The sequence below is a fragment of the Exiguobacterium sp. s189 genome (assembly GCF_018617615.1).
Taxonomy (GTDB): domain Bacteria; phylum Bacillota; class Bacilli; order Exiguobacteriales; family Exiguobacteriaceae; genus Exiguobacterium; species Exiguobacterium aestuarii_A.
Genome location: NZ_JACSKM010000011.1, coordinates 1 through 57,671, shown reverse-complemented (window position 1 = coordinate 57,671; position 57,671 = coordinate 1). Strand labels below are relative to the sequence as shown.

The following is a 57,671-nucleotide window of genomic DNA, read 5'->3' as shown; positions in this document are numbered from 1 at the left end:
TCATCGTCTCCTTCACAATCAAAGATGTTCGAGATAAAAATGGTTATTTAGAATCACTCGGTAAACCTCGTATCGCGCAAGTGAAGCGTGATGCCGATATCGCCACAGCGGAAGCGGATAAAGAAACGCGCATCAAACAGGCGGAAGCGATGAAAGATGCGAAAAAAGCAGAGTTAGAACGAGCATCAGAAATCGCAGAAGCAGAGAAAGAGAATCAGCTCCGGATTGCGGCATACCGTCGCGAGCAAGACGTTGCCAAAGCCCGGGCCGACCAAGCGTACGAGCTCGAGGAAGCACGTGCGAAACAAGAAGTTACAGAACAACAGATGCAAGTTCAAATCATCGAGCGTCAAAAGCAAATCGAGCTCGAAGAGAAAGAAATCATGCGTCGTGAGAAGCAGTATGATTCAGAAGTGAAGAAAAAAGCTGATGCGGACCGTTACTCGATCGAACAATCGGCCGCTGCGGATAAAGCACGTCAAATCGCAAGCGCAGATGCAGAGAAATATCGCATCGAAGCACAAGCGAAAGCGGATGCGGAACGAGTTCGTTTGGCTGGTCTTGCTGAAGCCGATTCTGAACGCGCGAAAGGTGAAGCGGAAGCTGAAATCATTCGCTTAACGGGTCTCGCTGAAGCGGAAGCGAAAGAGAAAATCGCCGAGGCATTCGCTCAATATGGGCAGGCTGCGATTCTCGATATGGTCGTTAAAATGCTTCCGGATTATGCGAAGGAAATTGCGGCACCACTTGGCAACATCGATCAAATCACGGTCGTCGACACAGGCGGTGGTCAAAACGGTGGAGCAGGGAAGGTGACGGGATATGCAACGGACCTTATGGCTTCATTGCAACAAACGTTGAAAGCCTCTTCCGGTATCGATATGAAAGACTTGCTTGAGAACTTTGCCGGTAAAGGGAATGTCGCGAAGGCGCCTGCACCGGAGCGAGAGTTAGCGGATACGACGGTTGCTGCATCAAAAGAATAATTGAAACGAGCCATAGACATCGTCTATGGCTCTGATTTTTGTACATGATCGACTAGTATGAAATGACTTCAAATGCTTTTAGGACGGAAATAAAATAATACAACGTCGGCACGAACGTGATGAATAGACCGAACCATTTCGTTCGCGGCCTGAACTGTAAAACAAAACCGACCGTCCATAGTACAAACCAAAGCATGAAATACCAACGATATTGTGGGGTGTCTGTCTCTGCTATACCAGGACCACTCAACCAAAGTGACAATAAGAGAACAAATAATCCAGATATGACGTTCCAACTATGTCGAATGATCTTTTTTATCATTTCCTTCATCCTCCCTTCGGATTTGTCATCAAAGTCATTCATATGTATATTCAACAATTAGAAAAAATTTCCTTTTGAAACATCTGACATTCTCAGATATCCCGATATTTTATTCCCACAACTTTTAAAAATAATGATGGAGAACCGTGTCTTCTCTGTCGATAAAAGAGTTGTCAGACCAATAGAGAGAGGGAGTATGGAATACATGAAGAAAAGCATAATGCTCAGTACAATCACAGCTTGTTCACTGTGGTTGTCCGGTTGTCAGTCGGTCATCGATGACCCGACTGCCGCTGTTGAAGAACGTCAGACGATGGGCGTCGTCCTATCGGATGTTGGTCTCGGGGACCAATCGTTCAGTGATGCGGCGATGCGTGGCATGGGGGAGTTACGTGAGACGGGCGAATGGTTCGTCGACTATCGCGAATTATCCGAGACAGAAACATATCAGGCAGGGTTTGAAGAGTTGGTCAAAGAGGGACATGATGTGATTGTTGGTCTCGGTTTTGCGTGTCAGGAAGATCTTGAGACGGTAGCGGCAAAACATCCGAATCAACAATTTGCCCTCATCGATGGCGTGTCAGCCTTACCGAACGTTTTAAATGTCACGTTTGAAGAAGGAGAAGGCAGTGCTCTCGCGGGTGCGGTAGCCGGTCTTGAGACGGAGGCGGATAAAATCGGTTTTATCGGTGGTATGGATATTGAACTCATTCAAAAGTTCGAGGCAGGATTTGAGCGTGGAGCAAAATTCGTAAACGAGGATGTCGAGATGCTCGTTGATTTCTCGAACGACTTCGCCTCACCCGAACTTGGACGCGAACTAGCGGAGAAACAAATCAAAGAGGGGGCAGACGTCCTCTATGCGGCAGCTGGCCTCACAGGAGTCGGGGTATTGGAGACTGCTGAAAAGTATGGGATTAAGGCAATCGGAGTCGATAGCGATCAATCGATGATTGCACCTGATGCGGTCGTGACTTCGATGTTGAAACAAGTCGATTTGGCGATTGTTGAAATCGCAGGTCGTGTGACGACACAGCCGTTCAATGATCATGTCATCCTTGGGATTGAAGAAGGTGGCGTCGGTCTAGCGCCGCTTCGTCGCATTCAGTGGGATGAGAATGAGACGACTCAGTATGAATCGGTCGAACGTCAACTGAAAGAGGGGACACTACAATGAGTTTACGTAAACGGTTTATCTTCTCAACGGTGTTCACCGTCGTCTTGATTGTTCTCATGATGAGTTATGTCTTGTCGACCTTGAACCGTCTGCAGACTTACAATGAACAGTACGGGAGTCAAATGATTGAATTGTCTCAGCTCGAGACGTCACTCTTACAAGAACAGTCGCTCTGGACGTCGCTTGGCGAACAGTCGAATCAGTCTACACTTGTTCAACTTGAACGCATCCGTGTATTGAACACGGAAACGTTTGATGAATTAAAACAGTCTTACTTGATTCCTGAGTTTTCGAATCATCTAGAACGAGCCACGATGAAGTATGAGCAGGTGAACGAGGATGTGGAGTCTGCATTAGAAGGTGGGATTGGAGCTCGGATTCAAGCTGCCAAGCTCGAAGGGTTGTTAAATGATATCAACACACTGATTGCAAAGAACGGTTCGTTCTACGAGGCGCTTCAAGTAGAGGCGGCAAATGAAACGGAGCGTCTATTATTCATCTCAATCTTGTTGACGATTCTCGTTGTCCTAGCGCTCGGCATTTACAACTTCTTCTTCGCACGTTCCATCACACGCCCGCTCGAGCGCAACGTGAAAGTCGCAGAAGCCATCGCTTCAGGACGTCTTGTCACATTGCCAGAATCGACGCGCAATGATGAAATCGGACGACTAGAACGCGCGATGCGCGAGATGACGGCATCTCTGCAAACGGTCATCGGTTCGATTCGTGTGACATCGATGAAAGTGAATGGGATGACGGAAACGGCAGCGGCTGAAAATGAAGCGGTTGTCAGCACGACGTCAAACATCACGAACGCAGTGGATGAAATGGCGCATGGTGCGCAGTCCATCGCCAATGAATTGCAAGAGACGCTCAGCTCGGTCCATACGATGGCGACGTCGTTCGAGACGAGCTTGAATCAAACGAAACAGACGACAGAAGAAACGACTGAGATGACACGAGAAGTGGCAGCCGGGATTGAGACGTTGACGGATCAGGAACACATCCTTGATCGCTCGAGCGAAAGAAATGAAGTGCTTGTCACGAGAATGGATCATTTTGCTAGACAAACGGCGGAGATCGAATCGATGGCGAAACTCGTGGAAGACGTGGCGGCTCAGACGAATTTACTTGCCTTGAACGCAGCGATTGAAGCGGCTCGTGCAGGTGAAGCAGGACGTGGGTTCGCAGTCGTGGCGAGCGAGGTTAAAAAGTTGGCCGAAGAGAGCAATAAGGCAACCCGCTCGATTTTCCATGTCGTGGAGACGATTCAACAAGAAGTCGTGCGATTGACAGAAACGGTGAACGAATCAAAACGCGAACAAGAAGCACAGCTTGAAGCATTCGGTTTGACGAAGGAAGCGTTCAACCGCATCCATGAACGTACAGACCATGTCGCCTCGTTCGTCCGTACAATTGAGCAAGAGATGCGCACATCTAGTAGTGAAGTGAACAACGTGTTGCGTCGTGTCGAGGAAGTATCGGGCGTGACAGAAGAATTGGCAGCTGGAAATGAAGAAGTGGCTGCTTCAATGAAAGAACAACAAGCAAGCTTTGATCAAATCTTTACGTTGATGCAAGAACTAGAAGGACAGGCTGCGGCACTCGCTGACCAAGTCCAGCATTTCGAGGAAGAGTAATGATCCTTATGCAGAAGGACCGAAGACCACCTATTGGTTTTCGGTTTTTTTTGCTGTTTCGAATGTTGGGCCCCTTCTTCTATTGTCGCAAGAAAATGAATGATTATCTTTCATATTGTATGAAGGTTGGGTACATTGCAGGCAAGCAAACGACTCCGTTGAGAAGGGATTAAGACCTGGAACGGGACAAGTGCAGTCACGATGGATTCGGCATACTAGATACAATAGTCGAAACAGGGGGAGAATCGTCTTGGAAAAGTGGAAGCAGGTCATCATCGGTGTTGTCGTCGTCCTGTTTTTAGGTGTTGGTTATTTATTTTATAGTAAAGAGCCAGAAGAACGTGTCGTCGATGAATTCGTCGTAGAATCAGGAGAAGTAGTTCCGGATGAGACCGTAGAGCGATTAGAAATCGTCGTCTATGTCACAGGTGCGGTCGAGTCTCCGAACGTCTATACCGTGCCAGAAGGTGCTAGAGTCGGGGATGTTCTCTCGTTGGCCGTATTAACAGATGAAGCCGACCCGGAACAATTGAACTTGGCACAACTACTCGTGGACGGTGTAAAAATCATCGTACCGAAAAAAGGAGAAGCGCCGATTGCACAAGAGGTACCTAGCACAGAGTTAGAAGCAAATGGGGTACACGTGAATAGTGCCACGAAAGACGAGTTGATGTCGGTCCCTGGTATTGGTCCTGCAAAAGCAGACGCGATTTTGAACCACCTGAAAGAGAATGGTCCCTTTAAAACATACGAGGACTTAGGTGATGTGAAAGGATTTGGGGAGAAAACATTAGAAAGTATGAAACCTTACTTATTGGTACCATGAGATGCCGTTATTTCCACTATTTGCGATCGTGATGGTGACCGGATTAATTGAAGGAATCTACCTCGTCACAATCGTTTCCGGTGTGTTATATGTCGCGTCTCGAGGTGGACAACATCTATATGCGAAACTCGGTGTCATTTTCCTCATCCTGATTGCATGGCTACATGCCGATCCGGCAGAATGGACACCGACAGACACAATCGTGTTCTCGATTGAGAGTCGTAAAGAGAATGGGAAGACGGCCCGATTATATGGGAACGTGGGGACTCATCAAGGTGTGTTGCGGGGGAGAGAGCTCTCGATTGGTAGACCTGGTGAGACGTGTCTTGTAGAAATGGAACAAGAACTGTTTCAGCCGTTACGGAACATCGGGGGATTTGACGAACAGAAATGGGCGGCTAGCGCGGACTTATCCTTTAAAGGAAAGATCAAGCGAATCGACGAGTGCCGTCCGACAGCAGGGATGGACGGTTGGATGCTGAGGTGGAAAGAGAGACGTCTCCAACAGATTGAACAACAATATCGCGGCGATGTCGCGCTATACATAGAGGCCTTATTGTTCGGTGAGAGCCGGATGCTCGACGAACAGACTTCTTTCTCATATCGAGTGACGGGTCTCCTGCATCTTCTCGTCATCTCAGGTTCGCATATCGCCATGCTGATCGTCGCGCTTCGAGCAATGTTTCGACCAATCCCGATTCGACGAGAGACGAAGACGGTATTGATTCTATTGACGATTACGGCGTTCGGATGGCTGACAGGTTTTTCACCACCGGTCGCACGAGCTGTCCTCGTGGCAGATGTGTTGCTCATCCTTTCTTTATTTGGTGTATCGGTAAGGGACTCGATTCGTCTCTTAAGTTGGTGCGCAGCTGCCATGCTTGCCTTTCAACCACACCTTCTCTCAAACTTAGGGTTTCAGTTAACGGTCGGGATGACGTTCTTCTTGTTGGTCACGAGACAACTGTGGACCGGGTTGTTGGAGTTGTCCGTGTTTGCCCAACTATTTGGATTATTCGTCCTTTGGCAAGTTCAACCGATTCTATCCGTCGCTGCACCACTTTTCAATATCATCATGGCGTTTTGCATATCATGGGTGATGATGCCGCTCGCACTGACCGTTTGGGTCGTTCCAGAAATTACACCAATATTCATGGTGATCCTAGATGCCATCAACGGAATGTTCTCCATGCACGATATGAATCGACCATGGCTACCGTTGCATGAACTGACATTTCCGCAGCAAGTCGCTTTATGGATTGGGATTTGGGGAAGTTTACTTCTTGTCCAACGGAAGCGATGGTTCGGATGGTGTATGGCCATAATGACGTGTTTCCTCGTTGCCGGTTGGGCCGAATGGGCAGAGGCTCCACGGGTGACATTTTTAGATGTCGGTCAAGGTGATGCGATTGTTGTAGAGTCAGGAGAAACAATTGGTGTGATTGATGTCGGCGGCGTCTTTCAGGATCCCAACGAGCAAAAACGGACAGTGTATGACCCGGGAGCGGACGTTGTGGCACCATATATATGGAAGCGAGGGGAGCGTGCACTTGATTTTGTTCTCTTGACGCATGCGGACCATGACCACATCGGTGGCTTAGAAGGATTGTTGAAGCTCGTGCATGTAAAGGAGATTTGGTTATCGAAAGAAGTGGCGAATGCGGAGAAGCGTGAGGAGATTCTTCAGTTGGCGACGAATTACGGGGCATCCATTCGCTATCTCGAGGCAGGAAATCGACCGATGTCTTGGATATGGACTGTCTCACCGACTAAAGTGCATGAAGATGAAAATGATCATTCGATCAGCCTCTATATGAACGTAGGTGGCATGCGGTACTTATTGACAGGGGATTTGCCTATAGAAGAAGAGACTAACTTACCGACGGTGGATGTCGACGTGTTTAAGTTAGGGCATCATGGATCGAATACGTCGTCAGGGGAAGAGCTACTCGAGCGAATCGATCCGGAATGGGTGATTGCGAGCGTCGGAGCGAACAATCGTTATGGCCACCCACATCAGGAGACGTTAGACCGGATTTTCGGACGTCGCTTGTTGCGAACGGATCTCGATGGGATGATCATCTGTGAAAAAAGAATGTGTCGGGGGATCATCGACTAGTGCGTGAATAAATATGATACACTAAAAAACGATTGCTCCCCCGGGGCAATCGTTTGAAAACTTATAAGCTTAAGAACTTGATGATGACACCGATGAAGAAAATCGTGAAGAAAAAGCCAAATGGGACGATGAAGCCGATCGCAGAGTCGATCGCGTCATTACGTTTGCATTGAACATCATTTTCAAACGGGTTTTCACTCGGTGGGCGTACAGAGTTAATTTGCATATTAGGTCCCTCCTTATCATACTTCCTTTATAAGTATAGCGAATCATGCGAAGATAATCTATGTTTAGATGAGAATAAATTGTGAAAGTGGTGTGTGTTTTGAATGAACCGTGGTTACATAATGGTAAACTAGCGAGCGTCTATGTTCTCCATGGAACTGAAAAGTATTTATTAGAAAATTGGGAACGTGGAATCGTGAAGGCAGCCAACCCATCCGGTGATCAATTTGATGTCATGCAACTCGATCTCCAAGAGACGTCATTAGATACTGCGCTCGATGAAGCGGAAACGGTGCCTTTTTTCAGTGAATTTCGGACGGTCATCGTCAAGAATGCCCAATTTTTGACGGGAGCGAAAGAAAAGCAAAAGCATAACGTCGACCGTCTCGCCGAATATGTCGTTCAGCCCGCGACTTACTCGGTCCTCGTCCTCATTGTGGAGTCAGAAAAACTCGATGAACGTAAAAAAATCGTGAAACGGTTGAAAGAACGGGCCATCGTACTCGAAGCGAAAAAGCCAAGCCAAGCAGAATTGATGCGATATGTGAATGATACGCTTAGTCAGGAACAACAAAAAATGGAACGGGCGACCATGGAGCGACTGTTGTTCTTATGTCAGGATGACTGGGGAAAATTAGTCCGAGAATTAGAAAAACTACAGTTATATGCAGGAACAGGCGCGATGATTCCGATTGAGATCGTGAATGATTTGGTGCCACGTACGCTAGAGGATAACGTGTTTCAGCTGTCTGAGCTTCTCGTCAAACGACGCGCAGATGCGGCGCTTCGGTTAGTACGTGACTTAGAGAAGCAAGGACAAGAACTGATTGGACTTCTTGGTTTGTTAGCAAGGCAATACCGAAACATGTATCTATCAAAGCAGTTGACAGAAGCGGGGTACGGAGAAAAACAAATCGCTTCAAAAATTGGTGCTCATCCATATACCGTCAAACTAGCAACACAAGCGAGTCGTAATTTTTCAGAAGCGCAGCTCGCGCAAGCGTTGACGTTGATTGCAGATGCGGATGAAGCGATGAAAACAGGTCGTGGCGATAAACAAATCGTATTCGATACACTCGTTTGCCAACTGGCCTTATTGTGAGGTGAGAATATGGGATTGAAACAAGTATCACTACAAGATGTGATTCCACTTCGACATATTGTACTCAGACCAGGTAAAGGGATTGAGACTTGTTATTTTGAAGGGGATGAGTCGTCGACGACTCGTCATTTTGCTTGGATCGAAAGAGAGCACGTGCAATCGGTCGCGACTGTCATGTTGTCATCAAGAGAAATTGAAGGCGTGTCGGTGCCGTATCAACTTCGGGGAATGGCGACGGATCCGGATCTAGCCGGACGAGGAATTGGGTCGCATTTCTTACAGGCATTGCATGAAGAGTTAGATAGCTCATGGTGGTGTAACGCCCGAGAGGTGGCCGTTCGTTTCTACGAACGGAACGGTCTCGAGCGAATTGGTGAACCGTTCGATATTCCCGGAATTGGTCCTCACTACGTCATGGTATACAAAAAAACAGCCGGCTCCGAGTAGGAGGCGGCTGTTTCGTTTGGTCTCTAATTAGAGAGCAGCGATACGAGCTGCGAGGCGTGATTTATCACGACCTGCTTTGTTTTTGTGGATAAGGCCTTTTGATGCAGCCTTGTCGAGCTTCTTCGTAGCGAGGACGAAAGCTTCTTGAGCAGCTTCTTTGTTTCCTTCGAGTACGAGAGCATCAACACGTTTTACTGCTGTACGCATTGCCGCTTTCTCTTGAGAGTTCGCAACACGACGTTTTTCAGAAGTTTTTGCACGTTTGATTGCTGATTTGATGTTTGCCATTGTTTGTCACCTCCTGAAACAAGAAAGTGTATGTTCTTATTACTTCAAGTAATCATTCAACAGAACAAGCACAATTGTAGCAAACGGTTATATGAAAAGCAACCACTTGATGATTATTCTGAAAACTATATGTGGTATTGTTGTAGTAGGTCGTACACATTACTTTAGGATTTTGATATAATGACACGGTATGCATGAGAAGGATAGGTGAACCCATATATGAATAAACAAGAATTAGAGAATCGTCAGAAGAAGATTCGTAACTTTTCGATTATCGCTCACATCGATCATGGAAAGTCGACACTCGCTGACCGGATTCTTGAGAAAACTGGTGCACTCACGGCTCGTGAGATGAAAGAGCAGACGCTTGACGCGATGGATTTAGAGCGTGAGCGTGGGATTACAATCAAATTGAACGCTGTTAAATTGAACTATACGGCAAAAGACGGAGAAGAGTATATTCTTCACTTGATTGACACGCCAGGACACGTCGACTTCACGTATGAAGTGTCGCGTTCGCTTGCGGCATGTGAAGGTGCAATTCTCGTCGTCGATGCGGCACAAGGAATTGAAGCGCAAACTCTTGCGAACGTTTACTTAGCACTCGATAACGACCTCGAAATTATTCCGGTCATCAATAAAATCGACTTGCCGTCAGCGGATGTCGATCGCGTGCGTCAAGAGATTGAAGACGTCATCGGCCTCGACGCGAGCGATGCGGTCCCGACTTCTGCCAAGGCAGGGATTGGAATCGAAGAGATTCTCGAGCAAATCGTCGAACTTGTTCCACCTCCGACAGGTGATCCGTCAGAACCGTTACAAGCCTTGATCTTCGACTCGTACTATGATGCCTACCGTGGTGTCGTCGCATCGATTCGAATCGTCAACGGTTCGGTCAAAGTAGGAGATAAAGTTCAGATGATGGCTACCGGGAAGACGTTCGAAGTAACGGACCTCGGTGTATCGACACCGAAGCCTGTCTCGGTCAAAGAATTGAACGTCGGTGATGTAGGAACACTTTCTGCATCAATCAAAACAGTCGGAGATGTTCGTGTCGGGGATACAATCACACTTGCGAAAAATCCTGCCACGAGTCAGCTTCCAGGTTACCGTAAAATGAACCCGATGGTGTACTGTGGATTGTATCCAATCGATGCAGCCAACTACAACGACCTTCGTGAGGCACTCGAAAAGCTTCAACTTTCTGATGCCGCGCTCGAGTTTGAACCTGAGACGTCACAAGCACTCGGATTCGGTTTCCGTTGTGGATTCCTAGGGATGCTTCACATGGAAATCATCCAAGAACGGATTGAGCGTGAGTTCGGGATCGACTTGATCACGACGGCACCATCGGTTATCTATCACGTGACGACAACTTCAGGAGAAGTCGTCCACGTTGATAACCCATCGAAGATGCCGGAACAACAAAAAGTGGAATCGATTGAAGAACCTTACGTCAAAGCGGCCGTCATGACACCGAACGATTATGTCGGGGCCATCATGGAACTTTGCCAGAAGAAACGTGGGACGTTCATCGATATGCAGTATATCGACACGACACGCGTCAAAATCACGTACGAGATTCCATTGAGTGAAATCGTCTATGACTTCTTCGATCAATTGAAGTCGAGCACGAAAGGGTATGCGTCTCTCGATTATGAGTTGATCGGCTATCGTCAATCACGTCTCGTGAAGATGGACATCTTGCTCAATAACGAAGTGGTCGATGCCCTCAGCTTCATCGTTCACCGTGACTTTGCGTATGAACGCGGAAAAGTGATTGTCGAGAAGTTGAAAGCACTCATCCCACGGATGCAGTTCGAAGTACCGGTACAAGCTGCCGTCGGAACAAAAATTGTCGCACGTTCGACAATCAAAGCACTTCGTAAAAACGTTTTGGCTAAATGTTATGGGGGAGACATCTCGCGTAAGCGGAAACTCCTTGAGAAACAAAAAGAAGGTAAGAAGCGCATGAAGATGGTCGGGTCTGTCGAAGTCCCGCAAGAAGCGTTCATGTCTGTTCTATCAATGGACGAAGAATAATTGGATTAAATCACCCTGATGTTCGAATCGGGGTGATTTTTTTGTTTAGGCAGGAAATGGCACTTCGCTTAAGGAAGAGTACACCCTTAGACAGACAAAAGAGGAGGAAACACCATGTCGACGTATACATACTCTGCGGGTCCCGGCATGCTACCAAAAGAAGTGATGCAAGAGATTCAACAACATCTGCTGACATTCGAATATGAAGGGGTCTCGATCATCGAAACGAGTCATCGTTCAGAGTCATTCCAACAAGTGGTCGACTCGCTCGAGGCAAGACTCAGAAGACTCATGCATATTCCTGAGAACTATGCCGTTCTTTGGTTGCAAGGTGGGGCGACACTGCAATTTTCCATGATCCCGATGAATTTACGGATTCGAAATCGATTCGCCTATGTCGATACAGGAATTTGGTCTAAAAAAGCGATGGAAGATGCCAGACACTTCGGACAGGTCGAGGTCATCCATCCGCTCATAGATGAGGCGGGCGGGATGTCATTTGAACCGAATCTCGCTCAAGATGTCGACTATCTTCACGTGACGTTGAACAATACGATTGAAGGAACCCGATTCACGACTATACCCGAAACGGATGTCCCACTCATTGCGGATGCTTCTTCGAACATTCTTGCCGAGCAGATCGACGTTGAGCGCTTCGGGATGATCTATGCTGGTGCCCAGAAAAATATTGGTCCAGCAGGACTGACGGTCGTCATCATACGCCGCGACTTGATTCAGTCGATGGAGCTACCAAGTTATCTTCATTACGGGTCTCATGTCGATACGTTATTCAATACGCCGTCGACGTTCAGTATGTATGCGGCAGAACGTGTCCTCAAGTGGGTCGAAGATCAAGGGGGCGTCGAGGCGATGGAGCGGATGAATCGTGAAAAAAGCGATACGGTCTATTCGTTCCTTGAACATTCAAATCTATTTTCTTCTCTCGTGTCGGGAGAACGCCGTTCCTTGACGAACATCCCGTTCACGACGGGTGATCGAAATCGAGACAGGGGCTTTCAACAATTTGCCCTTGAACGCGGATTACTCGAACTCAGTGGTCATCGTTCCGTCGGTGGTCTAAGGGCGAGTCTTTATAACGCGATGCCAAAAGAAGGTGCTGTGCGCCTTGTCGACGTCATGAGAGCATTTGAGGAGGAGAACCATGTATCACATCAAAACATTTAACCAAATCGCTGCAGCGGGTCTGAAGCGATTTGAGCCGAATGAATATATCATCAATTCATCAGATCAAGCTGACGCCTGGGTACTGAGAAGTCATAACGTTCACGATGAAGCGATTCCGCCCCATCTGCTCGCCATTGCAAGGGCAGGTGCCGGAGTCAATAATCTCCCGCTTGATCAACTGGCGAAACAAGGAGTCGTGGCATTTCATACTCCTGGTGCGAATGCGAATGCGGTGAAAGAACTCGTCTTGGCCAGCATGATCCTCTCGGTCAGACCGATCGTCAAAGGTTTCAACTGGGTAAATGAACAGGCGGTCGAGTCACAATCTCAGTTGGAAGAAGCGATGGAGCAACAGAAACGGCAGTTCCTCGGAGCGGAGTTACGTGGGAAAAAAGTGGGGATCATCGGGCTTGGGGCCATTGGGGCCTCACTTGCTAACGACCTTCTCCAACTCGGGGTCGATGTCATCGGATATGATCCTCATCTCTCGGTTGATGCCGCTTGGAACATTTCAAAACATGTCACACGCGCCAAGCATTTGAGTGAGGTTCTAGGGTCTGTTGATCTCTTGTCGATTCATATGCCGCTGACGAAAGAGACGCGCTTCAGTATCGACCGGAGTTGGTTCGAACGGATGAAGCCTGGGATGACCGTTTTAAATTTCGCACGTGGAGAGCTCGTGAAGGATGCTGATTTAGTTGAAGCATTCCATCATCACGTCGGACTATACATCACCGACTTCCCTCGACACTCGCTCATCGGACATCCACAAGTGATGGCATTGCCTCATCTCGGTGCCTCGACAAAGGAATCAGAAGTCAACTGTGCCATTCAAGCCGTCGAGACGCTCAAATTATATCTGGAGACCGGTAACATTCGTTCGTCCGCCAACTTCCCAAATGCGGAACTTCCGTATACCGGCAAACGTCGCCTCGCGATTTTGCATCAAAACGTGCCGAACATGGTCGGACAAATTACGGGAGAGCTCGCCTCACATGGATTGAACATCGATAACATGATCAACCGTAGCCGAGGCGAGATGGCCTATACATTGATTGATTTAGACAACAACGAACATGAACCGTTATCGATTCATGCACTGTATGACATCAAGGGCGTCATTCGCGTCCGAGAATTTTAAGGAGGAAACTATGGTCGTATTTAAGCCGTTCAGCCCATACATGCCCGTGCACGCTAAAGAAGTTGCCGCAGATCCGTATGACGTCGTTTCTGTAGAAGAGGCGAAGGCAATCATCGCTGAGCAACCGAAATCATTTTTGAAGGTAGATAAGCCAGAAGCTCTTCAAGCAAACCTCTCACTCGAAGACTGGGGAAAGCGTGCTCGTCAGGAGCTAGAACGTCTATACGAAGACGAGCTGACGGTTCGACCGAGTGGATTTTACGTATATCGATTGACCCGGAACGAACGTCAGCAAACGGGCTTAGTCGCCACATTTTCAGTTGCGGACTATGAAGCCGGGCGAATCAAAATTCACGAACATACCCGTGAAACGAAGGAACGGGAACGTGTCGAACATGTCCAAGCGACGGGGGCGCATACCGGTCCGATTTTACTTAGCCACCCGCCACATGCGAGTCTGAAACAGATTTTAAACAGTGCGACGGAAGAAGAGCCGTTGTTCTCGTTTACGGATGATCGTGGCGTGTTACACGAAGGATTTATGATTCCGAGCCGAGAACTTGCACGCGTCATGATGATTGGTGCGACAATCCCGTCCATCTATATCGCCGACGGTCATCACCGTGCGAAAGCGGCGGCAGTCGTGTCAGGAATGGACGAGGAGCATGCTCTAAAGAATGAACGAACACACTTCTTAGGTGTCCTCTTCCCGAGCGACGAGTTGACGATTTTGCCATATCATCGTCTGTTGACAACGATCGCACCTGAAGAAGTGGAGCATATGTTGGAAGGACTTTCGTTCTCGTATGAAGTGACAGAAGTAGATGAACTCGTCTTGCCTGAAAGTCATGGCATGTTCGGCGCTGCGTATCGAGGAAAATATTACAGGTTATCGAAACGAAAAGATGAAACCGATCTCGATGTCGCTGTGTTACAGCATGATATCCTTGCTCCGTACTTCAACGTCGAAGATATTCGCATGGATCCGAGAATCGATTTTGTGGGAGGGAATCGATCGAAAGAAGAGTTGGAACAGCTCGCGAACGTGCCTGACCAATTGTTGTTAACATGTCATGAAACGACGATGTCTCAACTGATGCGAGTGGCCGATAGTGGTGGACAAATGCCGCCGAAATCGACGTGGTTCGAACCGAAATTAAAGAGCGGTCTGTTTATTCATCGGTTTGATTGATGGCGCAGGCTGGAAAGAACGGACGAAAAACGTTATAAATGGAATGAGAAGAAAGGGGTGGCCGAAATTGGCTAAAGCCGTATATCTTCACATTCCATTTTGTGAACATATTTGTTATTACTGTGATTTCAACAAGGTGTTTTTAAAAAACCAACCTGTTGATGAATATTTAGATGCATTAGAACGAGAGATGGTATTGACGCTCGAAGCGTTTCCGACAGAACGGATTGAGACCATCTTTATTGGAGGGGGCACACCGACGGCGCTCAATGAAGCGCAGATGGGTCGCCTGATGGACATGGTCCGTCGACACCTCCTCCCGCTCGCTTCAGACGACCTAGAGTATTCTGTCGAAGCGAACCCGAACTTTGTGAGTACGGAAAAACTCGACACGATGAAAGCCGGTGGTGTCAATCGACTCAGCTTCGGTGTCCAAACATTCGACGATGGTGGGCTCGAACGGATCGGAAGAACGCATCGCGCCGACGACGTGTTTGAAACGGTGAATGAAGCGGCGAAACGCTTTGATAATATTTCGATTGACCTCATGTTCGGGTTACCAGAACAGACGCTCGAGCAGATTGACCGAGACTTAGAACTAGCGCTACAGCTTCCGATTCAACACGTCTCATCCTATTCCTTAATTCTTGAGCCGCATACCGTGTTTGCGATTCAAGACCGGAAAGGTAAGCTCCGTCTACCGGGAGAGGATGTCGAGGTCGAGATGTATCTCAAAGTGATGGAGACACTTGAACGACATGGACTGAAGCAATACGAAATCTCGAACTATGGGTTGCCGGGTCGAGAAAGTCGTCACAACCAAGTGTACTGGCGGAACGAAGAGTATTATGGATTCGGGGCAGGTGCGCACAGCTATTTAAATGGCACACGTCGTGCCAATATCGCACCGATTCCTCACTATATTAAAGCGGAAGGCATCCCGGTGAAACGGGTGACTGAGCTCGAAGAAGTAGAAAAAATGGAAGAAGAGCTGTTCCTCGGATTACGCATGCGTTCAGGGGTCTCTCTTCAGACATTTGAACAGAAGTATGGCGTGGCACTCGATCATGTGTTCGGTCACGTCATCGACGATTTGGTGAAGAAGTCGTTGATTGAACGGACAGACTCCCATATCCGATTGACGGCGTCTGGTCTACCACTCGCGAATGAAGCGTTCGCGGCATTTATCGGAGAGGCAAAACTCGAGCATACCGAGTCATGAAAAATGGACAAGTCCCTTATGTGGGATTTGTCCATTTTTTAGCATTATAAGACGAGATCACGATAGAGCGGCGTGAGCCGAGCGAACGTGTCTTCGACCAAAGCGAGAAAAGCGTCTTCGTTTTGAAGAATCGATGCATCGGCAGGCAGTTGTCGTCCGATTAAGAAATCAGCTTTTTTGACAGTGCCGAAGCGCTCGAGCAACGCCTGGATGTTTTCGTTTGATGTCTCTTCAATTAGGAACGCATCTTTTTTCATATGGTCGCCCGCAATATGGAAATCAGTAAACGTTGATTTAAAATCAATTTGTTGCAAATGTTTCGCGATTGCGTCTTTGTTCGGCATCTCATAGATGAATGCGAGCCAAATGAAGACGCGGTCGTCGAAAAGCCCGACTTGTAAGTGTGGATGTTTTTTATACCCGCGCTTATCGTGACAGATGGCCATCCATGTGTCTTTCGGAGGGTTCACCGTGCGACGTGCATGTTTTGCGACATGCAGGTAGAGGGGGATTCCGACATCTGCCTCGAGTTGTGATCCGACCTCGTCATAAATCCGATGGAAGAGCGGTTGAATATCCGAACGGATGCCAGACATGCGTTCGTCGAGTCCGTCCTGTTTGAATACGTTAAATTGTTTTGTTGTAAACATTTCATCACCTCACGTTCTATCATAACGAAACACTGTTTCTTTTTCAGGTTTGCCGTCTGTAAAAAAGGTGAAAAAATCCGAGTGTATGAATTGACAAATAGTGAGAACATGATAATATTTGAAGTGTGATTAGCACTCGTTAAATATGAGTGCTAATAAAGCGAGGTAACTTTTTCAGAGAGGAGTGATGTTGTGCTGACAGATCGCCAATTGCTCATTCTTCGAGCCATCATTGACGATTATATTCAGACGGCTCAACCGGTCGGTTCGCGTACGTTATCGAAACGAGACGATTTGACGTTTAGTTCGGCAACGATTCGGAACGATATGGCCGATTTGGAAGACATGGGGTTGATTGAAAAACCACATACTTCCGCGGGTCGAATCCCGTCAGAGGTCGGATACCGATATTACGTGGACCACCTCGTCGAGAAGCAAATCATCGACGAGCGGGAAACGGGTCGCTTAGAAGAGCGTTTAAAGCAATCTTCAAAAGAGTCTGAGATCCTGATTCGCCAAGCTGCAGATCTCCTTTCTGATTTGACCAATTATACGACGGTCGCCCTCGGTCCCAATAGCCAATCCGAAAGATTGGCACGTGTGGACTTTATGCCATTAGATGAGCGACGGGGTGTCGTTCTCATCGTCACGGATCAAGGTCATGTCGAGCATCGTACGGTCATGTTCGAATCTCGTGTAGCTCCTGAAGTCATCGAGGAGACGATTCGACTGTTAAACGATCGTCTCGTCGGAACAGCGATCGGACAACTTAAAGTCCGAATCGGAGAAGAGGTTGCAAAATTGCAACTCGCGCAGCGACAGCAATATGAAAATATGATGCAACTGATTCAATCGACGGTTGGAATTCAAACGCCGTCTTCGCTTTATCTCGGAGGCAAGAAGAATATCTTCAACCAACCTGAGTTTCAAACGTTAGACACGCTCAGACCGTTCCTAGAATGGATTGATGAGCAAGAACGATTGACGCACTGGCTCGAATCGTTGCCAAATCGCGAGATTTATGTGAGCATTGGGAGCGAGAACGGAATTGTCGCCCTTCAAAATTGTAGTGTCATCACTTCGGATTATACACTAGATGGAAAAACGTTCGGAACGATTGCCATGATTGGCCCGACTCGAATGAATTACCGTCACGGTGTCCAAATGATGGGACAAATTATCGAAGCGTTGCGACGAACGAAACTAGATGAGTGACGGAAAGGAGTTTTACTATGACAGCAGATCATCAAAACGGGCACGAACAAGAAGACGTGCTTGAAGAAAAATCTGTAGACTCGGCACAGACAGAAGAGAACGAGTCAACTGAATCAAATGAAGATGAGGTTTTAAATGCTGAGATTGTGGAAGAAAGTTCTGAGGGGACGGACTTACAAAAAGAAATCGAAGCGTTGAAAGCGAGCGAACTCCGCATTCGTGCTGACTTTGACAACTTCCGTCGTCGGACGAATGAAGAGAATGCAAAACGCGTCAAGTTTGCTTCACAGTCTGTCATTGAAAAATTGATTCCGCTCATTGATAACTTTGAGCGTGCACTTCAAGTGCAAGCAACTTCAGAGGATGCCAAGCAAATTCAATCAGGCGTCGACATGATTCATCGTCAACTTCTTGACGTATTGAATGCTGAGCAAGTCGAAGTGATTGAAGCAGTCGGACAGCCGTTCGACCCGAATTTCCATCAAGCAGTCATGCAAGAGCCGAGCGACGAGTTCGAGTCGGGCGTCGTGACGATGGAGCTTCAAAAAGGATATACGATGCATGGTCGAGTCATTCGCCCAAGCATGGTAAAAGTTGCAGAATAATACTACTTAACGAGACGGAGGAATAAACGATGGGTAAAATTATCGGTATTGACTTAGGGACTACAAACTCATGTGTGGCAGTAATGGAAGGTGGCGAAGCAGTCGTCATCTCAAACGCAGAAGGTAACCGTACGACTCCTTCGGTTGTTGCATTCAAAGGAGAAGAGCGTCAAGTAGGTGAGGTCGCAAAACGTCAGGCCATCACGAACCCGAACACGATCCAATCAATCAAACGTCACATGGGTACGTCGCATACAGTTGACGTAGATGGCAAGAAATTCACACCACAAGAAATCTCGGCAATCATTTTGCAGAAGTTGAAGAAAGATGCTGAAGACTACCTCGGTGAAACAGTCACGGAAGCAGTCATCACAGTTCCTGCATACTTCAACGACGCTGAGCGTCAAGCGACAAAAGATGCTGGTAAAATCGCTGGTCTTGATGTCAAACGAATCATCAACGAGCCAACAGCTGCGGCACTCGCTTACGGATTAGATAAAGGTGAAGACCACACGATTTTGATCTATGACCTCGGTGGTGGTACGTTCGACGTTTCAATCCTTGAGCTTGGTGATGGCGTATTCGAAGTTGTCGCTACAGCTGGTGACAACCGTCTCGGTGGAGATGACTTTGACCAAAAAGTCATCGACTACCTCGTTGCAGAATTCAAAAAAGAGAACGGCATCGACCTCGGGAAAGACAAGATGGCACTTCAACGTTTGAAAGATGCAGCTGAAAAAGCGAAGAAAGACCTTTCAGGCGTCACAAGCGCACACATCAGCCTTCCGTTCATCACAGCAGGTGAAGCAGGTCCACTCCACTTGGAGATGACACTTACGCGTGCGAAGTTTGAAGAATTGACGGCTGACCTTGTCGAACGCACAATGGAACCAACTCGTCGTGCCTTGAAAGATGCAGGACTTACACCATCTGACCTCGATAAGATCATTCTCGTCGGTGGTTCGACACGTATCCCTGCCGTCCAAAAAGCAATCCACGACTTCACGAAGAAAGAGCCATTCAAAGGGGTAAACCCGGATGAAGTTGTTGCACTCGGTGCGGCAATCCAAGGTGGAGTTCTCGCTGGAGACGTAAAAGACGTCGTCCTTCTCGACGTTACTCCACTCTCACTCGGTATCGAGACAATGGGTGGCGTGATGACGAAATTGATCGATCGCAACACGACAATTCCGACATCGAAATCACAAGTGTTCTCAACTGCTGCAGATAACCAGCCTGCTGTTGACATCCACGTCCTCCAAGGGGAACGCCCGATGGCACCAGACAACAAGACACTTGGTCGCTTCCAATTGACTGACATTCCGCCAGCACCACGTGGAGTGCCACAAATCGAAGTTAAATTCGATATCGATGCAAACGGAATTGTTCACGTATCAGCGAAAGATCTCGGTACGAACAAAGAACAATCGATCACAATCCAATCTTCTTCAGGTATCGATGAGGCAGAAATCGAGCGTATGGTGAAAGAAGCTGAAGCGAACGCAGACGCAGATAACAAACGTAAAGAAGAAGCGGAACTTCGCAACGAAACAGACCAACTCGTCTTCGCGACAGACAAGGCAATCAAAGACCTTGGTGAGCAAGTGGAAGAGGCGGACAAAGAAAAAGCAGAAGCTGCGAAAGAAAAAGCGAAAACTGCTCTCGAAGGTTCAGACCTTGAGGCGATCCGTACAGCCAAAGACGAATTGTCAGCTGTCGTTCAAGAGTTGACGCAAAAAGTATATGCTAAAATGGCTGAACAGCAAGGTGCTGAAGGCGCAGAACCACAAACAGAAGCGAAACAGGACGATGATGTCGTGGACGCAGAGTTTGAGGATCTCGACGACCGTAAATAAACAGCCGTTGTAAAGGAGAGCGCCAAAGCAGGTTTCTGCTTTGGCTCTTTCCATGTTAAGGTAGAATCGGTAAAATCGATACGTAGATTGTAAGGATAGGAGCGAGAATAGTGGCGAAACGAGATTATTATGAAGTGCTTGGGCTCGACAAGTCGGCCTCGGCACAAGAAATCAAGCGGGCATACCGAAAGTTGGCCCGTCAATATCACCCGGACATCAACCAAGAAGCAGATGCGGCGGATAAGTTTAAAGAAATTGGTGAAGCCTATGAAGTGCTTTCTGACGAACAAAAACGTGCCCAGTATGACCGATTCGGTTTTGAAGGGGCGAACCAGTTCGGAGGCGGCGGTGACTTCCAAGGTGGATTCGGTGATATCTTTGACATGTTCTTCGGTGGCGGCGGACGTCGTCAAGACCCGAACGCACCGCGTCGTGGAGAAGATTATCAATATGTTGTTGACCTCGATTTCATGGAGAGTGTGACAGGCAAGACGGAAACAATCGAGCTCGAAATCGAAGTCGAATGTGACACGTGTATGGGGAACGGTGCGAAACCTGGAACGAAACCAGAAACGTGTAACCAATGTGGCGGCAGTGGCGTCGAGACGGTTGAGCAAAACACAATTCTCGGTCGTATGGTCAACCAACGTCCTTGTAGCAAGTGTCACGGTAGTGGTAAGACGATTAAAGAAAAATGTCCAACTTGTCACGGCTCAGGTCATGTGAAGAAGAAACAGACTGTCGAAGTGAAAATCCCAGCCGGTATCGATAACGGGCAACAGATCCGTCTATCTGGAAAAGGCGGTCCTGGCGTGAACGGAGGACCAGCCGGAGACTTATACGTCGTCGTCCGCGTGAAAGCTCATGAGATCTTTGAACGTGTCGACCAACACATTGCGATGGAAATGCCGGTCACGTTCGCTCAAGCGGCACTCGGTGCAGAAATCGAAGTTCCGACGGTTCACGGGAACGTGAGTTTGAAAGTGCCAGCCGGAACACAAACTGGCTCGAAGTTCCGTTTACGCGGAAAAGGGATGCCAAGTGTTCGTGGTGGCGCAAATGGCGACCAGTACGTGAGCGTCATTGTCATGACACCGAAAAATATGACAGACCGCCAAAAAGAATTGCTTCGTGAATTCGAAGAAATCAGTGGCGAATCGGGTGTCGAAGAGGAACACGGCATGTTCCAAAAAATGAAAAAGTTCTTTAGTCACTAAAAGGAGTGTGTACAAACGATGAAATGGTCTGAAATTTGTGTCCACACGACACAGCTTGCGGTGGAAGCCGTATCGAACTTATTACACGAAGTGGGGGCACAAGGTGTCGTCATCGAGGACGTCGAAGACTTCGACCGAATGATGGCGGAAGACCATTTCGGAGAGATTTGGGACGTTTCGGATCGTGAAACGTATCCAACTTCTGGAGTACACGTCAAAGCGTACGTGCCGGCTTCAGGTGATTTCCAAGATGTGCTCGCAAACTTGAAAAAAGAAATCGAGCGACTCCGGAACATGCTTGATATCGGATCAGGTGAGGTCACGGTCGCAGAGATTGATGAGGAAGATTGGGCGCATTCTTGGAAGCAGTATTACAAGCCGGTCAAAATCTCACAACAGCTGACGATTGTCCCTTTGTGGGAAGAGTACACACCACAACCGGAAGAGAATGTCATCTTGCTTGACCCGGGCATGGCGTTCGGTACAGGGACACACCCGACGACGATGCTCTGTATTCAAGCGATTGAGAACTACATCCGGGAAGGTGACCGCGTCATTGATGTCGGTACAGGATCAGGCGTATTATCGATCGCCGCTGCGAAACTTGGAGCGACGAGCGTAAAAGCGCTAGACTTGGATTCGGTTGCCGTTGAATCGGCTCGTCAAAACGTGGAGACGAACGGTGTCGAATCGCTCGTTCAAGTGGATACGGGAGATTTATTAAAAGGTGTGGACGGAGAATATGACTTGGTCGTGGCAAACATTCTTGCCGATGTCATTCTTCTCTTCATCGAAGATGCTTATGCTCGTACGAAGATGGGCGGTCGCTTCATCACGTCTGGTATCATCGGAGAAAAACGGGCTGAAGTCACGAGCGCTCTGATGGCTGCAGGTTTCGAGATTGAAGAGACACGCGTGATGGAAGACTGGGTCGCGATCATCGCCAAGAAGGGATAAGCTATGCAACGTTATTTTCTGACACCAGAAGCTTTCACAGGCGATGTTGTGACACTTCCTTCAGATGTCGCTCATCATATCGGAACGGTCCTGCGACAAGGGGCGGGTTACGAAATGGTTCTTCTCGACGGGACAGGCAATGAGTACGCATGTGTCGTGACGTCGCTTGAGAAGAAGAGTGGAGTGGCTAAAGTATTGTCGACTCGTCAATCAGATACCGAACTGCCGATTGACGTGACGCTCGCTTATGCATTACCGAAAGGTGACAAAGTCGAACTTGTCGCACAAAAAGCGACCGAGCTCGGCGTTCATCATCTTCTATTGTTCGAATCTTCCCGATCAGTCGCCAAATGGGACTCGAAAAAAGTGCCGAAAAAAGTAGAACGTATTCAAAAAATTATGCAAGAGGCGGCTGAGCAATCGTATAGGGCCGTCGTCCCGTCATGTACGTTCCTCACTTCGAAGCAACTGTCACAGCAATTCGAACAATACGACGAAGTCATCATCGCATATGAAGAATCGGCGAAAGAAGGCGAGCAGTCGGCACTTGCCAACACATTGAATCGTCTTCAATCAAAACAACGTCTCCTCGTCATCACGGGACCGGAAGGCGGATTTGACACAGCGGAAGTCACGCAATGGATAGAGGCGGGGGCGATCGCTTGCGCGTTCGGACCTCGTATCCTTCGTTCGGAGACGGCTCCTCTTTATGCACTGTCTGCCATCTCGTACGCGCTTGAATTGGCGAAAGGATAAGAAAACGGCTGACCCACGTGGGCAGCCGTTTTTTCGTGAATCTATTATTTTTTATTGATCGTGATGACTTTCTTCGTCACGTTGCCACCGAGGTCAGTCACTTCAAATGTGAAAGTGTTTTGTCCCTTTGTTACAGGGAGTGAGACGGTTTCGGTACGTGAGAATGCGCGCATCGCATAAGGTTCTTTCAACGTATGACTCCATTTCAAATCACCGTTGACACGGAGTTTGATGTCGTCGAAGTTATCCGTCACTTGAACTTTCACGTTCACAGAGTTTTGTTTCGCCGAAACGTTTTTCGGCACGTTGCTGATTGAGAGCGTCGCCTCCGTAGAATCGACAAAGATTGGACGGACAAAGTTCGTCACGTTACCAGACGTGTCTTCCGCGATGAAACGAATCTTGTGGAATCCATCTTCATACGAACGTGTCGTATTGAACGTGTATTGTTTTGCAGCTGCGTCATACGTGAGTGGTACGTCCACATCGTCGACAGTGAACGATACAACGTCAGAGGCATCTTTGATTTGACCGATGATCGGTACAATCGATGAACCGTAAGGAGACAGGGCGAGTGGTGCATCGACAAAGACTCCTGGTTTATCTGCATCATTTTCTGTAGATACGTCGCGTGTGATCACGTTACCTGCATTGTCTGAAACGCGAACCGATAGTTGGTCTGTTGATTCAAATGGCGCATCGAGTGTGAAGTTTGCTGTATCTTTTGCTTCTTTCGCAACAACTTTCCCATTAAGAAGGAATTCGATACCGTTGATGCCTGCAAAGTCGTCGGATGCTTTGACACTAGCCACACCTTCGTTCCAACGAATCGTGAAACGAGGATCCGTGTAATCCACTTTCACTGGAATCCGTAACGTCTGGGCTTGTTTTTTCATGTAGTCGATGCTCGCTTCAATTTCGTAGTAGTACGTTCCTTTCGGCGCCATCTCTCCGTTCAGTTTTCCGTCCCAAGCGTTATCTGACGTGTAGTAGTATGGGTCACCGCTTCCACCATCAAAGTAGTTCTTTCTCAATTCTTCTTCGATTTTAAGGGTACGAAGGACGTTTCCTTTTTCATCGACGATCCGATACTTGACGTCTTTCGCATTTCGTAAGAGCGAGTAGACCGGGGTAGCCGTGTCTTTTGAACCGTCCCCGTCAGGCGAAATCGCTACCGCTTCTTCATCTACAGACTCATCAAGTTTCTCTCCTAAATAGTTCCCGGCCGCATCGACCAATCCAGAGATTCCATAGAATGAACCATCTTCATAAATCGTTTCGTCAAAGATTGGTGCTTTGCCCCAATCGCCTTCGAATCCGACGAACGGGACAACGAGTGACGGGTTGCCGTCTGTCCCACGTGGGTCAGTCAAGCGTAGGAATCCATCGACGAAATAACCATTCTCAAAGACTGATTTTGCAGATACCGTTCCTTCTAACGTCTCAGGATTAAGTACTTGTGCCTTCGAGACATCAATCGATACGGTGATTTCTTTCTTTTGTTTTGCCTTCAACGTGACTTTACTTGTGTTTTTGCCATTGATCTTAATGATTGCTTGTTGAAGCGCCTGAGCTTCCATCGCATTCTGAATGACGCCATCCTTGTTAGTAACGGCAAGGTCTGTCTGGAGGGAAGCGGCCACATCGTATGTAAGTGATTCGTCAGACATGTTTTCAACGACAATCGTGAACTTCGCCTTACTCTTCGACAATTCTTTTAAAGCGACTTTCGCTTCTTTCGTCTTCTTCTCATACGCGACTGCCGGAGATGTGACGGCCGCATGGAGTTGCATGAGACCAGCTCCCGCCCGACGTGGTGAATATGGAAGGGACTGCTTCAATTCTTGGTTATACGGTCCGATGTCTGTGACGGGCTTCGACGTATTGAGTAGCAAGTTCTTTGCCATCGTCACACGAGCCGCTCCGCTCAAGTTGAAATCACGATCGACGCGTTCAAGAACAAGAGCTGCACCGCCGGCAACGTGAGGTGCGGCCATCGATGTTCCGCTCATCAAACCGTATTGGTTGTCGTTGAACGTTGAGAAGATTTGACCGCCTGGGGCTGAAAGTTCCGGCTTGAAGTCAAGGTTCGGTGTGACACCCCAAGATGTGAAATCAGACATCGCGCCTGCCGAACGGTTGTTGACGCTGATTCGGTCACCGGCAAACGTGAGTTGGAGCGGTCCTTCCGCTAATTTCTCTTTTAACTCGTTCCCGTCTTGGATGCTGAGTGATGCCATCGGGATGAGCGGTTGATCGAGAGCCATCGACACGTAGTCTCCGTGTGAGACGGCGCCTCGTACGATGACACCGGCTGCCCCTTGTGCCTCAGCCGTTTTTTGAATTTTCGAGTAGAAGTATCCTCCGTCGCGAACAGCGAGGACGAGCTTTCCTTTCACGTCTTTCCCGGCATAGTTTTCTGGTTGTCCATCTCCGACATACACGATGTCATATGTACCTTCCGAGAAAGCAGGTCCATCTTGTTTCTTCCATCCGATTTTTTCATCACCGACGCGGAAAGCATCCAGTTGAATTTGATCGTTCTCGAGTGAAGCGACCGATGTCGATGCTTGGCTGACACTAGGCGCCCCAACGACACCCGTATCTGGGTTTGAAGCCGTTGGTAAGTCGAATCCATGTCCGAAGTATGCTGAGTTCCCAGCAGAGATGGACATGAAGACACCGTTGTCTACAGCGCGTTGAACGGCTTGTTGCTCAGGTGAGTCGGCATCGACAAAACCTGCTGTTGAACCAAGACTCATGTTGATGACGTCAGCTCCTAGCTTGATCGCATCGTCAATCGCTTTAATATAAATATCTCCGTATGTAGATGCGTAGTTCGGGTCGTTACTGAATACTTTAAGACCAAGGATTTGAGCTTCAGGTGCGACTCCTTTAATTCCACCGTTTTCGAGATCACCGTTTGCAGCGACCGTCCCTGAGACGTGCTGACCGTGCATGGAAGCCCCCGGTGAATCATCTTTAATATCATCGTTTTCGTCGTAGTAATTATAGGCATATGGGACTTTCTCATTCACATATTCACCAGGTAGACCGAACGAAGTGATCGCCTGATCGACTTCTGATTTCGTCAATTCTGCCGTTTTCGAATCCGTGATTCGGTAATCTCGGTGGTCGGCATCAATTCCCGAGTCGATGACAGCGACGACGGTGCCTTCTCCCGCAAATCCATAATCGCCCCATGTTTGTTCGGCTTGAACCATTCCGTTGCTTGTAACCATATCTGGTTTCACTTCAGGACGTTCATATTCATTCACGACATGGACAGTCGCTACTTCAGGTAAAGCTTCAACTTTAGCGATTTCACTTGTTGAGAGGAAAGTGGAGAAGCCGTTAAAAACGGTCGTGAACTCTTCGATGGGTGTAGCAGTCACACCTTGCTTTTTCAAAGCGGATTTTGCGCGTTTCTGTTCAGACTGAACAGATTGTTGCGCCTTGTTTTGTTCTGATTTCGTCAACTCATTAAATTTTTTCCCTTTTTGCGCTGCTTCTGCGATTGCAGGTGCACCGACGAGTTCGACGACGACCCGGACTTTTTTCTGTTTCTTTTCGAGCTCGATTTTTGGTTTGATGGAAGCTTCTGCTGAAACAGCTGACGTACCCGCTTGAATCAACACAGGTGTTAAAGCAATACATGTAGCAAGTGAAGCGTTTAAGTAGACTTTTCTTCTTGACAATGTGTTTACCCCCTAATATTTGTTATTACCTGTAAAAAACAAAGATTTCCTCTTGCATTGTGAACTATCATATCGTTGTTCAGACAAAAAATAGTGGACTTTTTTGTAAAGTAGGGGAGTGTTTTTGCACAAATTTAAATGTTCAGACAATTACTAAAGGCCTGAATCATAAGACCTATATCAAATTTTGGTGATCGTCAGAATCACGCGAATGACTTGAAATGTTCAAACAAACCTGTTAATGTAACGTTAATGTTAAATACCAATAAAACATATCAATTTAGTCAGAATTAAGGATGGGGTGGCACTATGAATTTACCATTCATGGATATCTTCAAGGATTGGGCGAAAGATTACGATACGGCAGTCGGGGGGCATGACGAGCAATATCATGAAGTATTTGTCGGATATGATCAAATGCTCGATGATGTTGCGTTACACGTTGAAGGAACAGTCTTGGAATTTGGTGTCGGCACAGGCAACTTGAGTGCCCGAATTTTAAAGGGACATCCTTTAATTGCAATCGAACCTTCTCCAGAAATGAGACAGATTGCAATTGAGAAGTTGGGCATATCGGTGGAACACGGAGATTTTATCCGTTATCCAACGTTCTCGCATGTCGATACGATCGTTTCCTCTTATGCTTTCCATCACTTGACGGATTCTGAAAAAGAAACAGCGATTGGTCAATATGTTCGCGATTGGGGACATCCGAAATTCGTATTGCTTGATACGATGTTCGAATCCCCGCACGCACGCCAAGAAATTATTGACTGGGCTACGGCAAAAGGCTATTCAGACTTGGTCGAGGATTTAAATCGTGAATATTATCCATATACGACAACCATTCGTACGATGCTAGAGGCGAATGGATACAACGTGACAATGACACAGAAAAATAAATTTGTTTGGCTTGTCGTCGCTACAAAATAATTAGGAGGAATTACTCATGAAAACATATAACGTTGAAAGCTTTAACTTAGATCATACGAAAGTTCAGGCTCCATTTGTCCGTCTCGCCGGTGTGAAAGAAGGAACGGCTGATACGATTTACAAGTATGATATTCGCTTCATCCAACCGAACGAAGGCCTCATGCCGATGCGTGCTGTCCACTCTCTCGAGCATTTAATCGCCGAAAACAGCCGTAATCATTCAGAAGACATCGTGGACATTTCGCCGATGGGATGCCAAACAGGTTTCTATTGGACGATGTTGAATGATGGGGACTATGAGCGCATGCTCGACCTCGTAGAAGCGACATTGCGCGATGCGATGAACGCGGAAGAATTGCCAGCGCAAAACCCGGTACAGTGCGGAAATGCGAACCATCATGATTTTGAGGGAGCTAAAAAATTAGCAGCTGACATGCTTGCGAAACGTGACGAGTGGCATATCGTCTTCAAGGACGAAGCGTAAGATGATTGTCCGTGACGTCTATGAACTCATCGGGGATACACCGCTCATCGAGCTCCGTTCATTACCTGTTCCAGCTACGGTAAAAGTGTACGGGAAGATGGAGATGATGAATCCGGGAGGTAGTGTCAAAGACCGACTCGGCATGAATTTGATTGAGCGGGCGATGAAACGTGGAGACGTGGCACCAGGTGGTACGGTGATTGAGCCGACAGCCGGAAATACGGGAATTGGACTCGCACTCGCTTGCCAGCGGTACGACATTCGTCTGATTACCGTCACCCCTGAAAAGTTTAGTCAAGAGAAGCAAGCATTGATGCGTCTTCTTGGAGCGACTGTCGTCAACACACCGACCGAGCTCGGAATGAAAGGTGCGATCAGTCACGCGCTTGAGTTGGCTGAAGAACATGATGCATACGTACCGGAACAGTTTTCAAACCCGGACAACCCGGACGCCTATGTCGACATCCTTTCGCAAGAGTTGTTGAAGGACATGCCACAAATCGATGTATTTGTAGCGGGAGCGGGTTCAGGAGGTACGTTCACCGGTGTCGCCAAAACGTTAAAACCACAGGGGACGAAAACTGTTGTCGTGGAGCCGGTCGGTTCGATTTTGAACGGCGGTGAGCCAGGTCCACATAAAACAGAAGGAATTGGCGTCGAAAAATGGCCGCCATTTTTGGAAAAGTCTTATGTCGATGCGATTCATACCATCACAGATGAGGAAGCCTTCTATTACGTGGCGCATCTTGCGAAACAGGAAGGATTGCTCATCGGAAGTTCTTCTGGTGCTGCCATCGCAGCATGTGTAAAGGAAGCAAATCAAATGTCAGAAGGCACGATTGTGACGATCTTGCCAGACAGTGCAGAACGATATTTAAGTCAAGGAATTGTCAAGGAGGCAGAACATGCGTACAAAGACAGCACTCATTCACGGCGGTAAAACGACCGACCCATTAACAGGGGCGGTCACACCACCGATTTATCAAACGAGCACATATAAGCAAGACGGAATCGGTAACTTACGGGAAGGATATGAGTATTCTCGATCTGCGAACCCGACACGTACCGCACTCGAGACACTCATAGCGGATATCGAAGGTGGTGTGCAAGGTTTTGCATTCGGTTCTGGGATGGCTGCCATCTCGACCGTACTCATGTTGTTGAAATCTGGAGACCACGTCATTGTCGGGTCTGATGTATATGGAGGAACGTATCGTGTATTCAATCGAGTATTTCAGTCACGAGGCTTGGAGGCAACTTTTGTCGATACATCCGATGAAACGGCGGTTCGTGATGCGCTACAAGCGAACACGAAAATGATTTATGTGGAGACACCGACTAATCCACTCTTGAACGTGACGGATATCCGAGCGATGCGCACAATTGCGGATGAGGCAGATGTCTTGCTCGTCGTAGACAACACGTTCATGACACCTTACTTCCAAAATCCGATCGACCTTGGTGCCGACTATGTCTTACACAGCGCCACAAAATATTTAGGCGGTCATAGTGACGTCGTGGCAGGTTTAGTCGTCGCACGTACGGAAGAACAAGGAGAAGCGTTGGCATTCCTCCAAAATTCAGTCGGTGCAGTCCTCGGACCTCAAGACAGCTTCCTCGTCGTCCGTGGGATTAAGACGCTTGCCGTTCGAATGGAAGAGATTGAATCGAACGCACGGGCGTTGGTTGAATTCTTACAATCGAATGAGAACGTGTCACGTGTCCTTCACCCGAGTGTCTCTAGTGAAGAAGCGAAACGCGTGCACTTATCGCAAGCGCGTGGGTTCGGTGGCATGATTGCGTTTGACGTCGGTTCGGCCGAAGCGGCTGAAATGATGGTCGCGAAGACGAAGTATTTCACGCTCGCAGAGAGTCTCGGTGCAGTTGAAAGCTTGATCAGTGTCCCGGCTCGTATGACGCATGCGTCGATTCCAGCTGAGCGACGTGCAGAACTCGGGATCACGGACGGACTTGTTCGAATCTCAGTTGGATTAGAAGATATCGATGATTTAGTTGAAGATTTAGCACAAGCTCTATCCGCCATCGAACAGGTAAAGCAATAAACAGTAAGGGACGCGATTTCGCGTCCTTTTTTCATGAAACAAAAGCCTTGTATCGGAAGTCATTCATCGACTAAACTATTTTTATCTTGAAAGAGAGCGGGTGAACGTGTGAACAAGGGAGTATGGACGACAATCGGGGCCTACGTGATGTGGGGCGTCCTCCCAATCTATTGGAAGTTTTTGCAAGAAGTTCCGAGCGGGCAAATTTTGGCACATCGTATCGTTTGGTCCTTTTTATTTATTTTACTTGTCTTAAGATGGACGAATCAGTGGAAAGAGTTCGGTTACGCTCTTCGCCACCCTGCCACACGAAACGCGTTCATGTTGAACGGATTCATCGTCAGTGCAAACTGGTTCGTGTACATATGGGCTGTCAATCACGGTTATATCATCGAGGCATCCCTCGGCTATTACATTAATCCGCTTGTCAGTATGGTGTTAGGGGTGCTCGTCTTTCGGGAATCATTAAACCGAGTCCAATGGATGGCAGTCGGGATCGCGTCAATCGGCGTCCTCGTATTGACGCTTGGATATGGCTCGTTTCCGTGGATTTCGTTCGTATTAGCGAGTACGTTTGGTTTTTATGGAATGGTGAAGAAACGGCGACCTCTCGCTTCAACAGTCAGTCTTGGGATTGAGACGTTAGCAGTCGTTCCTGTCGCGCTCATCTTTCTCAGCAATCAGGTCGTCACGGACCAGATTGCCTTCGACATGTCACCGATGATTTGGGTCGCATTGCTAGGAACAGGTGTGGTGACGGCGCTTCCGCTTCTTTTGTTTGGTTACGGGGCACAACATATCCCATTCACACTCGTCGGATTCCTTCAATTTATCGCACCGACACTCAGTCTGATTATCGGAGTCGTCATGTATCATGAACCGTTCACGGCGTATCATGTCTTCGCATTTACTTGCATTTGGCTGGCCATCTTCTTTTTCAGTTGGAACAGTTGGGTCGTCGCTCGTAAACGTCGTCAACTCATTTGAATTTGGAAGCTGTTACATCTCGAAAAAACGTGGTAATATGTTAGATGTCAGACTTATTTGTCAGAGGAGGAAATGAATAATGGAATTAGCCCGTTATATCGACCACACAGCTTTAAAAGCTGAAACAACAAAAGATCAAGTTACAAAACTTTGTGCAGAGGCGCTCGAATATAAGTTCGCAAGTGTCTGTGTCAACCCGACATGGGTCAAATATGCTGCGGAGCAACTTAAGTCGGATGACGACGTCAAAGTATGTACAGTCATCGGATTCCCACTCGGAGCGAACACGCCTGAAGTGAAAGCGTTCGAAACAAAAGACGCGATCGCAAACGGTGCGGATGAAGTCGATATGGTGATCAATATCGCAGCACTCAAAGACGGCGACTACGACCTCGTAGAGCGTGACATTCGTGCGGTTGTCGAAGCGGCAAACGGTACACTCGTCAAAGTCATCTTTGAAACGTGCATGCTTACAAAAGAAGAAATCAAGAAAGCTGCTGAACTTTCAGTGAAAGCTGGAGCAGATTTCGTCAAAACATCAACTGGTTTTTCTACTGGTGGCGCAACGGTCGAAGACATTCGTCTCATGCGTGAAACAGTTGGACCAGACCTCGGCGTAAAAGCTTCAGGCGGTGTTCGTGACTTCGAAGGAGCGAAAGCGATGATCGATGCTGGTGCGACACGCATCGGTGCTTCAGCTGGTATCGCAATCGTCACAGGCGGACGTTCAGACAGCGACTATTAATAAGTGGTTGACCACACGACTTAATTTCACTATAATATGATATGACGTGTGAAACACGTTTCCTTAGTCGTGTAATTCGGAGGGAGGGAAAACTAGTGGAAACTCGTGTCCGTAAAAACGAATCGCTTGAAGACGCTCTTCGTCGTTTCAAACGCGGTGTTTCGAAAGATGGCACACTTGCCGAAGTTCGTAAACGTCGTCACTACGAAAAGCCAAGCGTAAAACGTAAATTGAAATCAGAAGCTGCGCGTAAGCGTAAGAAATTCTGATTCCAGTTTCATTGTGTAGAGAGGGTGTTGGCTCATGAGTCTTCAAGAACGCTTGACGGACGACATGAAGCAAGCCATGCGCGCTAAACAAAAAGATCGTCTCACGACGATCCGGATGGTAAAAGCGTCGCTCCAAAATGAGGCTATCAAACTAGGTCGTCAAGATCTTACCGAGGAAGAGGAACTCACGGTGCTCAACCGAGAGATGAAACAGCGCAGAGACTCCCTCCGAGAATTCGAAAGCGCTGGTCGTGAAGACCTTGCTTCCAAAGTAGCAGAAGAGATTGTCGTCCTAGAAGCCTATATGCCTGAACAACTTTCAGAAGATGAAGTGACTGCGATCGTCCAAGCAGCAATTGCTCAAACGAACGCATCCGCTCCATCTGATATGGGTAAGGTGATGGGCGTCGTCATGCCGCAAGTCAAAGGCAAGGCAGACGGTGGTCTTGTGAACCGAATCGTCAAACAACAATTGACGAATTGATGAGAAAGCAGAACTTTTCGGGAAACCGAAAGTTTCTGCTTTTTTTGCGTATTCTGAAACCACATTCATTCTTGTTTCGTATACACTAGAGATAGGAGATAGCTTTGAATTTGGAAGGGGGTAGCAAGACGATGACATTTGGTCTCGGAGTGATTCTGACAGTCTTTTTTGTCGGAGTCGTCCTTCTTGGAATTGAAGTGTTCGTTGCAGGGTTTGGATTGTTCGGTTTGCTTGGGATCGGAGCGGTCGTTGCCAGTTTGATCATGGCGGGTGCGACGATCGGTCAGCTATGGCTCTCCATCGGTTTGGCGGCAGCGGTGCTCACTGGACTTGGGTTCTGGGCATACCGCCGATTAAGTACGAATCGTCCGCTCATTTATAAAGGGTTGATCTTAACGGATTCGACATCGACCGAAAAAGGTTACTTGTCCCATGATGACCGTAAACAACTTCTCGGGAAAGTCGGTGTGACGTTAACACCACTTCGCCCGGCCGGTACTGCCGAAATCGACGGAGAACGTATTGACGTCGTGACAGAGGGTGGCTATCTCGATCAGCAGACAAAAATTCAGGTATATAAAGTGGATTCAGGGCGGATTGTCGTTCGGACCTTTATAGAACCGAAGGAGGATGTAACAGAATGACACCAGAACTATTGACGACGTTACTCATCACAGGTGGAGGATTGATTGCGCTTGCTGTCTTCTTCACGTTTGTACCAATCGGATTATGGATCAGCTCATTCGCAGCAGGTGTACACGTCTCGATTTTCACATTGGTCGGGATGCGCCTTCGCCGCGTCGTACCATCAAAAATTGTTAACCCATTGATTAAAGCAGTCAAGGCGGGTCTCGGTTTAAACACGAACCAACTCGAAAGTCACTTCTTAGCGGGTGGTAATGTTGACCGTGTCGTAAACGCATTGATTGCGGCACACCGCGCAAACATCGAGTTATCGTTCGAGCGTGCCGCTGCCATTGACTTGGCAGGACGTAACGTACTTGAAGCCGTACAAATGTCGGTTAACCCGAAAGTCATTGAGACACCATTTATCGCCGGTGTGGCAATGGACGGGATTGAAGTGAAGGCGAAAGCGCGTATTACGGTGCGTGCCAATATCGATCGTCTCGTCGGTGGTGCGGGAGAAGAAACGATTATCGCCCGTGTCGGGGAAGGTGTCGTATCGACAATCGGATCGCAAAACAATCATAAGCACGTACTTGAGAACCCAGATATGATTTCACGTACCGTACTCACAAAAGGTTTGGATTCAGGTACGGCGTTTGAAATTCTCTCGATTGATATTGCAGATATCGATATCGGTAAGAACATCGGGGCAGTCCTTCAGACTGACCAAGCCGAAGCAGATAAAAAGATTGCCCAAGCGAAGGCGGAAGAACGCCGAGCGATGGCGATTGCTCGCGAACAGGAAATGAAGTCTTCTGTAGAGGAAATGCGTGCGAAAGTTGTCGGCGCCGAAGCGGAAGTGCCACTCGCGATGGCCGAGGCGTTGCGTAACGGTAAACTAGGCGTCATGGATTACGTGAATTACTTGAACGTTCAAGCAGATACGGAAATGCGTAAAGCGATCGGGTCACCTATCGATTCTGAATCAGATAGTGAGTGATAAATATGGATGGACTATGGGTACTTTTGTTAGCAGCCTTCGGAATCGCCTCGGCGGTGATGAAGCGGCTTGAAAAGTCATCGTCTTCAGGCGACCGTCCTCAGAGCAGTGAACTGAAACGCTACTTGGATTCGGTCGGAGACGTGATGAAGGAAATTGAATCGGCGTTTGACGACTCCGAATCAGAACAAAAGCCAGCACCACAAAAGGTGAGACGTCGGATAGCGCGTACCGAAGAGCGACCAGCGCCTCGGGAACGTCAAGTCGAGATGCCGAAAGTGAGTGCGCAGTTTGAACAAGCGGTGAAAATCCCTCCAATTCAGGAGGAAATCAAACCGAGACAACTGAAAGTTTCGAAAAAACAAATGCGGGAAGCTGTCATTTGGAGCGAGGTGTTACAACCTCCGGTCTCGAAACGAAAGAAGTAAGGCAAAGGCAGTAACCTCGCGTTACTGCCTTTTGCATGGGGAAAATACACGGTCTTTCTTTCACGATAGGCGTGATAGTGCTAAAGTAAAAGAGGAATAACCGATATTTAGAGGGGGCAACGTATCCATTGATTATGACTGATAAAATACCTTTCGTCATGGAACATGCGAATGAAGCACAAGCTTTACTCGGACCGAAAGATGAAGTGTTCCAAGCGATTGAGACAGAATTGAAAGTGGCACTCATTCCAAGAGGCGAGGAATTGATTATCCAAGCCGATACTGGAGAAGCGCTAGAATTGACAAAGCAAGTCATCCTCACGTTACAGACGTTAGTGAAAAAAGGTGCGCGTCTTAACGAGAGCGACGCCATCAGTGTCATTCAACATATCCAAGTCGGAAAGGGTGACGAACTGCTCGAACATTATGAGCGTGTCGTCTTCACGACAAACAAGGGAAAACCGATTCGTGCTAAAACAGTTGGGCAGAGTCGCTATGTTCGCGCAATCGAACGACGAGACCTTGTCTTTGGAATCGGACCGGCTGGAACGGGTAAAACGTATTTAGCAGTCGTGCTAGCGGCGCGAGCACTAAAAGAAGGTCAGGTGAAACGGATTATCTTGACGCGACCTGCCGTTGAAGCAGGGGAGAATCTTGGGTTTTTACCAGGTGATTTGAAAGAAAAGGTAGATCCTTATCTTCGACCGTTATATGATGCCTTGTTCGACGTCTACGGCGTGGAACAGACGAATCGCTTATTAGAACGAGGGACAATCGAAGTGGCTCCACTCGCCTATATGCGTGGACGTACGTTAGAAGATGCGTTTGTCATATTAGATGAGGCACAAAACACGACGAAAGAACAAATGAAGATGTTTTTGACGCGACTCGGTTTCGGATCGAAGATGGTGGTCACAGGGGATTTGACACAAGTCGATTTACCGAAAGGCAAGGCGTCAGGTTTACAAGAGGCGTTACGCTTATTAGAGGGCGTGGATGGGATTCACTTTGAACACTTCAGCGCGTCTGACGTCGTCCGCCATCCACTCGTTAAGAAAATTATCAACGCCTATAGTACAGACCTCACATAAGGACAATAGTGAGGCCAACGATCGTGAAAGGGGGGCACACGAATGCAGCAAGCCAAACATTGGACAGTCGCGACGATTTCGCTGATTTTCTTTCTCTTACTAGGTGCCATTCTATACTTCACCGTGCGCCCATCCATTATCAGTGTGGAACCGTTAGGGATTGCCGAGCAGGACATCCGGTCTCCGATTACGGTCGAGGACCGAGTAGCGACTGAACGGTTGAAACAAGAAGTAACGAACGGCGTCGGCAGTCAGTTTTCGCTTCGTCGGGAATTTGCCGATCAACAGATTGCTAAAGTCGAGCAATTGTTCGCGGCGTTCGACCAAACTGATGAAGAGACGGAACTGGCAGATATTAAGAGCCGTCTGAACTCGACGGAAGCGAGCGGGGTACTCGCAGACGAAGAGCTGAACTCACTCCTCGAGGCGACGGAAGATACGCGCCAAACCGTTGAAGACGTGACGGTGACGGCTTTGCAACAAGTGATGGATGATCGGATTGAGACGAGTAATGAAGCGGTCGCAGCGGCCAGAGACCGCGCGGCTGCAATCGTCGATCAATCACCACTCTCGTTTGAATTCCGTGCGATTGCAAAAACATTAAGCGATGAACTCATCGTTCCGAACTATGTGTTTGACTCTGAAGCAACTCGTCAAAAAGAACAAGAAGCCGTAGATGCAGTCGATCCTGTCATCATCCAAGAAGGGCAACTTCTTGTCAGTCAAGGGGAAGTCGTCACGCGTGAGATTTATCGGAAGCTAGAACTCACTGGAGCGATCGATCCGAACCGGTCACTCGCTCCACTGTTCGGATCATTCTTATTGAGCGGATTATTGACGGGCGGTTTCTTATTCATGCTTATCCGCTCGAAAATCAAAGATTTATTACTAAGCCCTAAAATATTAGTGACCGTCTATGGGTTGCTTCTGTTACAACTCGGTATCTTCTTTGGCGTCGGATACATCGGCGTCGACTACACGACGTATGCTTATCTTTTGGCACCGACCGCCTTCGTCGTATTATTACTACGTATCTTGATTGACGAGCGTGTCGCCCTCGCATCGGCGTTCATTACCATGATTGCGGGAAGTATCGTCGTCACATTCGGACAAAGCACAAACTTCATGACGTTGGTATATGTCGCGACCGGAAGTTTCTTAGCCGTCTTTTTAGTCGAGCCAAAAATTCAGCGGAAGCGCTTGTTCTTGTCGGGCGTCTTACTCGGCATCGTGAATATCATCATGGTCATTGCGTTGCTCTTATTACGAAACGTTCAAGTGACTTGGGAAATGGCGATGTACCTTTCTGGGTTTGCTGTCATCAGCGCCTTGCTATCCATCGTGTTGACATTTGGATTCTTGCCTTTCCTAGAACCTTGGTTTGGCGTCCTGTCGTCTGGTCGACTCGTCGAATTGATGAGTCCGACACATCCATTGCTCCGAAAGCTCTTAATGGAAGCGCCAGGCACGTATCATCATAGTATGATGGTGGCAAACTTGGCGGAATCGGCATGTGAAGCCATTGGGGCGGACGGATTGCTCGCGAGGGTGGCGAGTTATTACCACGACCTCGGGAAAACGGAACGTCCTCTTCACTTTATTGAAAATCAGCAAGGTGGAGGGAATCCACACGATCGTCTGACACCAGAAGAGTCCGCTGACATCATCATGGCTCACCCTTATGATGGGGCCGATTTGTTGCGACGCTATAAACTACCAAAGGAAATCATCGATATTGCTGAGCAACATCATGGAACATCTTTATTGAAATACTTCTTTGTCAAAGCGAAAGACGATCATGAGAAAGACGTGGTGGAGTCTCGATATCGTTATCCTGGTCCGAAGCCTCAAACACGTGAAGCGGCGGTCGTCATGATTGTCGACTCAATCGAAGCGGCCGTTCGTTCGCAAAAACAACCGACACCGGAGAAAATCCGGATGCTCGTTCGTGCCATCATCCGTGATAAGCTGGCAGACGGACAGTTTGAAGACTGCGACTTGACCACAAAAGAAATTTGGCGCGTCGGTGAGAGCGCATGCGAGACGTTGACAGGCTTGTTCCACGAACGAATTGAATATCCAGAACTAAAGAAAGAGGGAGAACTACATGCAAATCATCTCGAACGATGAACATGAATTGTTGACGGCTTCTCAAATCGAGCTTGTCGAGTCGATTCTACAACATGCCGCACAGTTAGAAGAGGTCGAAGAGCCGAGTGAATTGTCGGTCACGTATTTAACGAATGAAGAAATCCATGAGGTGAATCGGGAATGGAGAGGCAAAGATGCCCCGACCGATGTAATCAGCTTTGCCTTTGATGAGATGGGCGAAGACGAGATGGACTTCACACTCGATGAGGACGAACCGCATCTCCTCGGGGACTTGGTTATCTCGGTGGAACGATGCCGAGAGCAAGCGGCGGACTACGGTCATTCCTTTGAGCGAGAACTTGGTTTCTTGGCCATCCATGGATTCCTTCATCTGTTGGGATATGACCATATGACGCCAGAGGAAGAGGCTGAAATGACCGCAAGACAAGAGGAAGTTCTCACTCATTTCGAGTTGAAGCGAGGCAACGTGTGAGACCGTTTCGTGTGGCATGTGAGGGAATCCTCCATGCCATTCGGACAGAACGGAATATGCGTGTCCATCTCATCTCCGCCTTACTCGTATTTGCTGTCGCGATTTGGCTACAAACGACAAGGATGGAAAATCTCGTCCTCCTTGCTTGGGTGACGTTAGTCCTGAGTTTAGAGCTCATGAACACAGCAATTGAGCGGGCGGTCGACCTTGTCACAAAAGATGTCCACCCGCTCGCGAAACAGGCGAAAGATGTGGCCGCGGGTGCCGTCCTCGTCGCTTCAATCGGAGCGGCTGTGACAGCACTCATTATATTCGGTCCAAGGCTATGGAACGTGCTATACTAAGAGTTCTGAAATTGAGAAAGCAGGTGCATTATGTATCAAGAAGATTTTAAATCTGGTTTCGTGTCGATCATTGGTCGACCGAACGTCGGAAAATCAACATTCCTCAACCGCGTGATCGGTCAAAAGATTGCCATCATGTCGGATAAACCACAAACGACACGAAATAAAGTACAAGGTGTGTATACGACGGATGATTCCCAAATCATTTTCATCGATACACCGGGAATCCATAAACCGAAACACCGCCTCGGCGACTTCATGATGAAAGTGGCGACGAACGCCCTTCGCGAAGTCGATGCAATTCTTTTCATGGTGAACGTGACGGAACCTCGTGGTGCCGGAGATGACTTCATCATTGAAAAATTGAAAGGACTCGACACACCTATCATTTTGGTGATGAATAAAATTGACTTGATTCACCCGGATGAACTGCCGAAAGTGATTGAGCAATATACAAATGAATTGGACTTCGCAGCGTACGTCCCAATCTCGGCATTACAAGGTAATAACGTCGAACCACTCCTAGGAGAAATTAAGAAACTGTTACCTGAAGGACCGATGTACTACCCGGCCGATCAAGTGACGGACCACCCGGAGCGATTTATCATCTCAGAGATGATTCGCGAAAAAGTGTTGCATAAGACGCGAGACGAAGTTCCGCATTCGATCGCTGTGGCAATCGAATCAATCAAGAAACGTGATAACTCGGAAATGATCGATGTCGAGGCTGTCATCATGGTGGAACGTGATTCACAAAAAGGAATCATCATCGGGAAAAAAGGGGCGATGCTCCGTGAAATCGGGACAGATGCCCGTCAAGACATCGAGGCGCTTCTCGGCACGAAAGTGTACTTGAACCTTTGGGTCAAAGTCCAGAAAGACTGGCGTAACAAGATGGGGCAGCTTCGTGACCTCGGTTTCCGCGACGACGAGTATTAAGCCATGTTACAAAAAGTCACGGGAATCGTCATTCGTACCGTCAATTATGGTGAATCGAATAAAGTCGTGACATTGTTTTCAGAAGAGCTTGGCAAAGTTGCGATTATGGCACGAGGCGCAAAAAAACCGGGGAGTCGGTTTCATGCCTCGAGCCAACCGTTTGTAGAAGGTGTGTATATTTTCCCCTCTAGCCGTGGGCTCGCTCAGTTAAAATCATCCGATGTTATGACGTCCTATCCGGAAATCCGGAAAGATGTCGACCGGATGGCGTATGCCATGTATTGGTTGGAGCTCGTCGACCGGTCTGTCGAGGATCGGGTACAAAATCGTCCACTCTTTCGGATTTTACAGGATGCGCTTCAAGCATTGAATGCGGGCATGGACGCAGATGTGATCACCCATCATCTCGAACTGCGTATCTTGCACCTTCTAGGTGTTTCTCCTGTGCTGACAGGGTGTGTCCGCTGTGGGGACGTGACGGACCCGATGTATTTCTCGGTCGCCTCTGGCGGTTTTTTATGTGGGCGGCATCGAGAAGAGGGAGCGGTTCGATTATCAGAACGTCTTGCCAAATTGCTTTACTTGATGAGCAAACATGAACTGTCGGAATTTCGGAACGTACCGTTATCGAACGAGTCTAGACTCCTCTTGCGTCAACTCTTTGATGCATACATGGAGTCATATAGCGGACTCCGATTGAAGACGAAACGAGTGCTCGACCAAATGATCCGCCTTCATCTGAATGAGGATTGACTTTTTAAACCGAATTCGATACGATGAGTTACGATTAGACAAATGAAATAGCGTGCGCGATGAAGGAAAAAAGTAACTCTTCCTGTCATGAATGAAGCGAGTTCGGGGTGGTGTGAGCCGAGCGTCATGAGAAGAGTGAATGGCGATTCCAGAGCGCCCACATCTTTTTAAGAGTGGCCCCGTTGTTGGGGCAAGTAGGGTGGAACCGCGGGAATCAATCCCGTCCCTATGTGCTAGGCACATAGGGGCGTTTTTTGTCGTTTCAATACTATTGGAGGTGTCATTTATGAAGCATATGACTATGCAAGAAATCATTCTCACGCTACAAAAGTTTTGGGCATCGAAAGGTTGTTTGACGATGCAAGCGTACGATGTAGAAAAAGGGGCGGGTACGTTAAACCCAATGACTACATTGAGAACGTTAGGACCAGAGCCTTGGAACGTTTGTTACACGGAACCGTCACGCCGCCCGGCTGACGGACGTTATGGGGAAAACCCGAACCGCCTGTATCAACACCATCAGTTCCAGGTGATCATGAAACCGTCGCCGAGCAACATCCAAGAGTTGTACTTAGAAAGTCTCGAGTTGATTGGAATCAACCCGCTCGAACATGACATCCGCTTCGTCGAAGATAACTGGGAAAACCCGACATTCGGAGCAGCCGGTCTCGGTTGGGAAGTATGGCTGAACGGGATGGAAATTACGCAATTCACGTATTTCCAACAAGTTGGAGGAATCGAGTGTGACCCGATTGCAGTTGAAATCACATACGGCCTTGAGCGCCTCGCTTCGTACATTCAGGAAGTCGAGAGCGTATTCGACCTCGTTTGGACGGATGGATTCAAGTATGGAGACATCTTCTATCAACCAGAGTTCGAACACTCAAAATATACGTTCGAGTTATCAGACGTCGATATGCTCTTCACGCTATTTGACACATATGAGAAAGAAGCAAAACGTGCTCTCGAAGAAAATCTCGTCTTCCCTGCGTACGATTACATTTTGAAATGTTCACATACGTTTAACTTGTTAGACGCAAAAGGTGCGATTTCCGTGACAGAGCGTACTGGATTTATCCAACGCGTCCGTAATATGTCACGCGCGTGTGCCGCTAAATTTATTGAAGAACGGGAGCGCCTCGGTTTCCCACTTTTGAAACAAGAGAAAGCAGGTGACTTGAATGCGTGACCTTTTATTAGAGATTGGATTAGAAGAACTACCGGCTCAATACGTCTTGCGCTCAGAGAAGCAATTGGCAGAGCGCATCGATGCGTTCTTGAAAGAAGCGCGTGTTGAATTTGGTTCAATCGATGTGTATTCTACACCTCGTCGTTTAGCTGTAATCGTTCGCGATGTGGCAGAGACACAACAAGATTTGACGGAAACTCTTCGTGGGCCTGCGAAAAAGATTGCTCAAGACGCAGAAGGGAACTGGTCGAAAGCGGCAGAAGGTTTTGCTCGTGGTCGTGGATTAACAGTAGAAGACTTATACTTCGCCGAAGAAAAAGGTGTTGAATACGTCTTCGCAGAACGCCATGAGGCGGGTCAAGATACGATGTCGTTATTGAATGGCCTTGAAGATGTCGTTCGGAGCTTGACGTTCCCGAAAAACATGAAGTGGGGAACGAGCAGTTTACGCTACATGCGTCCGATTCGTTGGTTGATCGCCCTCTTCGGTCAAGACGTCATCGACTTTACGATTGAAGGCGTGAAAACAGGCAATGTGACTCGAGGTCACCGTTTCCTCAGCAAGGGAGATGTCGTCGTCGAGTCACCTGCTGAATATGTGAAAGCGCTAGAGGCTGCCTTTGTTATGGCAAGCTACGAGACTCGTAAAGCCGAAATCGAACGTCAAATTCAAACGCTTGCGACCAATCAAGGGTGGACGATTCCGCTTGATGCCGACTTGTTAGAGGAAGTCACGAACTTAGTCGAGTGGCCGACTGCACTCTTTGGTGAGTTTGATGAGACGTATCTTGACTTACCGGAAGAAGTCCTCATTACGACGATGAAAGAGCACCAACGCTATTTCCCGGTATATGTTGATGGAACGTTGAAAAACTATTTCGTGACCGTTCGAAACGGGAATGCCGATCATCTTGAAAACGTCGCACGTGGGAACGAAAAGGTCATCCGTGCGCGCCTTGCGGATGCGGTCTTCTTCTATGAAGAAGACAAGAAGACAAACATCGATGACCAGCTTGCACGTCTCGACCGAATCGTTTTCCACGAAAAGCTAGGAACGACTGGAGCGAAAGCACGACGTGTGACCGAAATCGCACAATCCCTTGCACCACTCTTTGATGCAGATCTTGAAAAAGTAAATCGTGCTGGTGCGATTCATAAGTTTGATCTTGTCAGCCAGATGGTTTACGAGTTCACAGAGCTTCAAGGAATCATGGGTGAGAAGTATGCCCTTCAGCAAGGTGAGGACAAGGAAGTAGCTGCGGCGATTCGTGAGCACTACATGCCACGCTTCGCGGGTGATTCGTCTCCGGAGACGGCAACAGGTGCCGTGCTTGCTCTCGCAGATAAGCTCGATTCGATTGCTGCGTTCTTTGGTATCGGCATGATCCCAAGTGGTTCACAAGATCCGTTCGCACTTCGTCGGCAAGCACAAGGGGTCGTACAAATCCTTGGGGATTGGAAGATTGACCTCTCAATCGACAAACTTCTTTCGAAAGTTGTCGAATTACAACTGGAGGCAGGACTCTATGAAGCCGATAAAGAACAAGTCAAGGCACAGCTCGTGGAGTTCTTTACACTTCGCTTGAAATATCGCTTGCAAGAACAGCAAGTTCGCTATGACGTGATTGATGCCGTGTTGACGACTACGCTTACGGTTGATCGTCTTGATGCTCGTGCACATGCGATTCAACAATTCGTTTCGACGGACGCGAAGTCATTGATCGAGCAATTATCTCGCGTCGTCAATATCTCGAAAAAGGGTGAGCCAGGAGACGTCAATCCGTCATTGTTTGAAAACGACCAAGAGATTGCATTACATGAAGCGATTGAACAGACTGCTCCTGATGCGATGAATGCCGTTCAAACAGGAGACTACAACAAAGCGCTTCAACTTCTTCAGACGCTTGAATCACCAATTATGATGTATTTCGAACATACAATGGTCATGAGTGATGACGAGGCGGTACGCCAAAACCGACTCCACGAAATGAACCGACTTGCTACGACGATTAAGAGTGTCGCAGACTTCAACGCGCTCGTACTCTAACAAACTAGAGGGGGTTGGCTATGCAACTGAATGAACGCCAACAAAAAATCGTCGAGATTGTAAAAGAAAATGGACCGATTACAGGGGAGCAAATCGCGCAGGAATTATCGCTGACGCGTGCGACCTTGCGTCCAGATCTTGCGATTTTGACGATGACAGGAATACTTGAAGCAAGACCTCGCGTCGGCTACACGTTCGTTGGCAAACGGAATTCGTCGATGCTCCGCGAAAAGCTAGATTCCTTAACGGTCGGAGATTTTATGTCCTCTGCGAAAGTCGTTCGGGATGAGATGACGGTATATGATGCGATTGTCACGCTCTTCTTAGAAGATGTGGGCTCGCTGTTCGTTGTCGGACGTGACAGAGAACTCGTAGGGGTACTGTCACGTAAAGACCTCCTCCGCGCAGCAATTGGGAATCAAGATTTAGATCAATTGCCGGTCAACGTCATCATGACACGCATGCCGAATATCACGGTTTGCGAGAAAAGCGAGACATTGATTCGTGCAGGAATGAAATTGATTGAGAAGCAAATCGATGCCATGCCGGTCGTTGAAGAGAAGGATGGCAAATTGATTGTTCTCGGTCGGATGACGAAAACGAACATGACGAAGGTGCTCATTGCGTTAGCGAACGATGAGTCGATTTGAGGAGGAAACCGATTTGACTACGAAACAACTCGTTTTTGTGGTAAGTGACTCGGTCGGGGAGACGTGTGAGCTCGTCGTCCGAGCAGCGAGTATCCAATTCCATGAGAATGCGATCGAAACGCTCCGTATCCCATTCGTTGAGGATGAGCAGACGATTATCGATGTGGTCACACAAGCGAAGGCGCAACACGCAATCATTGCATTCACGCTCGTCAATGAAGAGCATCGCGCGCTTCTCATGAAACTTGGGGAAGAACACCAGGTCAAGACGGTTGACTTGCTCGGTGATTTGCTCGATGTATTAGCGGGACAACTAAAAGAAGCTCCGCGTGAAAAACCGGGACTCATCTATCGCTTGGACGATGATTACTTCCGTAAAATCGAAGCGATGGAATTTGCCGTCAAATATGACGATGGTCGAGACCCGCGAGGTCTGAAAAAAGCCGACATCGTACTCGTCGGCGTCTCGCGAACATCGAAGACACCACTGTCTCAGTATTTGGCATTGAAGCGATATAAAGTCGCGAACGTCCCACTCGTACCAGAATCACGACCTCCGGAGGAGTTATTCGACTTACCGGCAGAACGGTGTGTCGGGTTAATCATCTCTCCAGAGAAGTTGATTTCGATTCGAATGGAGCGCCTCAAGTCACTCGGTTTGAAGCCGGAAGCGGACTATGCACAACTTGAACGAATCAATCGAGAGCTCGAATATGCTCGTGGGATTTATGAACGAATCGGTTGTGATGTAATCGATGTGACGAACAAGGCGGTTGAAGAGACGGCGGGTATTATCTTACGTCATCTCGAGCAATCAAAAGACGACTAATCTGCATAAGTGTTTCGATTAGTAATCGTTGCTTTGAGAGGGTATAATAGAGTATTGACAGTACAGTGAAACGGAACGTGATGAGCGTTCCGTTTCGTTGCGAGATTGGAAACAGGGAGTGGTCAAGATGCCACGGATACCAGATGAAGTCATCGCAGAAGTGAAGCAAGCGACCGATATCGTCGAATTGATTGGCGAGCGTGTCGAATTAAAGAAACAAGGGCATCGGCTTGTCGGGTTATGTCCATTTCATTCCGAAAACTCACCGTCTTTTTCCGTTTCACCTGAAAAAGGGATGTATCACTGTTTCGGCTGTGGTGCCGGAGGGAACGTATTCACGTTCGTGATGGAGACGGAAGGGTTGTCTTTTCCTGAGACAGTCGAGCGTTTAGCAACGCGCGCGAATATTTCAGTAGAGGGTATACAAGGGGACGAAGAACTCACACGTGAACAAGTATGGCGTAAACAGATGCGTGATGCACATCGGCTCGTCGCGGACTTGTACCATGAAGTCTTGATGAAAACGGAAGCTGGCGAAGTGGGATTGTCGTATTTGCGCAACCGTGATTTAACGGAAGAAACGATTGCGCAATACAAGATTGGATTTGCCCCAGACCAACGACGCTTTACTGTCGAGTTGTTGGAGCGGCGAGGGTTCGATTTAGAAGTGATGGTTGAGGCAGGTTTAATCTCGAAGTCCAAATCCGGTGAATATTTTGACCGATTTGAAGGACGGGTCGTCTTTCCGATTGCGGATCGAGACGGCACCATCGTTGGCTTCAGCGGGCGTGCGATTGATGACCGTCAACCAAAATACGTGAATACGGCTGAAACGCCGTTATTCAACAAGAGTGAATTGCTATTTGGCTTCTCTCAAGCCCGGGCATTAATGCGTAAGAAGAAACGAGTCTTCCTTGTAGAAGGGAACGTAGATGTCTTACAAGTCGCGCAAGCGGGTACACAAGAAGTTGTGGCATCACTTGGAACTGCCTTCTCTCCACAACATGCAAGAGCATTGTCACGAATCGTGGAAGAAGTCATCATCTGCTATGACGGAGACCATGCGGGACAAGAGGCGACCCAAAAAGTCATTCGCTTATTGGAGTCATCTCCGCTCGATGTACAAGTTTTACCGTTACCCGAAAAGACAGACCCGGATGATTATATTCGTCAACACGGGGCGTCGCATTGGCAACAGTTTGTTGAAACGGAACAGATGAGCGTGCTTGATTTTATGAATCGCATGCTCAGACGAGGAAAAAACTTGAACCGAGAAGGAGAACGGATTCGCTTTATTGAATCTATGCTTGAAGAGATCGGTAAGACGAATGATTCGATTCGAAGAGATTTATATGTAAAAAAACTGGCGGATGAATTTGAGATTCCGATTGAGACGCTTCGTTCGAGAATCCCTCGTCCGACGTCAAGCGAATCGACACCCGTCCGTTCGATGGAGCCTGCGGAACCTGTACGAAAGCGTTCGAGTAAAACAGGTGAACCCCGCTGGATGAAAGCAGAGAAGTATTTGTTACGTGCCATGTTGACTGGACCGGAACAAGTCCGCTTTGTACGCGATCGTCTAGGGCTACGTTATCAGGATGAGACACATCGTATGCTAGGTTCGGCATTGTATGAAATCGTCTCTGAGACGATGACACAAGATGAGTTCGATCAAGTGACGTTGCCTTTTATGGAGCGTTACTGCGACCAACGTCCCGATTATGCGATGCGTTTTGCGGAGATCCGACTGATGGCTGGACCGGATGAACTGTCTGAAGAGGTTTTAGACGAATACATTCGGGTCATAAACAGTTATGAGGAGCAACGTCAAATCGAGCGTGCAAAAAGGGAAATCGCTCAAGACGCCGAAAGTATTGTTGACCAGGCGTCCAAGCTACAAGAATTGATTGCCCGTAGTCGTCGTCTACGAGAACGATGAACGTGGATGAAGTTTGGAAGGAGTTGAACTGCTAAATGGCAGAGAAGAAGAAAGAGGATTTATTTAACGCCATAGAAGAGCTTGAAAAGTTAGGAAAGAAAAAAGGCGTTGTCTCAATGCAAGCAATTCAAGACCGCCTCAGTCATTTTGAGGTGGACTCGGATTTCATTGATAACTTCATCGAAGATTTAGAAGCGAAAGATATCCGTGTCACAGAGGACGCAGCTGACGCAGAAGAAACACCTGCGAAAAAAGAAGATGAAGAAGTCGACTTAAACGACTTATCGGTACCACCTGGAATTAAAATCAACGACCCGGTCCGAATGTATTTGAAAGAAATTGGTCGTGTCGACCTTCTCAGTGCGAAAGATGAAACGGAGCTTGCGAAACGAATCGAGCAAGGAGACGAAGAAGCGAAAAAACGTCTTGCGGAAGCGAACCTTCGTCTCGTCGTTTCGATTGCGAAACGTTACGTCGGTCGTGGGATGCTCTTCCTTGATTTGATTCAAGAAGGAAACATGGGACTCATCAAAGCAGTCGAAAAATTCGACTACATGAAAGGGTTCAAATTCTCGACTTATGCGACATGGTGGATTCGTCAGGCCATCACTCGTGCGATTGCTGACCAAGCGCGTACAATCCGGATCCCGGTTCACATGGTCGAAACAATTAACAAATTGATTCGCGTTCAACGTCAATTGCTCCAAGACCTCGGTCGTGAACCTTCTCCAGAGGAGATTGCGAAAGAGATGGAACTCACACCTGAAAAAGTGCGTGAGATTCTAAAAATCGCGCAAGAGCCGGTGTCACTTGAAACACCGATTGGGGAAGAGGACGATTCACATCTCGGTGACTTCATTGAAGACCAAGATGCAATGGCCCCACAAGATGCAGCAGCCTATGAATTGTTAAAAGAACAGTTAGAAGACGTGCTCGATACGTTGACGGACCGTGAAGAAAACGTCCTTCGTCTTCGTTTCGGTTTAGACGATGGTCGTACGCGTACACTTGAAGAAGTCGGAAAAGTGTTCGGCGTCACGCGTGAGCGGATTCGTCAGATCGAGGCGAAAGCTCTTCGTAAATTACGTCACCCGAGTCGTTCCAAACGCTTGAAAGACTTCCTCGATTAAGTTCATATTTGAATAAAGTGTGAAGTTTTAGAAGAAAGGAAGGAAAATGAGTGATTTTCCTTCCTTCTTTATTATTTTTTGAGTAAAATAGTGTTGGATAGAAATTTGGAATGAACATGAGGGGGAACTACAATGCGTAATCCATTGTTACCGTTTGCGGCAATCGCAATCGTCGCAATTATTGCCATGGTATCATTATCGTATTTTGGTGTGAATCAGGCGCAACAAGCGGCTGAAGGTCCAGCAGTCACTGAAATGAACCCAGAAGAGTTATATGCAGCGAAGGGTTGCACAGGTTGCCACGGCGGAAACCTTGAAGGTGGCGTTGGTCCAGCACTTACTGGTGTCGGCGATCGTCTTTCACCAGAAGAAATCGCAAACATCATTGTCAACGGACAAGGTGCGATGCCTGCAGGTCTTGCATCAGCTGAAGAAGCAGAAGTGCTTGCGAACTGGTTGATCGAACAATAAGAAGTGGCGCACTCCGTAGCGGGGTGCGTTTTTTGTTGTCGAAGTGTAAAGAATTCGATACGCTAGGGAAGAAGTAGAACAAAGGAGTTGTCTTACATGCAAGAACGTGTCATCTTAGATCGACGCTTGAAGCAAGTTGTCGATTATATCCCGAAAGGAAGCGTGCTCGCTGATATTGGGTCGGATCACGCATATGTGCCATGCTACGCCCTTCAACAAGGAATCATTTCAAAGGGGATTGCAGGCGAAGTAAATGTTGGTCCGATGGAAGCTGCGAAAGCACAAGTAGACTTGATTGGAGCGCGAGAAGTCATTGATGTACGTCTCGGTGATGGTCTGGCTGTATTACATGAAGACGAAGCGACATGTATCTCGATTTGTGGGATGGGTGGCAGTTTGATTCGTTCGATTCTAGAATCCGGGAAAGAGAAGCTCGGTGCAGTCGAGCGTCTGATTCTTCAACCGAATGTCGACGGACAACACGTTCGGAGTTGGTTGCTTGAGAATGGATATGTTCTCGTCGAAGAAGCGATTGTCGAAGAGAATGATAAGGTATATGAGATTCTCGTCGGCGAAAAAGGGACTGAAACGATGTATAGTGACGATCTCACAGAACGGACTTGGCAACTATTATTCGGTCCATATTTGATTCAGGAACGCCCTGAGGCGTTCAAACTGAAGTGGAGTCGTGAAGCGGATAAACTCGAATATGTACTCGGTCAAATGGCAGATGGCATTCAGTCAGAGGCGTTGGTTCAAAAACAAATCGAATTCAAACGGATGCGTGACAAAATGAGAGAGGTGAGTCAGTAATGGCGAACGGCAATCAAGTGATCCAGTTGTTTGAAGAGTTTGCGCCAAAACACTTAGCAGTCGAAGGAGATAAAATCGGCTTGCAGATCGGATCACTCAATAAAGATGTCAAACGGGTCATGGTAACGCTCGATGTGCTTGAATCGGTCGTGGATGAAGCGATTGAGAAAAAGGTGGATTTGATCATTGCCCATCATCCGCCTATCTTTAGTCCGTTATCTCAAGTCAATGATCGTTCTACGGCAGGGAAAATCACGATGAAATGTATTCAGCATGACATCGCGGTCTACGTGGCACATACAAATTTAGATGTTTGTGTTGGCGGTGTGAACGATTGGATGAGTGAAGCAATCGGGTTGCACGACACAAAAGTACTCGTACCAACGTATGAGGAGCCAGTCTATAAATTAACGGTGTTCGTGCCGGAATCACACGCAGAAGACGTGTCACGTGCATTAGGCAGAGCAGGTGCCGGACATATCGGAGACTATGCGGATTGTCAGTTCCGAGTTTCTGGAAAAGGACAATTTACTCCTCTTGAAGGGACGACACCATTCATTGGTAGAGTTCACGAGACAGAACAAGTCGATGAGGTTCGAATCGAGACGGTCGTCCGCGAAAGCCAGAAGAAGCGAGTCTTGAAAGCGATGAAAGATGCTCATCCGTATGAAGAAGTAGCATATGATTTAATTCGAGATGAGATTGAAGGACACGTATACGGGTTAGGACGCATCGGTCGACTTGAACAGCCTGTAACACTCGAAGCGTTCGCTGACCATGTGAAGACGAGCTTTGGAGTGGAAGGTGTCCGTTTCGTCGGAGACCCGAAACGATTTATTGAGAAAGTGGCCGTACTTGGAGGGGACGGAAACAAATATGTTTCCACTGCACATTTCAAAGGTGCAGATGCTTACGTAACGGGTGATTTATACTTCCACGTGGCGCATGATGCGATGGCACTCGGACTCGCGGTCGTCGACCCAGGACACCACGTCGAAAGTGTCATGAAGCGTGGCGTGGTCGGGATTCTCACAGAGAAGTTTCAGAAAGCGAAAATCGATGTCGAGTTGATGATCTCCGAAGCGAACACGAACCCGTTCCAATTCAGATGACATAAAAAATCCCCCATTTTCTCGTTGAGAATGGGGGATTCGTTCACTTACGCAATGCCTTTACTTTCGGTAAGATACTGCGAAGTTCGAGATATGGTGTTTTATCATGTGTACTCAAATCTTCTGGATCGTACTGTGACAAGAAATCGATGACCTTTTTCGTGATCGGTGTCGGTGTAGAGGCGCCGGACGTCACGGCGACGGTCTCGACACCCTCGAGCCAGTTCAAATCAAGTTCGCTCAAATCGCCGATGCGATATGCATTTGTGCCGGCAATCTCTTTAGAGACTTGCGCCAAACGATTCGAGTTATTTGATTTTGGATCGCCGACGACGATTAATAATTCACAGTCTCCGGCTTGTTCGGCCACGGCTTCTTGACGAACTTGAGTCGCATTACAAATTTCGTTATGCACTTCAACGTGTGGATAGCGGGACTGAATCGTCTCAATCAGTGCAGAGACATCCCATTGACTCATCGTCGTCTGGTTCGTCACGAGAATTTTCCGGTCGAATAACCGACTCGGTAACTGATCGATTTCATGTTCATATTGAATCAAATGAACATGGTTCGGTGCGACTCCAATCGCGCCCTCTGGTTCTGGGTGGCCATGTTTCCCGATATAGATGACATCATATCCTTCAGCCGTTTTTTCCCGAATCAAATCGTGTGTGACGAGGACATCAGGACAAGAGGCATCGACAATCGTCAATCCTTTTTCAATGGCACGTTTCCGAACGAGTGGGGAAATCCCGTGCGCCGTGAAGACGACCGTTCCGCGGTCGATCGTTTCAAGCGCCTGCATCCGGTCCTCACCGTCAACCGTTTTGACACCGAGGTCCTCGAACGCCTGTGTGACGTGACGATTATGGACAATCATTCCGAGTATATGAATCGGGCGTGGCAAATCTGGATTTGCAACCGCCTCATTTGCGAGTTTCATGGCATCGACGACACCATAGCAATATCCGCGTGGACTAATTTTTTTAACTTTCATATGAAGACGAAGGCTCCTTTCGAAGTGCTTTCATACGTATTAGTCTAACATTGTTTCGAAAATACGAAAAGATTTGCGTGTATTCATGCTATAATTTTTAGGTTAGAAAGGAGGGACATCGTGAATCGAATGAAACAGTTGCGTGAACTTAAAAAATCATACTTTTTTCAAATTACGTTTATCATCATCATTATTTTAGCACTTGTTATCTCGTCGCTTGCATTCTCTGCTGATCGCGTCACGGTGTCTCGTGCAGAAGAACTGGCGAAAGAGCAATTTGACTATGCGATTGACGATAGTATTGAAAATGTCGAGTCCCGACTCGGTAAATTGTATGAGGACCTGGTTTATCTTGGAGCTTACGTCGGAAACGAACCGTGGATTGAAGAACGTATCCGGACAGGGTATTTAAATCAACGAACGAGTTTTACATCGATTTTCTATTATGATGTCAGCAAGAATTCGTTTAAATGGTATTCTGAGCGTCAAGTTTCCTCTTCTGTGATCAAACGTGATCCTAAGTTCGCTGAAGTATTGACTGCGAGTGGAAAAGAATTATATATGAGTGACCCTATCATGATTAGTGGAGATATGGGAACGTTCTTATATGTTCCTGTCATTGAAGACAACCGACCAATCGGTATTTTTGGGGGAAGTATCAGTGTGCTCAACTCTGATTTGTATCGTCGGTCGCTCGAATCAGCGAATGATGACATGATTCTTTATCTGTTAGATGAACAAGGCGAAGTGTTGACGACGTCGTTCAACTTGGTCACAGATGCAGAACGTCGCGTATCACGTGAAGTCATTGACGACGTACTAGGACGGAGTACACGTACAATTTTAAGTACGGAAGAAGACACGATGATGTACGAACCGGATGCACGAGTCAGTGGCTGGAGTATGCTTGCAAAACATCAGAACGACTCCGTATATGAGACGGTCTACGATACGCGTTGGCAGTACTTGATGATTGCACTTGTGACGTTCTTCTTGAGCATCCTTGTCGGATTGTTGCTCTCGCGAACGTTGACGAATCCGCTCGTCGAACTTGTCAATCAAATCAAGAAGCAACAGTCACTCGGTGCCATCACGCTCGAGAGGACCGGTTCAAAAGAAGTCGAGACGTTACTGGATACGTACAACGATTACGCCCAGCGGATGGAAACATCAAGGCGTGAACAGTTGAGCCAGCAACAATTGATTTTGCATCAAGAAAAGCTAGCGTCACTTGGACAATTGGCAGCCGGGATTGCCCATGAGATTCGAAACCCGCTCACACCGGTCCATATCACCTTACAGTTGGCACGAGAAGGACAAAGCAATAAAGACATGGTAGACGTCGCCATCAAAGAATTGGAGCGGGCGAATGATTTAATCTCGACGATGCTGACACTTGCCAAACCTGATCAGGCAGGAAGAGACGAAGAATGGATTGATATGTTAGACTTTGCGAAGCGACTCGAATTCTTGATGGATGCTGAATGTTACAAGCGTCCGACCAAGTGGGAATTACTCGTTCCGAATGACATGCCTCCTTTCTATGCCTCGTTCGACATGCTCGTTCAAATCATCTATAACCTGTTCAAAAACGCGGTCGAGGCTGTTGAATCAAAAGGTGCAGAGGGAAGTGTTGTCGTAACCGTTCTCTTTACGGAGCAGGAATATCGATTCTTAATTGAAGATAACGGGATTGGTATGACAGAAGAACAACTCAAGACAGTCGGTTCGGCATTCAACACGACGAAAGACAACGGAAACGGTCTTGGGATTTACATGATTCAAGAATACTTGAAGAGTGTGAACGGATTGATGGAGATTGATAGCGTCGTCGACAAAGGAACGGCGATGTTGATCAAAATTCCAAGGAGAGATCCATCATGAAAACGCTCAAACATTATTGGCTCTGGTTACCAATCGTTTGGGCCATGACAATCCTTCTGATCACATCGATTCAATTACCGGAGCAAAAAACAGATGAAAAAGAAGTGGGATTCGTGTTCGTCAGCGATAAACATGAGCATGCGAACAAGCTGTTAGACTCGTTCGTTCATACGGCCAACCAAAAAGGATTTATCCCGATTCCTACGACGAGTGAAGATTCACGCGTGTTAGAAAAAGAAAAATTGGACTCCTTGATTGATCGGGGTGTCGAGGCCATCTTCTTGACGACGCTCGATGACACATTCATTCAACCGTCGTTAGAACGTGCAAAACGAGAAAATATCCCGATTATTGCGATTGACCGTATGATTGATCATCCGAGTGTCTTGACATCGGTCGTCTCCGACAATGTCGATATCGGCCGGATGGCAGCGGAACAAATTGCCGCGAAATATAGTGACCTCGATCGACCGATTCGTGTCGTCGAGGTGAGGGGTACGCCGAAGGTACGCTCCACGATGGATCGCAGTCTTGGGATTCGGGAGTACGAAAAAGCGAATGCCGACCAATTCGAAATCATTGCCTCCATCACGGGGAACTATGATACGTTCCAAGCAGAGATTGAAATGTCACGTTGGTTAGAAGAAGAAATTCCATTTGATGCTGTCTTTTCGCACAATGACGATAATACGTTCGGTGTCGTTCGAGCTTTAGAAAGTCATGACTTATCGGACAAGACGATCGTATCGGTGGATGGCATTTCTGATATTTATCCACTCATTCAAAATGGGAAGGTCAATGCGACTGTCGTTCAGTCGCCGAACGAGATGATGGAAGTCGGCTTCAAAGCGCTCGAACAACATTTAAATGGAAAGAAAATTGCCAAGCATTATTATTCATCGAGTTATTTATATGAAGGCGTGGCAAAAGATTGATTGACAAATGATTTGATTCCGCTATGCTAGGAAAAGTGGAAAGAAACAGGAGGTGTATCGATTGAACAGCTTCCAACAGTTCAAATTGCTACCGTTTATGATCGATGCGTTAACAGAAAAACGCATCACGAAACCGACCGATATACAAGCACGGATTATTCCGGCTGCACTGAATGGTCGAGATATTATTGGGAAATCACAAACAGGAACGGGGAAAACACTTGCGTTCCTATTACCGATCGTAGAAGCGATCAACCCAGAAGAGGAATCTGTCCAAGCGATCGTTGTCGCTCCGACACGTGAACTCGCATGGCAGATTCATGAAGAATTAAAATCAATCCTCATTAAGAATCCGGATTACATCAAATCAAGTTTGATTGTCGGAGGAACAGACCGCGAACGTCAAATCGATAAGATGAAAAATCCACCACAACTCATTATCGGGACACCGGGACGAATCCTTGACTTAATGAAAGCACAAGCATTGTTCCCGCATAAAGTGACACATTTCGTTGTCGATGAAGCTGACCAAATGCTCGATATGGGATTCTTGCCGGAAGTTGACCGCATCGCGCAATCACTTCCAGAAAAACTTCAAACGATGGTCTTCTCAGCGACAATCCCTGAGAAGCTCGAGCCGTTCTTGAAGCGTTACTTGCACGACCCGCGCTTTGCTGAAGCGAGCCCAGAACATCGTGTCGCACCAAAAATCAAGCACCACGTCATCCCGGTACGACACCGTGATCGTAAGGAATTGACTGTTGAAATTGCAAAAGCAATCAATCCGTTCGTCTGTCTCGTATTTACGAATACGAAGCAAGAAGCGGATGAACTAGAGACGTCATTCCGTGAAGCGGGACTGAATGTCGGTACGTTACACGGGGACATGCAGGCACGTCGCCGTAAACAAGCCATCAAGGACATTAACGACGCGAAGTATCAATACGTGATTGCTACAGACTTGGCAGCTCGAGGGATCGACATCTCAGGCGTTTCTCACGTCATCAACCATGGGATTCCGAAAGACCTTGACTTCTACACGCACCGTGTCGGTCGTACAGGTCGTGCGGGTGCTTCAGGTGAGGCATACACATTGTATGAGGACCATGAAAATGGGCCAATCAACCGACTCGAAGAACGAGGGTTCGAATTCACACACGTGGACTTGCGCAATGGTTCGATTCAGCCAATCAAAACACGTCGTCGTCGCCAAACGGACCGGAAGATGAAAGTCTCACATACGGCACATAGTCGTATGGCCGGTGAAATCAAGAAGGCGAAGAAGAAAGTCAAACCTGGCTATAAGAAGAAATTTAAGTATAAGTTAAAAGAGACGGCTTCACGCGAGCACATGCAACAGCAGCGCTCGGATCGTCGTGCTGCTCGTAAGAAAAACAAGCGTTAATCGTTTGAAGAATCGACTTCTTGGAGTCGGTTCTTCTTTTTGTGTAAACTGAAGATAGAAGCTTATGAAGGGAAGATGATGATGTTAAAAATAGGTTCACACGTTTCGGTATCAGGTAAAAAAATGCTACTTGCAGGTAGTGAAGAGGCTGTTTCATATGGGGCGAATACGATGATGGTGTATACGGGAGCTCCTCAAAATACACGTCGAAAGCCGATTGAGGATTTGAATATCGAGGCTGCACTCACACATATGGCTGCTCACGATATCGAAGAGATTGTCGTCCATGCACCTTATATCATTAACCTCGGAAATACGACAAAACCTGAGACGTTCGAATTGGCCGTTTCATTTTTGACACAAGAGTTGAAGCGTGCTGAAGCACTCCAAGTTGCTCGCCATGTCGTTCTTCACCCAGGGGCTCATGTTGGTGCCGGGGAAGACATTGGTCTTGCCCGGATCATTGAAGGACTGAATGAAGTGTTGACTGGTGACGAACAGGTTAAGATTGCGCTTGAGACGATGGCAGGGAAGGGAAGCGAGCTCGGAAAGACGTTCGAAGAATTGGCAACAATCATAGACGGCGTCACACACAATGACCGTCTCTCTGTCTGTTTCGATACGTGTCACGTACATGATGCAGGATACGACTTGGTCGGTGATTTAGATGGTGTGATTGAAGAATTCGATCGGATCGTCGGTCTCGACCGTCTCGGTGTAATTCATGTGAATGATTCAAAAAACGTGCGCGGTGCGAGAAAAGACCGGCACGAAAATATCGGGTATGGTGAGATTGGATTCGATACATTAAATCGAATCATTCATCATGAGGCATTTGCACATCTCCCAAAAATTTTAGAGACGCCATATATTCCAGTTAGTGAAAAAACGAAAGTGGCACCTTATAAACAAGAGATCGAGATGTTCCGTGCGAATCAATTTGATCCTGAATGGCGTGAACGTTTCACGCTTTCTCATCAATAAACGATGGCAATCCTTCAGGTCGACCCAAATCAATATGATGTCTGGAACGCATTCCCGACCTATTTTCTTGAACAAAGTCCCGTTTATGTGAAAGGGTCCGTGACGACCCCGACCGCGTTCATCGAAGTGATCGGGCATGGGATCGTGGCAGAGGCAGAGGTATTATTAGAGGAATTGATCGAGCAACCTGACGACCCATACTGGCTTGGCGCTAAAAAGGAAGAAGTGGCGACGTACAGTTTGGTCGATTTAATCCAACTTCATTTTCACCACCCGCTTATGAAGATAGGGATGTATGAAGCGGATGAACAGTACGAGTCGATTCATCAGAAATGGATAGATGGGTGCCATGTCCCCTCATCAAAATGGACAAAAGAGAATTATGAAGCGCATTTATTTCGGGAGAAGCTTGTCGCCCCGTACGCTCCGGTGACAACATGCTCGGTTTGTGAGATCAATCTTTTCGAACGATACGGAAACGATGCATCGAAACTGATGGAGTATCATCTGCAAGATGACCACGGAATTTGGGTGTGTCCGACCTGTCATAAAGCGATTCATACGTTAGACTAAAAAAACGATGCCTGAGAGGCATCGTTTCAGACTGTAGACAAAACGCCCGTTTCATTTCGTCTGAAACGGGCGTTTTGTCGTATTTTGGGTCATGAAGCGCTCTGATCGAGCCT

The 57,671-nt window shown here is 47.6% G+C and carries 55 protein-coding genes (1 of these 55 running past the window's edge); 49 read left to right on the top strand and 6 right to left on the bottom strand.

Features of this window, described 5'->3' with window-relative positions:
* Positions 1-986, top strand: partial view of a flotillin lipid rafts scaffold protein FloT gene (locus KNO99_RS12840; protein WP_214693180.1) — the 3' portion only. 535 nt of this gene lie to the left of the window's left edge; 986 of the gene's 1,521 nt are visible here — the last part of the coding sequence; the start codon falls outside the window, past its left edge; it ends in the stop codon at positions 984-986.
* A 52-nt stretch (positions 987-1,038) separates the two neighbouring features.
* On the opposite strand, the gene KNO99_RS12835 is transcribed toward KNO99_RS12840, so the two are convergent.
* On the bottom strand, positions 1,039-1,308 hold the full coding sequence (locus tag KNO99_RS12835; RefSeq protein ID WP_214749286.1) for a hypothetical protein: 270 nt from the start codon (positions 1,306-1,308) through the stop codon (positions 1,039-1,041).
* 205 nt (positions 1,309-1,513) lie between these two features.
* Here KNO99_RS12835 and KNO99_RS12830 point away from each other — a divergent pair, with 205 nt between their 5' ends.
* From KNO99_RS12830 to KNO99_RS12815, 4 genes are all read left to right on the top strand, one after another.
* Positions 1,514-2,485, top strand: a complete 972-nt coding sequence (locus tag KNO99_RS12830; protein ID WP_214749283.1) for a BMP family lipoprotein — start codon at positions 1,514-1,516, stop codon at positions 2,483-2,485.
* On the top strand, positions 2,482-4,125 hold the full coding sequence (locus tag KNO99_RS12825) for a methyl-accepting chemotaxis protein (protein WP_214749280.1): 1,644 nt from the start codon (positions 2,482-2,484) through the stop codon (positions 4,123-4,125). Before KNO99_RS12830 ends, KNO99_RS12825 begins: the two co-directional genes overlap by 4 nt.
* Positions 4,126-4,375: 250 nt before the next feature.
* Positions 4,376-4,951, top strand: coding sequence for a helix-hairpin-helix domain-containing protein (locus tag KNO99_RS12820; RefSeq protein WP_214749277.1), 576 nt, complete (start codon positions 4,376-4,378; stop codon positions 4,949-4,951).
* A gap of 1 nt (position 4,952) precedes the next feature.
* A complete protein-coding gene (locus tag KNO99_RS12815) occupies positions 4,953-7,070 on the top strand; it encodes a DNA internalization-related competence protein ComEC/Rec2 (RefSeq protein ID WP_214749275.1) in 2,118 nt (705 codons plus the stop codon).
* Between the two features lie 61 nt (positions 7,071-7,131).
* On the opposite strand, the gene KNO99_RS12810 is transcribed toward KNO99_RS12815, so the two are convergent.
* Positions 7,132-7,296: a YqzM family protein gene (locus tag KNO99_RS12810; protein ID WP_012726678.1), complete on the bottom strand. Its 165-nt coding sequence runs from the start codon at positions 7,294-7,296 to the stop codon at positions 7,132-7,134.
* Positions 7,297-7,386: 90 nt separating this feature from the next.
* Between KNO99_RS12810 and holA the strand changes: the two genes are divergently transcribed.
* On the top strand, positions 7,387-8,397 hold the full coding sequence (holA, locus tag KNO99_RS12805) for a DNA polymerase III subunit delta (protein ID WP_353047388.1): 1,011 nt from the start codon (positions 7,387-7,389) through the stop codon (positions 8,395-8,397).
* Positions 8,398-8,406: 9 nt separating this feature from the next.
* The gene (locus tag KNO99_RS12800) at positions 8,407-8,844 is read left to right on the top strand and encodes a GNAT family N-acetyltransferase (protein WP_214749272.1); all 438 of its coding nucleotides are present in this window, start codon (positions 8,407-8,409) and stop codon (positions 8,842-8,844) included.
* Positions 8,845-8,871: 27 nt separating this feature from the next.
* Here the strand turns inward: KNO99_RS12800 and rpsT are convergent, their stop codons facing one another.
* Positions 8,872-9,132: a 30S ribosomal protein S20 gene (gene rpsT / locus KNO99_RS12795; RefSeq protein ID WP_012726675.1), complete on the bottom strand. Its 261-nt coding sequence runs from the start codon at positions 9,130-9,132 to the stop codon at positions 8,872-8,874.
* 219 nt (positions 9,133-9,351) lie between these two features.
* Between rpsT and lepA the strand changes: the two genes are divergently transcribed.
* The 5 genes from lepA to hemW all read left to right on the top strand — a co-directional run bounded on the left by lepA (position 9,352) and on the right by hemW (position 15,915).
* Positions 9,352-11,175 (top strand): translation elongation factor 4, encoded by a 1,824-nt coding sequence (gene lepA / locus KNO99_RS12790; protein ID WP_214693159.1) that lies wholly within the window; start codon positions 9,352-9,354, stop codon positions 11,173-11,175.
* 114 nt (positions 11,176-11,289) lie between these two features.
* A complete protein-coding gene (serC, locus tag KNO99_RS12785) occupies positions 11,290-12,360 on the top strand; it encodes a 3-phosphoserine/phosphohydroxythreonine transaminase (protein WP_214749270.1) in 1,071 nt (356 codons plus the stop codon).
* Positions 12,338-13,501, top strand: coding sequence for a phosphoglycerate dehydrogenase (locus tag KNO99_RS12780; RefSeq protein WP_214749267.1), 1,164 nt, complete (start codon positions 12,338-12,340; stop codon positions 13,499-13,501). The genes serC and KNO99_RS12780 overlap by 23 nt, the downstream gene beginning before the upstream one ends.
* Before the next feature lie 10 nt (positions 13,502-13,511).
* Complete coding sequence (locus KNO99_RS12775) at positions 13,512-14,693, top strand: DUF1015 domain-containing protein (RefSeq protein WP_214749264.1); 1,182 nt, start codon at positions 13,512-13,514, stop codon at positions 14,691-14,693.
* Between the two features lie 67 nt (positions 14,694-14,760).
* Entirely contained in the window at positions 14,761-15,915 is a 1,155-nt protein-coding gene (hemW, locus tag KNO99_RS12770; RefSeq protein WP_214749261.1) for a radical SAM family heme chaperone HemW, read from the top strand.
* 44 nt (positions 15,916-15,959) lie between these two features.
* Here hemW and KNO99_RS12765 read toward each other — a convergent pair whose 3' ends face one another.
* Positions 15,960-16,565 carry a DUF1054 domain-containing protein gene (locus KNO99_RS12765; protein WP_214749258.1) on the bottom strand — a complete coding sequence of 202 codons (606 nt, stop codon included), beginning with the start codon at positions 16,563-16,565 and terminating at the stop codon, positions 15,960-15,962.
* Between the two features lie 192 nt (positions 16,566-16,757).
* On the opposite strand from KNO99_RS12765, the gene hrcA reads away from it, so the two are divergent.
* The 6 genes from hrcA (at position 16,758) to KNO99_RS12735 (ending at position 23,171) form a co-directional block, all read left to right on the top strand.
* Positions 16,758-17,780, top strand: coding sequence for a heat-inducible transcriptional repressor HrcA (gene hrcA, locus KNO99_RS12760; protein WP_074033386.1), 1,023 nt, complete (start codon positions 16,758-16,760; stop codon positions 17,778-17,780).
* Positions 17,781-17,797: 17 nt separating this feature from the next.
* Positions 17,798-18,385: a nucleotide exchange factor GrpE gene (gene grpE, locus KNO99_RS12755; RefSeq protein ID WP_214749255.1), complete on the top strand. Its 588-nt coding sequence runs from the start codon at positions 17,798-17,800 to the stop codon at positions 18,383-18,385.
* A 29-nt stretch (positions 18,386-18,414) separates the two neighbouring features.
* On the top strand, positions 18,415-20,241 hold the full coding sequence (dnaK, locus tag KNO99_RS12750; protein WP_214693135.1) for a molecular chaperone DnaK: 1,827 nt from the start codon (positions 18,415-18,417) through the stop codon (positions 20,239-20,241).
* 110 nt (positions 20,242-20,351) lie between these two features.
* The gene (dnaJ, locus tag KNO99_RS12745) at positions 20,352-21,458 is read left to right on the top strand and encodes a molecular chaperone DnaJ (RefSeq protein ID WP_214693130.1); all 1,107 of its coding nucleotides are present in this window, start codon (positions 20,352-20,354) and stop codon (positions 21,456-21,458) included.
* Between the two features lie 18 nt (positions 21,459-21,476).
* Positions 21,477-22,415, top strand: coding sequence for a 50S ribosomal protein L11 methyltransferase (gene prmA / locus KNO99_RS12740; RefSeq protein WP_214749252.1), 939 nt, complete (start codon positions 21,477-21,479; stop codon positions 22,413-22,415).
* Positions 22,416-22,418: 3 nt separating this feature from the next.
* On the top strand, positions 22,419-23,171 hold the full coding sequence (locus KNO99_RS12735) for a 16S rRNA (uracil(1498)-N(3))-methyltransferase (RefSeq protein ID WP_214749248.1): 753 nt from the start codon (positions 22,419-22,421) through the stop codon (positions 23,169-23,171).
* A 44-nt stretch (positions 23,172-23,215) separates the two neighbouring features.
* Here KNO99_RS12735 and KNO99_RS12730 read toward each other — a convergent pair whose 3' ends face one another.
* Positions 23,216-26,869 (bottom strand): S8 family serine peptidase, encoded by a 3,654-nt coding sequence (locus KNO99_RS12730; protein ID WP_214749245.1) that lies wholly within the window; start codon positions 26,867-26,869, stop codon positions 23,216-23,218.
* 309 nt (positions 26,870-27,178) lie between these two features.
* Between KNO99_RS12730 and KNO99_RS12725 the strand changes: the two genes are divergently transcribed.
* The 26 genes from KNO99_RS12725 to KNO99_RS12600 all read left to right on the top strand — a co-directional run bounded on the left by KNO99_RS12725 (position 27,179) and on the right by KNO99_RS12600 (position 50,780).
* On the top strand, positions 27,179-27,802 hold the full coding sequence (locus KNO99_RS12725; RefSeq protein ID WP_214749242.1) for a class I SAM-dependent methyltransferase: 624 nt from the start codon (positions 27,179-27,181) through the stop codon (positions 27,800-27,802).
* A 16-nt stretch (positions 27,803-27,818) separates the two neighbouring features.
* Entirely contained in the window at positions 27,819-28,286 is a 468-nt protein-coding gene (locus tag KNO99_RS12720) for an S-ribosylhomocysteine lyase (RefSeq protein ID WP_074033378.1), read from the top strand.
* Position 28,287: 1 nt separating this feature from the next.
* On the top strand, positions 28,288-29,226 hold the full coding sequence (locus tag KNO99_RS12715; RefSeq protein WP_214749239.1) for a PLP-dependent cysteine synthase family protein: 939 nt from the start codon (positions 28,288-28,290) through the stop codon (positions 29,224-29,226).
* Positions 29,192-30,349, top strand: a complete 1,158-nt coding sequence (locus tag KNO99_RS12710; RefSeq protein WP_214749236.1) for a bifunctional cystathionine gamma-lyase/homocysteine desulfhydrase — start codon at positions 29,192-29,194, stop codon at positions 30,347-30,349. Before KNO99_RS12715 ends, KNO99_RS12710 begins: the two co-directional genes overlap by 35 nt.
* Before the next feature lie 108 nt (positions 30,350-30,457).
* On the top strand, positions 30,458-31,336 hold the full coding sequence (gene rarD, locus KNO99_RS12705) for an EamA family transporter RarD (protein WP_214693116.1): 879 nt from the start codon (positions 30,458-30,460) through the stop codon (positions 31,334-31,336).
* A 79-nt stretch (positions 31,337-31,415) separates the two neighbouring features.
* Complete coding sequence (deoC, locus tag KNO99_RS12700; protein WP_214749232.1) at positions 31,416-32,081, top strand: deoxyribose-phosphate aldolase; 666 nt, start codon at positions 31,416-31,418, stop codon at positions 32,079-32,081.
* Between the two features lie 74 nt (positions 32,082-32,155).
* Positions 32,156-32,350: a 30S ribosomal protein S21 gene (gene rpsU, locus KNO99_RS12695; RefSeq protein WP_029334745.1), complete on the top strand. Its 195-nt coding sequence runs from the start codon at positions 32,156-32,158 to the stop codon at positions 32,348-32,350.
* Positions 32,351-32,384: 34 nt separating this feature from the next.
* Positions 32,385-32,834 carry a GatB/YqeY domain-containing protein gene (locus tag KNO99_RS12690; protein ID WP_074033373.1) on the top strand — a complete coding sequence of 150 codons (450 nt, stop codon included), beginning with the start codon at positions 32,385-32,387 and terminating at the stop codon, positions 32,832-32,834.
* A 104-nt stretch (positions 32,835-32,938) separates the two neighbouring features.
* Entirely contained in the window at positions 32,939-33,478 is a 540-nt protein-coding gene (locus KNO99_RS12685) for an NfeD family protein (protein ID WP_224861488.1), read from the top strand.
* The gene (floA, locus tag KNO99_RS12680) at positions 33,475-34,461 is read left to right on the top strand and encodes a flotillin-like protein FloA (protein ID WP_074033371.1); all 987 of its coding nucleotides are present in this window, start codon (positions 33,475-33,477) and stop codon (positions 34,459-34,461) included. Before KNO99_RS12685 ends, floA begins: the two co-directional genes overlap by 4 nt.
* A gap of 5 nt (positions 34,462-34,466) precedes the next feature.
* Positions 34,467-34,889, top strand: a complete 423-nt coding sequence (locus tag KNO99_RS12675) for a hypothetical protein (protein ID WP_214749229.1) — start codon at positions 34,467-34,469, stop codon at positions 34,887-34,889.
* Between the two features lie 134 nt (positions 34,890-35,023).
* Complete coding sequence (locus KNO99_RS12670) at positions 35,024-35,980, top strand: PhoH family protein (RefSeq protein ID WP_074033920.1); 957 nt, start codon at positions 35,024-35,026, stop codon at positions 35,978-35,980.
* Positions 35,981-36,022: 42 nt separating this feature from the next.
* Complete coding sequence (locus tag KNO99_RS12665; protein WP_214749226.1) at positions 36,023-38,110, top strand: HD family phosphohydrolase; 2,088 nt, start codon at positions 36,023-36,025, stop codon at positions 38,108-38,110.
* Positions 38,088-38,564: an rRNA maturation RNase YbeY gene (gene ybeY / locus KNO99_RS12660; RefSeq protein ID WP_214693109.1), complete on the top strand. Its 477-nt coding sequence runs from the start codon at positions 38,088-38,090 to the stop codon at positions 38,562-38,564. Before KNO99_RS12665 ends, ybeY begins: the two co-directional genes overlap by 23 nt.
* Entirely contained in the window at positions 38,561-38,908 is a 348-nt protein-coding gene (locus KNO99_RS12655) for a diacylglycerol kinase family protein (protein WP_214749223.1), read from the top strand. The genes ybeY and KNO99_RS12655 overlap by 4 nt, the downstream gene beginning before the upstream one ends.
* A gap of 30 nt (positions 38,909-38,938) precedes the next feature.
* Positions 38,939-39,847, top strand: coding sequence for a GTPase Era (gene era, locus KNO99_RS12650; RefSeq protein ID WP_214749221.1), 909 nt, complete (start codon positions 38,939-38,941; stop codon positions 39,845-39,847).
* A gap of 3 nt (positions 39,848-39,850) precedes the next feature.
* Positions 39,851-40,600, top strand: a complete 750-nt coding sequence (recO, locus tag KNO99_RS12645; protein ID WP_214693093.1) for a DNA repair protein RecO — start codon at positions 39,851-39,853, stop codon at positions 40,598-40,600.
* Positions 40,601-40,895: 295 nt separating this feature from the next.
* Positions 40,896-41,789 carry a glycine--tRNA ligase subunit alpha gene (gene glyQ / locus KNO99_RS12640; protein WP_198930010.1) on the top strand — a complete coding sequence of 298 codons (894 nt, stop codon included), beginning with the start codon at positions 40,896-40,898 and terminating at the stop codon, positions 41,787-41,789.
* Positions 41,782-43,836 carry a glycine--tRNA ligase subunit beta gene (glyS, locus tag KNO99_RS12635; protein WP_214749218.1) on the top strand — a complete coding sequence of 685 codons (2,055 nt, stop codon included), beginning with the start codon at positions 41,782-41,784 and terminating at the stop codon, positions 43,834-43,836. The genes glyQ and glyS overlap by 8 nt, the downstream gene beginning before the upstream one ends.
* A gap of 20 nt (positions 43,837-43,856) precedes the next feature.
* Positions 43,857-44,486 carry a transcriptional regulator CcpN gene (ccpN, locus tag KNO99_RS12630; RefSeq protein WP_074033362.1) on the top strand — a complete coding sequence of 210 codons (630 nt, stop codon included), beginning with the start codon at positions 43,857-43,859 and terminating at the stop codon, positions 44,484-44,486.
* On the top strand, positions 44,473-45,315 hold the full coding sequence (locus KNO99_RS12625; protein ID WP_214749215.1) for a pyruvate, water dikinase regulatory protein: 843 nt from the start codon (positions 44,473-44,475) through the stop codon (positions 45,313-45,315). The genes ccpN and KNO99_RS12625 overlap by 14 nt, the downstream gene beginning before the upstream one ends.
* Positions 45,316-45,442: 127 nt before the next feature.
* On the top strand, positions 45,443-47,254 hold the full coding sequence (gene dnaG, locus KNO99_RS12620; protein ID WP_214749212.1) for a DNA primase: 1,812 nt from the start codon (positions 45,443-45,445) through the stop codon (positions 47,252-47,254).
* Positions 47,255-47,289: 35 nt separating this feature from the next.
* A complete protein-coding gene (gene rpoD, locus KNO99_RS12615) occupies positions 47,290-48,384 on the top strand; it encodes an RNA polymerase sigma factor RpoD (RefSeq protein WP_012726640.1) in 1,095 nt (364 codons plus the stop codon).
* A 132-nt stretch (positions 48,385-48,516) separates the two neighbouring features.
* Entirely contained in the window at positions 48,517-48,855 is a 339-nt protein-coding gene (gene cccA / locus KNO99_RS12610) for a cytochrome c550 (RefSeq protein WP_012726639.1), read from the top strand.
* A 96-nt stretch (positions 48,856-48,951) separates the two neighbouring features.
* A complete protein-coding gene (locus KNO99_RS12605; protein ID WP_214749209.1) occupies positions 48,952-49,668 on the top strand; it encodes a tRNA (adenine(22)-N(1))-methyltransferase in 717 nt (238 codons plus the stop codon).
* Positions 49,668-50,780, top strand: a complete 1,113-nt coding sequence (locus tag KNO99_RS12600) for a Nif3-like dinuclear metal center hexameric protein (RefSeq protein ID WP_214749204.1) — start codon at positions 49,668-49,670, stop codon at positions 50,778-50,780. Before KNO99_RS12605 ends, KNO99_RS12600 begins: the two co-directional genes overlap by 1 nt.
* A gap of 43 nt (positions 50,781-50,823) precedes the next feature.
* On the opposite strand, the gene KNO99_RS12595 is transcribed toward KNO99_RS12600, so the two are convergent.
* Complete coding sequence (locus KNO99_RS12595; RefSeq protein ID WP_214749202.1) at positions 50,824-51,777, bottom strand: 4-hydroxy-3-methylbut-2-enyl diphosphate reductase; 954 nt, start codon at positions 51,775-51,777, stop codon at positions 50,824-50,826.
* A 129-nt stretch (positions 51,778-51,906) separates the two neighbouring features.
* On the opposite strand from KNO99_RS12595, the gene KNO99_RS12590 reads away from it, so the two are divergent.
* The 5 genes from KNO99_RS12590 (at position 51,907) to KNO99_RS12570 (ending at position 57,558) form a co-directional block, all read left to right on the top strand.
* Positions 51,907-53,661 carry a sensor histidine kinase gene (locus KNO99_RS12590; RefSeq protein WP_251131062.1) on the top strand — a complete coding sequence of 585 codons (1,755 nt, stop codon included), beginning with the start codon at positions 51,907-51,909 and terminating at the stop codon, positions 53,659-53,661.
* Positions 53,658-54,596: a sugar ABC transporter substrate-binding protein gene (locus KNO99_RS12585; protein ID WP_214749196.1), complete on the top strand. Its 939-nt coding sequence runs from the start codon at positions 53,658-53,660 to the stop codon at positions 54,594-54,596. Before KNO99_RS12590 ends, KNO99_RS12585 begins: the two co-directional genes overlap by 4 nt.
* Before the next feature lie 61 nt (positions 54,597-54,657).
* Positions 54,658-56,001: a DEAD/DEAH box helicase gene (locus KNO99_RS12580; RefSeq protein ID WP_214693072.1), complete on the top strand. Its 1,344-nt coding sequence runs from the start codon at positions 54,658-54,660 to the stop codon at positions 55,999-56,001.
* Between the two features lie 81 nt (positions 56,002-56,082).
* Positions 56,083-56,985 (top strand): deoxyribonuclease IV, encoded by a 903-nt coding sequence (locus KNO99_RS12575; protein WP_214749337.1) that lies wholly within the window; start codon positions 56,083-56,085, stop codon positions 56,983-56,985.
* A gap of 3 nt (positions 56,986-56,988) precedes the next feature.
* The gene (locus KNO99_RS12570; RefSeq protein WP_214749194.1) at positions 56,989-57,558 is read left to right on the top strand and encodes a hypothetical protein; all 570 of its coding nucleotides are present in this window, start codon (positions 56,989-56,991) and stop codon (positions 57,556-57,558) included.
* The last annotated feature ends 113 nt before the right edge of the window (positions 57,559-57,671 follow it).

Bases quoted from the DNA above. Each gene is read 5' to 3' on its own strand.
- KNO99_RS12835 (WP_214749286.1), bottom strand. From the start codon at position 1,308: ATGATAAAAAAGATCATTCGACATAGTTGGAACGTCATATCTGGATTA.
- KNO99_RS12830 (WP_214749283.1), top strand. From the start codon at position 1,514: ATGAAGAAAAGCATAATGCTCAGTACAATCACAGCTTGTTCACTGTGG.
- KNO99_RS12825 (WP_214749280.1), top strand. From the start codon at position 2,482: ATGAGTTTACGTAAACGGTTTATCTTCTCAACGGTGTTCACCGTCGTC.
- KNO99_RS12815 (WP_214749275.1), top strand. From the start codon at position 4,953: ATGCCGTTATTTCCACTATTTGCGATCGTGATGGTGACCGGATTAATT.
- KNO99_RS12810 (WP_012726678.1), bottom strand. From the start codon at position 7,296: ATGCAAATTAACTCTGTACGCCCACCGAGTGAAAACCCGTTTGAAAAT.
- KNO99_RS12800 (WP_214749272.1), top strand. From the start codon at position 8,407: ATGGGATTGAAACAAGTATCACTACAAGATGTGATTCCACTTCGACAT.
- rpsT (WP_012726675.1), bottom strand. From the start codon at position 9,132: ATGGCAAACATCAAATCAGCAATCAAACGTGCAAAAACTTCTGAAAAA.
- lepA (WP_214693159.1), top strand. From the start codon at position 9,352: ATGAATAAACAAGAATTAGAGAATCGTCAGAAGAAGATTCGTAACTTT.
- serC (WP_214749270.1), top strand. From the start codon at position 11,290: ATGTCGACGTATACATACTCTGCGGGTCCCGGCATGCTACCAAAAGAA.
- KNO99_RS12780 (WP_214749267.1), top strand. From the start codon at position 12,338: ATGTATCACATCAAAACATTTAACCAAATCGCTGCAGCGGGTCTGAAG.
- KNO99_RS12775 (WP_214749264.1), top strand. From the start codon at position 13,512: ATGGTCGTATTTAAGCCGTTCAGCCCATACATGCCCGTGCACGCTAAA.
- KNO99_RS12765 (WP_214749258.1), bottom strand. From the start codon at position 16,565: ATGTTTACAACAAAACAATTTAACGTATTCAAACAGGACGGACTCGAC.
- grpE (WP_214749255.1), top strand. From the start codon at position 17,798: ATGACAGCAGATCATCAAAACGGGCACGAACAAGAAGACGTGCTTGAA.
- dnaK (WP_214693135.1), top strand. From the start codon at position 18,415: ATGGGTAAAATTATCGGTATTGACTTAGGGACTACAAACTCATGTGTG.
- prmA (WP_214749252.1), top strand. From the start codon at position 21,477: ATGAAATGGTCTGAAATTTGTGTCCACACGACACAGCTTGCGGTGGAA.
- KNO99_RS12735 (WP_214749248.1), top strand. From the start codon at position 22,419: ATGCAACGTTATTTTCTGACACCAGAAGCTTTCACAGGCGATGTTGTG.
- KNO99_RS12725 (WP_214749242.1), top strand. From the start codon at position 27,179: ATGAATTTACCATTCATGGATATCTTCAAGGATTGGGCGAAAGATTAC.
- KNO99_RS12720 (WP_074033378.1), top strand. From the start codon at position 27,819: ATGAAAACATATAACGTTGAAAGCTTTAACTTAGATCATACGAAAGTT.
- KNO99_RS12715 (WP_214749239.1), top strand. From the start codon at position 28,288: ATGATTGTCCGTGACGTCTATGAACTCATCGGGGATACACCGCTCATC.
- KNO99_RS12710 (WP_214749236.1), top strand. From the start codon at position 29,192: ATGCGTACAAAGACAGCACTCATTCACGGCGGTAAAACGACCGACCCA.
- deoC (WP_214749232.1), top strand. From the start codon at position 31,416: ATGGAATTAGCCCGTTATATCGACCACACAGCTTTAAAAGCTGAAACA.
- KNO99_RS12690 (WP_074033373.1), top strand. From the start codon at position 32,385: ATGAGTCTTCAAGAACGCTTGACGGACGACATGAAGCAAGCCATGCGC.
- floA (WP_074033371.1), top strand. From the start codon at position 33,475: ATGACACCAGAACTATTGACGACGTTACTCATCACAGGTGGAGGATTG.
- KNO99_RS12675 (WP_214749229.1), top strand. From the start codon at position 34,467: ATGGATGGACTATGGGTACTTTTGTTAGCAGCCTTCGGAATCGCCTCG.
- KNO99_RS12670 (WP_074033920.1), top strand. From the start codon at position 35,024: ATGACTGATAAAATACCTTTCGTCATGGAACATGCGAATGAAGCACAA.
- KNO99_RS12665 (WP_214749226.1), top strand. From the start codon at position 36,023: ATGCAGCAAGCCAAACATTGGACAGTCGCGACGATTTCGCTGATTTTC.
- ybeY (WP_214693109.1), top strand. From the start codon at position 38,088: ATGCAAATCATCTCGAACGATGAACATGAATTGTTGACGGCTTCTCAA.
- era (WP_214749221.1), top strand. From the start codon at position 38,939: ATGTATCAAGAAGATTTTAAATCTGGTTTCGTGTCGATCATTGGTCGA.
- recO (WP_214693093.1), top strand. From the start codon at position 39,851: ATGTTACAAAAAGTCACGGGAATCGTCATTCGTACCGTCAATTATGGT.
- glyQ (WP_198930010.1), top strand. From the start codon at position 40,896: ATGACTATGCAAGAAATCATTCTCACGCTACAAAAGTTTTGGGCATCG.
- glyS (WP_214749218.1), top strand. From the start codon at position 41,782: ATGCGTGACCTTTTATTAGAGATTGGATTAGAAGAACTACCGGCTCAA.
- ccpN (WP_074033362.1), top strand. From the start codon at position 43,857: ATGCAACTGAATGAACGCCAACAAAAAATCGTCGAGATTGTAAAAGAA.
- KNO99_RS12625 (WP_214749215.1), top strand. From the start codon at position 44,473: ATGAGTCGATTTGAGGAGGAAACCGATTTGACTACGAAACAACTCGTT.
- dnaG (WP_214749212.1), top strand. From the start codon at position 45,443: ATGCCACGGATACCAGATGAAGTCATCGCAGAAGTGAAGCAAGCGACC.
- rpoD (WP_012726640.1), top strand. From the start codon at position 47,290: ATGGCAGAGAAGAAGAAAGAGGATTTATTTAACGCCATAGAAGAGCTT.
- cccA (WP_012726639.1), top strand. From the start codon at position 48,517: ATGCGTAATCCATTGTTACCGTTTGCGGCAATCGCAATCGTCGCAATT.
- KNO99_RS12605 (WP_214749209.1), top strand. From the start codon at position 48,952: ATGCAAGAACGTGTCATCTTAGATCGACGCTTGAAGCAAGTTGTCGAT.
- KNO99_RS12600 (WP_214749204.1), top strand. From the start codon at position 49,668: ATGGCGAACGGCAATCAAGTGATCCAGTTGTTTGAAGAGTTTGCGCCA.
- KNO99_RS12595 (WP_214749202.1), bottom strand. From the start codon at position 51,777: ATGAAAGTTAAAAAAATTAGTCCACGCGGATATTGCTATGGTGTCGTC.
- KNO99_RS12590 (WP_251131062.1), top strand. From the start codon at position 51,907: ATGAAACAGTTGCGTGAACTTAAAAAATCATACTTTTTTCAAATTACG.
- KNO99_RS12585 (WP_214749196.1), top strand. From the start codon at position 53,658: ATGAAAACGCTCAAACATTATTGGCTCTGGTTACCAATCGTTTGGGCC.
- KNO99_RS12575 (WP_214749337.1), top strand. From the start codon at position 56,083: ATGTTAAAAATAGGTTCACACGTTTCGGTATCAGGTAAAAAAATGCTA.
- KNO99_RS12570 (WP_214749194.1), top strand. From the start codon at position 56,989: ATGGCAATCCTTCAGGTCGACCCAAATCAATATGATGTCTGGAACGCA.